Source organism: Streptomyces sp. ADMS (assembly GCF_033441795.1).
Lineage (GTDB): Bacteria > Actinomycetota > Actinomycetes > Streptomycetales > Streptomycetaceae > Streptomyces.
In genome coordinates this window covers 45,886-103,556 of the sequence record NZ_JAVFVX010000008.1, presented here as the reverse complement: position 1 = coordinate 103,556, position 57,671 = coordinate 45,886, and the positions used below count along the sequence as shown (strand labels likewise).

The 57,671-nt window shown below is 70.8% G+C and carries 41 protein-coding genes, 1 pseudogene and 1 riboswitch; of the genes and pseudogenes, 25 read left to right on the top strand and 17 right to left on the bottom strand.

Annotation, left to right across the window (positions count from 1 at the left end):
* Nucleotides 1–123: 123 nt before the first annotated feature.
* The gene (locus RB628_RS05885) at nt 124–1,023 is read left to right on the top strand and encodes a LysR family transcriptional regulator (RefSeq protein ID WP_318319202.1); all 900 of its coding nucleotides are present in this window, start codon (nt 124–126) and stop codon (nt 1,021–1,023) included.
* A 102-nt stretch (nt 1,024–1,125) separates the two neighbouring features.
* Here RB628_RS05885 and RB628_RS05880 read toward each other — a convergent pair whose 3' ends face one another.
* Complete coding sequence (locus RB628_RS05880; RefSeq protein WP_105972818.1) at nt 1,126–1,455, bottom strand: WhiB family transcriptional regulator; 330 nt, start codon at nt 1,453–1,455, stop codon at nt 1,126–1,128.
* Nucleotides 1,456–1,858: 403 nt separating this feature from the next.
* On the opposite strand from RB628_RS05880, the gene RB628_RS05875 reads away from it, so the two are divergent.
* The 4 genes from RB628_RS05875 to RB628_RS05860 all read left to right on the top strand — a co-directional run bounded on the left by RB628_RS05875 (nt 1,859) and on the right by RB628_RS05860 (nt 6,358).
* A complete protein-coding gene (locus RB628_RS05875; protein WP_003948568.1) occupies nt 1,859–2,470 on the top strand; it encodes a response regulator transcription factor in 612 nt (203 codons plus the stop codon).
* 373 nt (nt 2,471–2,843) lie between these two features.
* On the top strand, nt 2,844–3,431 hold the full coding sequence (locus tag RB628_RS05870; protein WP_318319201.1) for a sigma-70 family RNA polymerase sigma factor: 588 nt from the start codon (nt 2,844–2,846) through the stop codon (nt 3,429–3,431).
* 183 nt (nt 3,432–3,614) lie between these two features.
* Nucleotides 3,615–5,117, top strand: a complete 1,503-nt coding sequence (guaB, locus tag RB628_RS05865; protein ID WP_318319200.1) for an IMP dehydrogenase — start codon at nt 3,615–3,617, stop codon at nt 5,115–5,117.
* 116 nt (nt 5,118–5,233) lie between these two features.
* Nucleotides 5,234–6,358 carry a GuaB3 family IMP dehydrogenase-related protein gene (locus tag RB628_RS05860; protein WP_318319199.1) on the top strand — a complete coding sequence of 375 codons (1,125 nt, stop codon included), beginning with the start codon at nt 5,234–5,236 and terminating at the stop codon, nt 6,356–6,358.
* A 589-nt stretch (nt 6,359–6,947) separates the two neighbouring features.
* Here RB628_RS05860 and RB628_RS05855 read toward each other — a convergent pair.
* Nucleotides 6,948–8,156 (bottom strand): nucleotide sugar dehydrogenase, encoded by a 1,209-nt coding sequence (locus RB628_RS05855; RefSeq protein ID WP_318319198.1) that lies wholly within the window; start codon nt 8,154–8,156, stop codon nt 6,948–6,950.
* 292 nt (nt 8,157–8,448) lie between these two features.
* On the opposite strand from RB628_RS05855, the gene RB628_RS05850 reads away from it, so the two are divergent.
* The 5 genes from RB628_RS05850 (at nt 8,449) to RB628_RS05830 (ending at nt 18,977) form a co-directional block, all read left to right on the top strand.
* Nucleotides 8,449–10,155, top strand: a complete 1,707-nt coding sequence (locus RB628_RS05850) for a glycerol-3-phosphate dehydrogenase/oxidase (RefSeq protein WP_318319197.1) — start codon at nt 8,449–8,451, stop codon at nt 10,153–10,155.
* A 377-nt stretch (nt 10,156–10,532) separates the two neighbouring features.
* Nucleotides 10,533–12,695, top strand: coding sequence for a serine/threonine-protein kinase (locus RB628_RS05845; protein ID WP_318319196.1), 2,163 nt, complete (start codon nt 10,533–10,535; stop codon nt 12,693–12,695).
* Between the two features lie 152 nt (nt 12,696–12,847).
* Nucleotides 12,848–15,511: a protein kinase domain-containing protein gene (locus RB628_RS05840; RefSeq protein WP_318319195.1), complete on the top strand. Its 2,664-nt coding sequence runs from the start codon at nt 12,848–12,850 to the stop codon at nt 15,509–15,511.
* A 129-nt stretch (nt 15,512–15,640) separates the two neighbouring features.
* A complete protein-coding gene (locus RB628_RS05835; RefSeq protein WP_318319239.1) occupies nt 15,641–17,239 on the top strand; it encodes a serine/threonine-protein kinase in 1,599 nt (532 codons plus the stop codon).
* 109 nt (nt 17,240–17,348) lie between these two features.
* A complete protein-coding gene (locus RB628_RS05830) occupies nt 17,349–18,977 on the top strand; it encodes a serine/threonine-protein kinase (protein WP_318319194.1) in 1,629 nt (542 codons plus the stop codon).
* A gap of 26 nt (nt 18,978–19,003) precedes the next feature.
* On the opposite strand, the gene RB628_RS05825 is transcribed toward RB628_RS05830, so the two are convergent.
* A complete protein-coding gene (locus RB628_RS05825; protein ID WP_318319193.1) occupies nt 19,004–19,960 on the bottom strand; it encodes a hypothetical protein in 957 nt (318 codons plus the stop codon).
* A 220-nt stretch (nt 19,961–20,180) separates the two neighbouring features.
* Here RB628_RS05825 and RB628_RS05820 point away from each other — a divergent pair, with 220 nt between their 5' ends.
* From RB628_RS05820 to RB628_RS05805, 4 genes are all read left to right on the top strand, one after another.
* The gene (locus tag RB628_RS05820; RefSeq protein ID WP_412180597.1) at nt 20,181–21,656 is read left to right on the top strand and encodes a diacylglycerol/lipid kinase family protein; all 1,476 of its coding nucleotides are present in this window, start codon (nt 20,181–20,183) and stop codon (nt 21,654–21,656) included.
* A complete protein-coding gene (locus tag RB628_RS05815; RefSeq protein WP_318319192.1) occupies nt 21,653–23,476 on the top strand; it encodes a serine/threonine-protein kinase in 1,824 nt (607 codons plus the stop codon). The genes RB628_RS05820 and RB628_RS05815 overlap by 4 nt, the downstream gene beginning before the upstream one ends.
* Nucleotides 23,477–23,675: 199 nt before the next feature.
* Nucleotides 23,676–25,307 (top strand): succinic semialdehyde dehydrogenase, encoded by a 1,632-nt coding sequence (locus tag RB628_RS05810; protein WP_318319191.1) that lies wholly within the window; start codon nt 23,676–23,678, stop codon nt 25,305–25,307.
* A 61-nt stretch (nt 25,308–25,368) separates the two neighbouring features.
* Nucleotides 25,369–27,219 (top strand): GMC family oxidoreductase, encoded by a 1,851-nt coding sequence (locus tag RB628_RS05805; protein ID WP_318319190.1) that lies wholly within the window; start codon nt 25,369–25,371, stop codon nt 27,217–27,219.
* A gap of 58 nt (nt 27,220–27,277) precedes the next feature.
* Here the strand turns inward: RB628_RS05805 and RB628_RS05800 are convergent, their stop codons facing one another.
* On the bottom strand, nt 27,278–28,294 hold the full coding sequence (locus tag RB628_RS05800; protein ID WP_318319189.1) for an LAETG motif-containing sortase-dependent surface protein: 1,017 nt from the start codon (nt 28,292–28,294) through the stop codon (nt 27,278–27,280).
* Between the two features lie 798 nt (nt 28,295–29,092).
* Nucleotides 29,093–29,362, bottom strand: coding sequence for a chorismate mutase (locus RB628_RS05795; RefSeq protein WP_318319188.1), 270 nt, complete (start codon nt 29,360–29,362; stop codon nt 29,093–29,095).
* A gap of 398 nt (nt 29,363–29,760) precedes the next feature.
* On the opposite strand from RB628_RS05795, the gene guaA reads away from it, so the two are divergent.
* Complete coding sequence (gene guaA, locus RB628_RS05790) at nt 29,761–31,332, top strand: glutamine-hydrolyzing GMP synthase (RefSeq protein WP_318319187.1); 1,572 nt, start codon at nt 29,761–29,763, stop codon at nt 31,330–31,332.
* A gap of 14 nt (nt 31,333–31,346) precedes the next feature.
* On the opposite strand, the gene RB628_RS05785 is transcribed toward guaA, so the two are convergent.
* Nucleotides 31,347–31,814 carry a pyridoxamine 5'-phosphate oxidase family protein gene (locus RB628_RS05785; RefSeq protein WP_318319186.1) on the bottom strand — a complete coding sequence of 156 codons (468 nt, stop codon included), beginning with the start codon at nt 31,812–31,814 and terminating at the stop codon, nt 31,347–31,349.
* A gap of 176 nt (nt 31,815–31,990) precedes the next feature.
* Here RB628_RS05785 and RB628_RS05780 point away from each other — a divergent pair, with 176 nt between their 5' ends.
* Nucleotides 31,991–32,785, top strand: a complete 795-nt coding sequence (locus RB628_RS05780) for a class II aldolase/adducin family protein (RefSeq protein ID WP_318319185.1) — start codon at nt 31,991–31,993, stop codon at nt 32,783–32,785.
* Nucleotides 32,786–32,817: 32 nt separating this feature from the next.
* Here the strand turns inward: RB628_RS05780 and RB628_RS05775 are convergent, their stop codons facing one another.
* Nucleotides 32,818–33,699 (bottom strand): DUF4429 domain-containing protein, encoded by an 882-nt coding sequence (locus tag RB628_RS05775; RefSeq protein WP_318319184.1) that lies wholly within the window; start codon nt 33,697–33,699, stop codon nt 32,818–32,820.
* 212 nt (nt 33,700–33,911) lie between these two features.
* Between RB628_RS05775 and RB628_RS05770 the strand changes: the two genes are divergently transcribed.
* Nucleotides 33,912–35,189, top strand: a complete 1,278-nt coding sequence (locus tag RB628_RS05770; RefSeq protein ID WP_318319183.1) for a hypothetical protein — start codon at nt 33,912–33,914, stop codon at nt 35,187–35,189.
* A gap of 469 nt (nt 35,190–35,658) precedes the next feature.
* Entirely contained in the window at nt 35,659–36,195 is a 537-nt protein-coding gene (locus RB628_RS05765) for a DoxX family protein (RefSeq protein ID WP_318319182.1), read from the top strand.
* Here RB628_RS05765 and RB628_RS05760 read toward each other — a convergent pair.
* The 4 genes from RB628_RS05760 to RB628_RS05745 all read right to left on the bottom strand — a co-directional run bounded on the left by RB628_RS05760 (nt 36,149) and on the right by RB628_RS05745 (nt 38,593).
* Nucleotides 36,149–36,253 carry a hypothetical protein gene (locus RB628_RS05760; RefSeq protein ID WP_318319237.1) on the bottom strand — a complete coding sequence of 35 codons (105 nt, stop codon included), beginning with the start codon at nt 36,251–36,253 and terminating at the stop codon, nt 36,149–36,151. The two genes, RB628_RS05765 and RB628_RS05760, sit on opposite strands and share 47 nt — an antisense overlap.
* A gap of 8 nt (nt 36,254–36,261) precedes the next feature.
* Nucleotides 36,262–36,609, bottom strand: a complete 348-nt coding sequence (locus RB628_RS05755; protein WP_318319236.1) for a recombinase family protein — start codon at nt 36,607–36,609, stop codon at nt 36,262–36,264.
* Nucleotides 36,610–36,786: 177 nt separating this feature from the next.
* Nucleotides 36,787–37,095, bottom strand: coding sequence for a hypothetical protein (locus RB628_RS05750; protein ID WP_318319181.1), 309 nt, complete (start codon nt 37,093–37,095; stop codon nt 36,787–36,789).
* Entirely contained in the window at nt 37,082–38,593 is a 1,512-nt protein-coding gene (locus RB628_RS05745) for a PspC domain-containing protein (RefSeq protein ID WP_318319180.1), read from the bottom strand. The genes RB628_RS05750 and RB628_RS05745 overlap by 14 nt, the downstream gene beginning before the upstream one ends.
* Before the next feature lie 143 nt (nt 38,594–38,736).
* Here RB628_RS05745 and RB628_RS05740 point away from each other — a divergent pair, with 143 nt between their 5' ends.
* Both RB628_RS05740 and RB628_RS05735 read left to right on the top strand, forming a co-directional pair.
* On the top strand, nt 38,737–40,065 hold the full coding sequence (locus RB628_RS05740) for a PspC domain-containing protein (protein ID WP_412180596.1): 1,329 nt from the start codon (nt 38,737–38,739) through the stop codon (nt 40,063–40,065).
* Nucleotides 40,062–40,859 carry a response regulator transcription factor gene (locus tag RB628_RS05735; RefSeq protein WP_318319178.1) on the top strand — a complete coding sequence of 266 codons (798 nt, stop codon included), beginning with the start codon at nt 40,062–40,064 and terminating at the stop codon, nt 40,857–40,859. The genes RB628_RS05740 and RB628_RS05735 overlap by 4 nt, the downstream gene beginning before the upstream one ends.
* Here RB628_RS05735 and RB628_RS05730 read toward each other — a convergent pair whose 3' ends face one another.
* Nucleotides 40,860–41,984, bottom strand: coding sequence for an NlpC/P60 family protein (locus RB628_RS05730; RefSeq protein WP_318319177.1), 1,125 nt, complete (start codon nt 41,982–41,984; stop codon nt 40,860–40,862).
* Nucleotides 41,985–42,749: 765 nt separating this feature from the next.
* Between RB628_RS05730 and RB628_RS05725 the strand changes: the two are divergent.
* Nucleotides 42,750–42,881: pseudogene (locus RB628_RS05725) on the top strand (hypothetical protein); the annotation flags it as partial.
* A 181-nt stretch (nt 42,882–43,062) separates the two neighbouring features.
* On the opposite strand, the gene RB628_RS05720 reads toward RB628_RS05725, so the two are convergent.
* Entirely contained in the window at nt 43,063–44,268 is a 1,206-nt protein-coding gene (locus RB628_RS05720; protein ID WP_318319176.1) for an NlpC/P60 family protein, read from the bottom strand.
* A gap of 7 nt (nt 44,269–44,275) precedes the next feature.
* A riboswitch (cyclic di-AMP (ydaO/yuaA leader) is annotated at nt 44,276–44,451 on the bottom strand.
* Between the two features lie 542 nt (nt 44,452–44,993).
* Here RB628_RS05720 and pcrA point away from each other — a divergent pair.
* On the top strand, nt 44,994–47,531 hold the full coding sequence (pcrA, locus tag RB628_RS05715; protein ID WP_318319175.1) for a DNA helicase PcrA: 2,538 nt from the start codon (nt 44,994–44,996) through the stop codon (nt 47,529–47,531).
* A gap of 79 nt (nt 47,532–47,610) precedes the next feature.
* Here pcrA and RB628_RS05710 read toward each other — a convergent pair whose 3' ends face one another.
* Both RB628_RS05710 and RB628_RS05705 read right to left on the bottom strand, forming a co-directional pair.
* Nucleotides 47,611–49,167, bottom strand: a complete 1,557-nt coding sequence (locus tag RB628_RS05710) for a M23 family metallopeptidase (RefSeq protein WP_318319174.1) — start codon at nt 49,165–49,167, stop codon at nt 47,611–47,613.
* Between the two features lie 208 nt (nt 49,168–49,375).
* Nucleotides 49,376–50,260 (bottom strand): lipase family alpha/beta hydrolase, encoded by an 885-nt coding sequence (locus tag RB628_RS05705; protein ID WP_318319173.1) that lies wholly within the window; start codon nt 50,258–50,260, stop codon nt 49,376–49,378.
* 404 nt (nt 50,261–50,664) lie between these two features.
* Between RB628_RS05705 and RB628_RS05700 the strand changes: the two genes are divergently transcribed.
* On the top strand, nt 50,665–51,069 hold the full coding sequence (locus tag RB628_RS05700; protein WP_318319172.1) for a cobalamin B12-binding domain-containing protein: 405 nt from the start codon (nt 50,665–50,667) through the stop codon (nt 51,067–51,069).
* Nucleotides 51,070–51,122: 53 nt separating this feature from the next.
* On the opposite strand, the gene RB628_RS05695 is transcribed toward RB628_RS05700, so the two are convergent.
* Both RB628_RS05695 and RB628_RS05690 read right to left on the bottom strand, forming a co-directional pair.
* The gene (locus tag RB628_RS05695; RefSeq protein ID WP_318319171.1) at nt 51,123–52,799 is read right to left on the bottom strand and encodes a DUF5691 domain-containing protein; all 1,677 of its coding nucleotides are present in this window, start codon (nt 52,797–52,799) and stop codon (nt 51,123–51,125) included.
* A gap of 49 nt (nt 52,800–52,848) precedes the next feature.
* Nucleotides 52,849–54,207, bottom strand: a complete 1,359-nt coding sequence (locus tag RB628_RS05690; protein ID WP_318319170.1) for an SWIM zinc finger family protein — start codon at nt 54,205–54,207, stop codon at nt 52,849–52,851.
* Between the two features lie 167 nt (nt 54,208–54,374).
* On the opposite strand from RB628_RS05690, the gene RB628_RS05685 reads away from it, so the two are divergent.
* Nucleotides 54,375–55,520: an AAA family ATPase gene (locus RB628_RS05685; protein WP_318319169.1), complete on the top strand. Its 1,146-nt coding sequence runs from the start codon at nt 54,375–54,377 to the stop codon at nt 55,518–55,520.
* Between the two features lie 136 nt (nt 55,521–55,656).
* A partial coding sequence (locus tag RB628_RS05680) for a DUF5682 family protein (RefSeq protein WP_318319168.1) occupies nt 55,657–57,671 on the top strand: 2,015 nt, incomplete at its 3' end.

The window sequence follows — 57,671 nt, the reverse complement described above, 5'->3', positions numbered from 1 at the left end:
TATCTCCGTCTCCGGCCCTGTCTCCGGCTCTGTCTCCGTCCCCGGCCACACGCCAAGTCACCTATAACCAAAGCGGCGACGCGATATTCACCGCAACCCCCAAGGTTCGCTTATGATCGAAAAATGATCGAAGCCCGTCATCTCCGTGTCCTGCGTGCCGTGGCCACCGCCGGCTCCTTCTCGGCGGCGGGCCGTGAGCTGGGCTGCACCCAACCTGCCGTGAGCCAGCAGATGAAGGCACTGGAAGCCTCGGTCGGCACCCCCCTGCTCATCCGCAGCGGGCGCGAGATGCGCCTGACCCAGGCGGGCGAGGCCTTGGTTCGACACGCGGCGGGCATCCTCTCGGGCCTCACGGCGGCGGAGGAGGAGGTCGCCGCGATCGCCGGGCTGCGTGCCGGGCGGGTCCGGCTGGTGTCCTTCCCCAGCGGCAGCTCCACCCTCGTCCCGACAGCCCTCGCCGCCTTGCGCGCCGCCCACCCCGGCACCCGGGTCTCCCTGGAGGAGGCCGAACCCCCGCACTCCGTCGAACTCCTGCGCGAGGGCGACTGCGATGTGGCCCTCGCCTTCCGGTACGAGGGCGCGGCGGGCGCGGGCGAATGGGACGACCTGGTGGTCCGCCCCCTCCTCACCGACCGGCTCGTCGGACTCGTCCCCGAAGGGCACCGGCTGTCCCGCGCGGAGTCGGTCGCCCTGGGTGAACTCGCCGCCGAACCGTGGATCGCCGGCTGCCCGCGCTGCCGGGGTCAGCTGGTCGAGGCCTGCGAAAGCGCCGGCTTCACCCCGCGCATCGACTTCGCCACCGACGACTACCCCGCGGTGGTCGGCCTGGTGGGCGCGGGCCTGGGGGTGGCGGTCCTGCCCCAGCTCGCCATCGAGTCCGTGCGGCCACGAGGTGCGCGCACAGTGACGCTGGAACCGGCGGTGCGGCGGGAGATCGTCGCGCTTACCCTGCCCGACCTGGCTCAGGTGCCGGCGGTGGCGGCGACGCTGGACCAGCTGGCGCGTGCGGCGGCCCGAGTCTGAGGGGGCCCGGCCAGTCTGGAAGGGGCCTGGGTCGAAAGCATGGGCACGCGTGCGTGTGCCCATGCGTGGTCTAGTGCGCCCATGCATTGAAGAAACGTTCCTTCAGTTGTTCGAGCCGAGATCCCCTCCACCCGCCGACGCCGACACCAGCCGGTTGCGGGCCCGCCCCATCAGTTCTTCGCGCTCGTCCTCGGTCAGCCCACCCCACACGCCGTACGGCTCGCGCACCGCCAGAGCGTGCGCCGCGCACTGCGCGCGGACCGGACATCTCATGCAGACCTCCTTGGCCGAGTTCTCGCGAGCGCTCCGAGCCGCACCGCGCTCTCCCTCCGGGTGGAAGAAGAGCGAGCTGTCGACCCCACGGCAGGCCGCGAGGAGCTGCCAGTCCCAGAGGTCCGCGTTCGGACCGGGAAGGCGGGAGAAATCTGCCATTACATGTCCCCTTGTTGCCGTTCTGGGCTGAGTTGGTGCCGCTGACCGTACAACTACGATCTAAGGAGATGAAAATATGACTCATTGCGAATCTAGCCTCAGACACCAATAAAAGGGAAGAAAAACGGCTGAATGGGGCATAGGTTGTGATGAAACGTTGAGGGTCTGTTGTGCACGTCTGCACCGTGTCCGTGCCCTCACGTAGAGTGCCGAAGACGACACACAGCCCCGTAACTCTTTCGAGTGACCATCGTTGAGAGTGCGGAGGCGGTTGGAGGAACAAGCGCTCGGACGGGCGGCAGTACCCACTGCCGGGAAATTCGGTCGAGCGTCAACCGCACAGGTGACGATTAGTACCAGCCTGGAGGCTCAAGGTGACGCGCATCAGCTGCGGAGGGCGGCCATGACATCCGTCCTCGTCTGCGACGACTCCCCGCTTGCCCGAGAGGCGCTCCGCCGCGCGGTCGCGACCGTGCCCGGTGTCGAGCGCGTGACCACGGCGGCCAACGGCGAGGAAGTCCTCCGCCGCTGGGGTGCCGACCGTTCGGACCTGATTCTGATGGACGTACGCATGCCCGGCCTGGGCGGCGTCGAGACGGTCCGGCGGCTGCTGTCCGCCGACCCCGGAGCGCGCATCATCATGCTCACCGTCGCCGAGGACCTGGACGGCGTGGCACTCGCCGTCGCCGCCGGCGCCCGCGGCTACCTGCACAAGGACGCCTCGCGCGCCGAACTGCGGGCCACGGTGACGCAGGCGCTGGCCGACCCGACCTGGCGGCTCGCGCCGCGCCGGCTGCGCTCGGCCGAGATGGGCGCCGCGCCCACGCTCACCGCGCGTGAGATCCAGGTCCTGGAAGGCATGAGTCACGGCCGGTCCAACGCGGAGATCGGACGTGAACTGTTCCTCTCCGAGGACACGGTGAAGACACACGCCCGGCGTCTGTTCAAGAAGCTCGGCGCCTCGGACCGCGCGCATGCGGTGGCGCTCGGTTTCCGGTGGGGCCTGGTCCGTTAGGTGGGCCTCGGCGGGGGCTGTTTCTTCCCGGGGACTCCGACATCGGCGGCTGCCGCATCGGATCCCCGGCCCCCCCAGCAGAAAAGCAGGTCAGCAGGGATGAGCGGCGCGGACATCGCAAGGCAGACCAGGGGTGAAGAAGTCCCCGCCCACCACAAGGTGGGCGGGGGTGGCGAGACGGCCCGCCGGATGCCCGCTGCTCGTTTCGCCGCGGATGCCGCATCCTTGAGGTGTGGAGTTCCTCGGGGACGAGTCGGGCGAGCGGAAGGGGAGGGCGCAGGATATGAGTTCCGGCGCACCTGCTCATAACGCTTCGGTGCACAACAACGGACGCGGTGCCACGGACGGAGTGACGCCAGGGCACCATGGTCCGATGCGCGACGACGAGGCGGCTTACGCCCATGGGGTGATTGGTGCGCTCGTCCACCGTGCCGTCGACGGGGACGACCAGGCGACGCACGACCTGCTCGCCCATGTCCACCCCCTCGCCCTGCGCTACTGCCGCACCCGGCTGTCCCGACTGCCCGGCGACGCGCGGCACTTCGTGGAGGACCTGGCGCAGGAGGTCTGCGTCGCCGTACTCCTCGCCCTGCCGCGCTACCGCGACACCGGACGCCCGTTCGAGGCGTTCGTCTTCGCGATCGCCGCGCACAAGGTCGCCGACCTCCAGCGCGCAGCGATGCGCCACCCCGGTTCCACGGCTGTTCCCTCGGACGAGATGCCGGAACGCCCCGACGACTCCCTGGGCCCCGAAGAGCGCGCCCTTCTCAGCAGCGACGCCGAATGGGCCAAGAAACTGCTGGCCAACCTCCCCGAGAACCAGCGCGAACTACTGCTGCTGCGTATCGCGGTGGGCCTCACGGCGGAGGAGACCGGCCAGATGTTGGGTATGTCACCCGGTGCGGTGCGCGTGGCCCAGCATCGTGCGCTGAACCGGCTGCGGGCGCTGGCAGAGCAGTAGGGACCGCAGCTTCCAGGCCCCCTTTCCGGCCCCCGGGTGAACGTCGGGGGCGTCGACTCCGTACGAACAGTCGATTCCGTACGAACATACGAAGCCCCGGGGCGGCTCGCACCGTGGAATTCGGGACCCGTGCTTCCCGTTAGCATGGACATCCGCACCGATCAAGGCTTTGGGGAAGGTGTCATGACTGCCAACGTCGACGGAGTGCCCGCCAAATTCGCGACACTCGGGCTGACCTACGACGACGTGCTGCTGCTGCCGGGCGCATCCGAAGTGCTGCCCAACGCGGTCGACACCTCGTCCCGCATCTCCCGCAACGTCCGCGTCAACATCCCGCTGCTCTCCGCGGCGATGGACAAGGTGACCGAGTCGCGCATGGCGATCGCCATGGCCCGCCAGGGCGGCGTCGGTGTGCTGCACCGCAACCTCTCCATCGAGGACCAGGTCAACCAGGTCGACCTCGTGAAGCGCTCCGAGTCCGGCATGGTCACCGACCCGATCACGGTGAACCCGGACGCGACGCTGGGCGAGGCCGACGCGCTGTGCGCCAAGTTCCGCATCAGCGGCGTCCCTGTGACGGACGGCAACGGCAAGCTCCTCGGCATCGTCACCAACCGCGACATGGCCTTCGAGACCGACCGTTCGCGTCAGGTCCGCGAGGTCATGACGCCGATGCCGCTGGTCACGGGCAAGGTCGGCATCTCCGGCACCGAAGCCATGGAACTGCTGCGCCGCCACAAGATCGAAAAGCTTCCCCTGGTCGACGACTCCGGCCTCCTCAAGGGCCTCATCACGGTCAAGGACTTCGTCAAGGCCGAGAAGTACCCGAGTGCCGCCAAGGACTCCGAGGGCCGGCTGCTGGTCGGCGCGGCCGTCGGCGCCAGCCCCGAGGCGCTGGAGCGCGCCCAGGCGCTCGCCGAGGCGGGCGTGGACTTCCTGGTCGTCGACACCTCGCACGGGCACAACAGCAACGCCCTGAGCTGGATGTCGAAGATCAAGTCGAGCGTCCACGTCGACGTGATCGGCGGCAACGTGGCCACGCGTGACGGCGCCCAGGCCCTGATCGACGCGGGCGTCGACGGCATCAAGGTGGGTGTCGGCCCCGGCTCCATCTGCACCACCCGGGTGGTCGCCGGCATCGGCGTACCGCAGGTGACGGCCATCTACGAGGCGGCCCTCGCGGCCCGTGTCGCCGGCATCCCGGTGATCGGCGACGGTGGCCTGCAGTATTCCGGCGACATCGGCAAGGCGCTCGCCGCCGGTGCCGACTCCGTCATGCTGGGCAGCCTCCTGGCAGGCTGCGAGGAGTCCCCGGGCGAGCTGCAGTTCATCAACGGCAAGCAGTTCAAGTCGTACCGCGGTATGGGCTCGCTGGGCGCCATGCAGTCGCGCGGCCAGGCGAAGTCGTACTCCAAGGACCGCTACTTCCAGGCCGACGTCGGCTCCGACGACAAGCTCGTCCCCGAGGGCATCGAGGGCCAGGTGCCCTACCGCGGGCCGCTGGCCAACGTGCTGCACCAGCTCGTCGGCGGTCTGCGCCAGACGATGGGGTACGTCGGTGCCGCCACGGTCGGTGAGATGGAGTCCAAGGGCCGCTTCGTCCGCATCACGTCGGCGGGCCTCAAGGAGAGTCACCCGCACGACATCCAGATGACGGTAGAGGCGCCCAACTACAGCCGTAAGTAGGCGCGAGCGGTAACCGGACGCGCGAGGGGCGGTCCCGGAGGTACTCCGGGACCGCCTTCGTCGTACCCGTCGGGGATACTGGGAGGCGCAGAACCAAGGATGGAAAGGCCACACACGTGACTGAGATCGAGATCGGGCGCGGCAAGCGCGGCCGCAGGGCATACGCCTTCGACGACATCGCCGTCGTCCCGAGCCGTCGTACGCGCGACCCGAAGGAGGTCTCGATCGCCTGGCAGATCGACGCCTACCGCTTCGAGCTGCCCTTCCTGGCGGCCCCCATGGACTCAATCGTCTCCCCGGCCACCGCGATCCGCATCGGCGAGCTGGGCGGCCTCGGCGTCCTGAACCTCGAAGGCCTCTGGACGCGGTACGAGGACCCGCAGCCGCTGCTCGACGAGATCGCCGAGCTGGACGTGGACACCGCGACCCGCCGCCTCCAGGAGATCTACGCGGCTCCCATCAAGGAGGAGCTGATCGGCGCGCGCATCAAGGAGGTGCGCGACTCGGGCGTGGTCACCGCCGCCGCGCTCTCCCCGCAGCGCACGGCCCAGTTCTCCAAGGCCGTCGTCGACGCGGGCGTGGACATCTTCGTCATCCGCGGTACGACGGTCTCCGCGGAGCACGTCTCCGGTGCCGCCGAACCGCTGAACCTGAAGCAGTTCATCTACGAGCTGGACGTCCCGGTGATCGTCGGCGGCTGCGCCACGTACACCGCGGCCCTGCACCTGATGCGTACCGGCGCGGCCGGTGTGCTGGTCGGCTTCGGCGGCGGCGCCGCGCACACCACGCGCAACGTGCTGGGCATCCGGGTCCCGATGGCCACCTCGGTCGCCGATGTGGCCGCCGCCCGCCGCGACTACATGGACGAGTCCGGCGGCCGGTATGTGCACGTGATCGCCGACGGCGGCGTCGGCTGGTCCGGCGACCTCCCCAAGGCGATCGCCTGCGGCGCCGACGCCGTGATGATGGGCTCCCCGCTGGCCCGCGCCACGGACGCGCCCGGCAAGGGCCACCACTGGGGCATGGAGGCGGTGAACGAGGAGCTGCCGCGCGGCAAGAAGGTCGACCTCGGTACGGTCGGCACGATGGAGGAGGTCCTCATGGGTCCCTCGCACATTCCCGACGGGTCGATGAACTTCTTCGGCGCCCTGCGCCGCGCCATGGCCACCACCGGCTACAGCGACCTCAAGGAGTTCCAGCGCATCGAGGTGACGGTGGCGGACTCGACGCACATGCGGTGAGGTGCCGCTGCGCTTGGCCTGGGCGGCGTGAGTGGCCTGAGCTTGAGTGGACGAAGGGGCCCGGTTACCCGTGGGGGTGGCCGGGCCCCTTTGCGTGCCCAAGTGGGCTTGGTAGGGCGTGTTTTGCGGGAGGGGGGCGCACGGTTGCTTCCGGAGCGAATGTAGGCCGATCAAGGCTGGCGGGGCCGCTAGCGTGTGTGTCGGCGCCCCAGTTTCCGGGAGCGCCCCCTTCCAGGGACACGGTTCCGGACCCCCGCCCATCGGGGCCCGGCCCGAGTTCCAGCAAGCCGCCTACCGGGTCTATGGGCGGTGTCGCGGAAGGGGGCGCCCATGGGTCGTCACCGCAAGCCCACCCGCTGGGATCGGATCCGTCTTCGGGCGGCCCGGTGCCGGAGATGGTGCATCTTGTGGACCTACGGATGGTGAGCGGCCGCCCCTACGGAAATTAGGGGCGGACACCCGTAAACCATTCAGGAGCCCGCCGCAGTAAAGCGCTCCCGGCTGCGATGGCCTCCCCTTCGTACGCTACCGACGCAAGCGTCCCCCGCGCCACCAGCCCCGGAGGCGCAGCCACCTGCACGCGCCCCCTTCACAACCGATGCGCCGCCCCCGTAGGCGTCGCCCCCCGCGTGTCCAGCAACAGCTGCGCCTTCACCGACAGCCCCTGCAGGTCGTACGTGCGGTGTTGCTGGAGGAGGATCGTCAGGTCGGCGTCGGCCGCCGCCTCGTAGAAGGAGTCCGCGCGCGGGAGGGGGCGGTCCAGGACGCTCCAGGACGGGACGTGGGGGTCGTGGTAGCTGACGGAGGCGCCCAGTTCCATCAGGCGCATCGCGATCTCCTGGGCGGGGGAGCCCTGCTGGTCGGCGAGGTCGGGCTTGTAGGTGACGCCCAGGAGCAGTACGCGGGCGCCCCGGGCTGACTTGCCGTGCTCGTTCAGGAGTGTGGCCGCGCGCTGGATGACGTACTGGGGCATGTGGTTGTTGACCTGCTGGGCGAGTTCCACCATGCGCAGGGTGCGGCCGGCCTGGCCCCGCAGGTCCTGGGGAGTGGCGTGGCCGCCGACGCCCGGTCCTGGGCGGAAGGCCTGGAAGCCGAACGGCTTGGTCTCCGCGCAGCGGATGACGTCCCACAGGTCGACGCCCAGGTCGTGGCAGAGGACGGCCATCTCGTTGACGAGGGCGATGTTGACGTGCCGGAAGTTGTTCTCCAGGAGTTGCACGGTCTCCGCTTCCCGTGGTCCACGCGCGCGTACCACCTTGTCGGTGAGCCGGCCGTAGAAGGCGGCGGCCGACTCGGTGCAGGTGGGGGTGAGGCCGCCGATGACCTTCGGAGTGTTGGCGGGAGTGAAGTCGCGGTTGCCGGGGTCGACACGGCTGGGCGAGTAGGCGAGGTGGAAGTCGCGGCCCGCCCGCAGTCCGGAGCCCTCTTCGAGGAGGGGGCGCAGGAATTCCTCCGTGGTACCCGGGTGTACGGGTGACTCGAGGATCACCGTGGTGTGCGGGCGCAGGCAGGCGGCGAGGGTGCGGGCGGCTGCCTCCACCTGGCTCAGGTCCAGGGTTCCGTCGGCGCCGCGCGGGGTGGGCGCGCAGATGACGGCGGTGCGTACCCGGCCGAGTTCGGCGGGACCGGCGGCCGTCCGGAAGCCTCTGGAGATCATCCGGCGCAGTTCGGCGGCGGTGAGGGAACCGGCCTCGGGGCCGGTCTTGTACCCGAGGGTGGGGATGCCGGCGGCGACGGCGGCCTGGGCCAGCGGCAGGCCGAGATGTCCGAGTCCGATGACGGCGAGGTCTGCGGGCATGCGTGGGCCGTCCTTCCCAGTAGCCGAAGCAGGACAGGTGCGCAAGCCCTGTGGACTGGACGAGCGAGCGCAATGTCAGACTAGGAGTAAATATGACCGATATGCGGGATTGGGTGGGCGAGTTTCCACAGGTGTTTCTGTGAGGGTTGTCCACAGGCTGGGGGCGGGTGGTGGCCGAAGTCGGGCAACCCGGTCAGAATTCGGGCAGGGGATTCGGGCAGGCGCAACCGTACGGCTACACCATCAGCCGGCCGTACGGGACGGCCGGCGCGACCGACAGCGGGAGGCAGCGATGAGGACAGTGGCACTGGGACCGGCGCAGCGCGCCGAGTCACTGGCAGCAATGGCCGAGCGTGAGCTGGACGTGCTGGTCGTGGGCGCCGGCGTGGTCGGTGCGGGCACCGCGCTCGACTCCGTGACCCGCGGTCTGGCCACGGGGCTGGTGGAAGCCCGTGACTGGGCGTCGGGCACGTCGAGCAGGTCCAGCAAGCTGGTCCACGGTGGCCTGCGCTATCTGGAGATGCTCGACTTCGCCCTCGTGCGGGAGGCGTTGAAGGAACGCGGACTGTTGTTGGAACGGCTCGCACCGCACCTGGTGAAGCCGGTGCCGTTTCTGTACCCGCTTCAGCGCCAGGGCTGGGAGCGGCTGTACGCGGGGGCGGGCGTCGCGCTCTACGACGCGATGTCGATGGCCCGCGGGCACGGGCGGGGCCTGCCTGTGCACCGCCACCTGAGCCGCCGTCACGCCCTGCGTGTCGCGCCCGCCTTGAAGAAGGACTCGCTGGTCGGAGCGTTGCAGTACTACGACGCTCAGATGGACGACGCCCGCTATGTGGCCACCCTGGTGCGCACGGCCGCGGCATACGGTGCGAAAGTCGCCAACCGTGCGCGGGTGACCGGGTTTCTGCGGGAGGGCGAGCGCGTCGTCGGAGCGCGGGTGCGGGACGTCGAGGGCGGCGGGGAGTACGAGATCCGCGCCCGGCAGATCGTCAACGCCACGGGGGTGTGGACCGACGACACTCAGGGGATGGTCGGCGAGCGCGGCCAGTTCCACGTCCGGGCGTCCAAGGGCATCCATCTGGTCGTGCCCAAGGACCGGATCCACTCGACGACCGGGCTGATCCTGCGCACCGAGAAGTCCGTGCTGTTCGTGATCCCGTGGGGCCGGCACTGGATCGTCGGGACGACGGACACCGACTGGGACCTCGACAAGGCCCACCCGGCGGCGTCCAGCGCCGACATCGACTATCTGCTGGAGCGCGTGAACTCGGTGCTCGCGGTGCCGCTGACGAGGGACGACGTCCAGGGCGTGTACGCGGGCCTGCGGCCCCTGCTCGCCGGCGAGTCCGACGCCACCAGCAAGCTGTCCCGCGAACACACGGTGGCGCATCCGGTGCCGGGGCTCGTGGTCGTGGCGGGCGGCAAGTACACGACGTACCGGGTGATGGCGAAGGACGCGGTCGACGCGGCGGTGCACGGGCTCGACCAGCGGGTCGCCGAGTGCGTGACGGAGGACGTGCCGCTGCTGGGGGCCGAGGGCTATCGCGCGCTGTGGAACGCGCGGGCGCGGACAGCCGCGCGCACCGGCCTCCATGTGGTGCGTGTGGAGCACCTGCTGAATCGATACGGCTCACTGGCGCAGGAGGTTCTCGATCTGATCGCGGCGGACCCCACGCTCGGCGAGCCACTGCAGTCGGCGGAGGACTATCTGCGGGCGGAGATCGTGTACGCCGCCTCGCACGAGGGCGCGCGGCACCTGGACGACGTGCTGACACGGCGGACCCGGATCTCGATCGAGACGTTCGACCGGGGGACGCGCAGCGCCCGTGAGGCGGCGGAGCTGATGGCGCCCGTCCTCGGCTGGGACAAGGACCAGATCGAGCGCGAGGTCGAGCACTACGACAAGCGGGTCGAGGCGGAGCGCGAGTCGCAGCGCCAGCCGGACGACCTGACGGCGGACGCGGCGCGGCTGGGTGCGCCGGACATCGCCCCGCTCTGACGCCTCGGCGACTTCTGCCGTCGAACCTCCGACTTCGAACTTCCGGCGACCTCCCAGCCGTTCCTGTCGAATTCCTGAACGTCACTCGAACGGGTGTCGTGAGCTGGGATCTTCGCTCGGCACCCGTCCGTTCTACGGGTGCGGGGGCAGAACTCGGCGGCGGGTGGGGCCGGTTCGAGATCGGGGTCCGCGTTCGCGTCCGGGTTCGTTCGGAGAGTGAGGAGGGACTCACAGCAGGTGGGACGGCAGAGCGTGGGCTTCACGCGCTCTCCCTTCCCACGGGCCGCCGTCCGTCCCGAGAGGCACCCGGGGCGTCGGCCGGTTGTCGGGTGAGGGACAATGGAGGCTCTGTCAGGGCGGGTTGCATGAGGGGACGCATGTCGGAGGCGGAGCGGGCGGGAGCATCATCCCGTCAGGACAAGAGCGAGCGTCTCCTCGCCGGGCGGTACCGGCTGGGAGGAGTCCTCGGCCGCGGCGGCATGGGCACCGTATGGCGCGCGGAGGACGAAACCCTGGGCCGGACCGTCGCCGTCAAGGAGCTGCGGTTCCCGGGGAGCATCGACGAGGACGAGAAGCGGCGGCTGATCACGCGGACGCTGCGCGAGGCCAAGGCGATCGCGCGGATCCGCAACAACAGTGCCGTGACCGTCTTCGACGTGGTCGAGGAGGACGACCGGCCGTGGATCGTCATGGAGCTCGTCGAGGGCAAGTCGCTCGCCGAGGTCATCCGTGAGGACGGGCTGCTGGAGCCGCAGCGCGCGGCAGAGGTGGGCCTCGCGATCCTCGACGTGCTCAGGTCCGCGCACCGCGAGGGGATCCTGCACCGAGATGTGAAGCCGTCGAACGTGCTGATCTCCGAGGACGGCCGGGTCGTCCTCACCGACTTCGGTATCGCGCAGGTCGAGGGCGACCCGTCGATCACCTCGACCGGCATGCTCGTCGGCGCGCCCTCCTACATCTCGCCGGAGCGGGCCCGAGGCCACAAGCCCGGCCCGGCCGCCGACCTCTGGTCGCTCGGCGGCCTGCTGTACGCGTCGGTCGAGGGTGTGCCGCCGTACGACAAGGGGTCCGCGATCGCGACGCTGACCGCCGTGATGACGGAACAGCTGGAGGAGCCGAAGAACGCGGGGCCGCTGAAGGAAGTGATCTACGGGCTGCTCACCAAGGATCCCGCCAAGCGGCTCGACGACGCCGGTGCGCGCACGATGCTCAACGCGGTGATCCACAGTCCCGAGCCCAAGCAGTCCGAGCCGGAGCCGATGGACGCCACGAAGGTGGTGCCGTTGCCGCCCCTCCCCGGCAAGGGCAAGCGGGCGGACAAGGGCGCGGAGAGCGCGAGTCCGGCCGACGCGGGCTCCGGGGGCAAGCGGGGCGAGGAGGCCGGCGAACGGCTCCGCGGGGCGTTCCGGTCCGTGAAGAAGGCGGCCGTCGCGGCGGGCGCCGGGGCGGCGGCGGTCCGTACGAAGTCCGCCGACTCCGCCGACTCCGCCGACTCCGCCGGGTCTGCCGGGGCTGGTACGGGCGCTGCGGCTTCCAGGAGTGCGGCTTCCGGGAGCGTGGCCTCCGCCGGGGTGGCGAGCGAGGCCGCGAAGAGTGGTGGTGCGGAGGAGTCCGGGAAGCAGGCCGGAGGCACTGCTCAGGGGGCCGTTGTTCCCGGGGCTCGGGACGGCCAGGCTCGCGAAAATGGGGCCCAGACGGGTGACTCCGGTACCGGCGGGCGGAGTTCGGGGTGGCCTGTGGTGCCGCCGCCGGATCTGCCGCCCCGGTCCGTGCCCAGGGCGTCCCTCACCGATGTGGTGCCCAAGCGGACGCTGGTGATCATCGCGGTGGTCGTCGCGGTCATCGTGCTCGGCGTGGTGCTGGCCATCCTCCTCGGAGGCGACGGCTCCACCGGCAGTTCCGCCGACGGGGCGAAGGGCGGCGGGGCCAAGGCGACGTCCACGGCGTCCGCCTCCGCGGAAACCAAGGAGGACAAGGACGACGACACCCGTACGGACGGCGGGCAGAGCGCCGACGCCACGGCGGGCGGGGAGTCGGGCACCGGTTCGGGCACGGGATCGGGATCGAAGAACTCGCCCAGTGCGACGGCGAGCGAGTCCGGCGGGTCCGCGCGCGTGTCCCCGTACAAGAGCGCGCAGGGGTTCTCCATCGGACTGCCCGCCGGGTGGAAGTACGAGTCCACGGGGGCCGCGGGAGCCCGCTTCGCGGGGCCCGACGGACAGAAGCTGCTCGTCGGATGGACCACCACGCCCAAGGATGATCCCGTGGCGGACTGGAAGACCCAGGAGCAGTACATGACGCGTTCGCAGTACGACAGGATCCGAATAGAAAAGGTGGACTACCGCGGCTGGAACACGGCCGACTGGGAGTTCACCTACGCCGAGGGCGGGACGAAGTACCGGTCGGTGGACCGGGGGTTCGTCGTCAACGACCAACTCGGGCATGCGCTCATGTACACGGCGAAGGCGTCCAATTGGGACAGTGAGCTGCGCAAGGAGACATGGCGGACGTTCACGGAGACGTTCGAGCCGCAATCGTGATGTGCGCGGTTCCGAGTTGAGGCCGTGAGATCTCGGATCCCCTCTTTGCGAGTTGCCTCCGGCACGTATCGTGAGTGGTTGCGGACCGTACGCATGCAGAACGGGACGTAAGGCGAACGGAATTGAGCAGCCGGGCGGCCGGGGGAGGCGCTGTGGAGGAATACGCGGGGCGGGTACTCGCCGACCGCTATCGCCTGCCGCTGACGCCGTCCGATGAGTTCGAGCAGGCGGAGATCCGGGCCTTCGACACCTACAGCGGGCAGGAAGTACTGGTCAGGCAGGTTCCGTTGCCCGAGGTCGTCGAGGCCGAGGTACTCGACTCGGACGGGCTGCCGGACGGGTTCGTGGCGCGGGACGGGCGGCGGGCGCGAGGCGCTGCCGCGCGGTCAACGGCCACCCGACGGCCCAGCGATCCGGCTGTACGGCGTGCCATCGAGGCCGCGCAGGCCGCCGCGTCCATCCCCGATCACCCACGGCTCGACCAGGTTTTCGACGTGTTCGCGCAGGGCGGTTCGCTGTGGATAGTGAGTGAACTGGTGCCGGCCCGGTCGCTGGAGTCGCTGCTCGCCGAGAAGCCGCTGACGCCGTACCGGGCGGCCGAGGTCGCCGCCGACGTCCTCATGGCCCTGCGGGTGCTGCACGCCCACGGCTGGGTGCACCGCAACATCACCGAGCGCACGGTGCTGGTCTGCGACGACGGGCGAGTGATGCTCACAGGGCTGGCGGCCGGGGCGGCGGAAGAGGCGCTGTGCGGGTACGACCCGGTACCCGGCCGGGACGGGCCGGGGGCTGCCGAGGCGTTGGGGGACGCGAAGGCCATAGGCGGCGCGGCAGTTGGCGCTCCGGGTACCGGTGCGGGGCATCCCGGTGGGGGTGGGGGTCACGGGGTTTCCGGGGGGACGTTCGCCGGGGATGCCGCAGTCGATCCCGAGGCTGCCCGGCGTGCGGCCATCGAGGCGCGGACCAGTGGCGGGGTGCCCGGGGCCGGAGTCGATGAGAGCAGCGGAGGCTCCGCCGGGGGCGAGCGGCGCGCGTTGGAGACCGGCGGGGACATCCGGGCGGCGCGGGCCGGGGCGATCGCCGCGTATCGGGCGGGAGCCCGGGCCGCGGCCCGGGTGCAGGAGGCCGAGCAGAGCGGGCGCACCGCGCTGCCCGGCGCCCGGCCTTCGGTCGAGGCGGCCGGTGGCGCCGGTGTGGGTGCGCACGGCACCGGAGTGGAACGGGTCCCGGCCACTCCGCCTCCGGGGCAGATCGCCGACCCCTACGGCGTGCGACCCGCGACCGCCTGGAACGGTGCAGCCGGCCCCGCCGCCGGGTTTACGGGGCAGGTCGGGCACGCCGGACAAGCACGTACCGCTCTCCCCGCCGGGGGACACGGCGCCGCGACGGGCGGGGTCGCCGACAGTGTTCCGCGGCAGCAGCCCTGGCCGCCCACTCACGCCCACCCCCAGGACCAGCCCCCGCCGGCCGACCGTGTTCCCGGCCGGCCCCCGGGCCGCTGGGGCGGCACGGCGGTCGCCGATGCCCCCAGGCGGGGGCCCGCCACCGCGCTGGCCGCCGAGCGGGCGCGCCAGGCACGGATGGCCGTCGTCGGGGCGGTGACCGAGCGATGGGCGCCCGAGCAGGCCGGTCCCGTGCACGAGAACTGGCAGCTCGCCGCGCCCATCGGGCCCGCGACCGACCTGTGGGCGCTCGGCGCGCTGCTCTTCAGGGCCGTACAGGGGCATGCGCCCTACCCGGAGGAGTCGACGGCGGAGCTGGTGCAGCTGGTGTGTGCCGAGCCGCCCGCCTTCGCCGAGGAGTGCGGGCCGCTGAGGCCCGTCGTGGAGTCGCTGCTGCGCCAGGACCCCACCGAGCGGCTCGACGTCGAGGAGTTGAACGGCTGGCTGCGCTCCCTAGTCCGGTCGGCGCCGGAGCCTGAGGCCGGCGTGCACATCGTCGCCGCGCCGCCCACCGATCCGCGCCGCCTGCCGATCGTGCGGCGCCGCGGCGAGCTGGTGCGCAGGCGCCGGGCGGGCTTGCCCGCGACCGGTCCGCACGGCCGGCACAAGCGGGCCAGGAAGGAACAGCGGGCGCCGCGCAAACTGGGCCGCAACCTGCTCCTCCTGATACTGCTCGCACTGGCCGCGGCGATCGCGTACGCCATGTACTTCATGCCGAAGGCCGGCAGCAGCGGAGCGCAGAGCGGGGACCGGACCGGTTCCGCCGGAGAGGCGAGCGCGGCGCCGGAGCAGTCGGCCGACAACCCGGACGCGAGCAGCGAACCGCGGCCCGAGCAGACCTCGCCCGGCAGCGGGAACGACAACAGCGCCTCCCCGTCGACCGGTTCGTCCGAGACGCAGGAGCCCTCCGGGCCCGATGCCGCCGCCGGATTCACCGTGCGCACCGACCCGGAGGGCTTCCGTGTCGCCGTCGCCAACGGCTGGGACCGGGCGGCCAAGAACGGGCGCGGCCAAGTCGTGTACTCGCACGGCTCGTTCCAGCTCATCGTCGTACCGGGCCGGGACACCACGCAGGCGTACGGCGCCGATCCGATGGCGTACCAGCGGGAGCGGGAGTACGAGCTGCAGCCCTTCCGCGACTCGACCTGGGCCACGTCCAGCGGGATGCGGACCATCGAGGTGGGCGGACGGACCATGGCAGAGGGGCAGTTCACCTGGCAGAACAGCTCCGGCAGCGAGGTGTTCGTACGCAATCTCGCGATAGTCGTCGACGGGCGCTATCACGTGGTCCAGTTGCGCGGGCCGGAGGCCGAGCGGGACGAGGTGACCCGTCTGTACGAGCAGGCGGCGGCCACCTACCGGTTCACCGGCTGACCACGGGGTTCCGCCCGCTGGGCAGAACCGTCACAGTGCTGTCCCCGTAGGCACCCCTGTGGTTCCCTCCGGCGAGGGCGCTCCCTAGTCTTGCCCCTGCCAAGACCATTGCGGGGAAACGTGAATCAGATGCAGGGCCTGCTCCTCGCGGGCCGCTACCGGCTCGTCGACGTCATCGGCAGCGGTGGCATGGGCCGGGTGTGGCGTGCGCACGACGAACTGCTGCACCGTGCCGTCGCCGTCAAGGAGTTGACGGCCGCGCTGTACGTGTCCGAGAGCGAGAAGGCCGTGTTGCTCGCCCGCACCCGGGCCGAGGCGCGCGCGGCGGCGCGGATCAACCACTCCGCCGTCGTCACCCTGCACGACGTACTCGACCACGACGGCCGGCCCTGGATCGTGATGGAACTCGTCGAGGGCAACTCGCTGGCCGACGCGGTCAAGGAGGCCGGGCGCGTCGAGCCGCGCGAGGCCGCCAGGATCGGACTGTGGGTGCTGCGCGCGCTGACCGCCGCGCACGCCGCCGGCGTACTGCACCGGGACGTCAAGCCCGGCAACGTTCTCCTCTCCCAGGACGGCCGCGTCCTGCTCACCGACTTCGGCATAGCCCAGGTCGACGGGGACACCAACATCACCCGTACGGGAGAGATCGTCGGGTCGGTCGACTACCTCGCCCCGGAGCGGCTGCGCGGCGAGGACCCGGGTCCGTCCTCCGACCTGTGGGCGCTCGGCGCCACGCTGTACACGGCCGTCGAGGGCCGGTCCCCGTTCCGGCGTACCTCACCGCTGACCACCATGCAGGCGGTCGTCGAGGACGAGCCCGCCGAGCCGCGGTACGCCGGTCCGCTCGCGCCCGTCATCAAGGCCCTGCTCCTCAAGGATCCCGCCGTACGGCCCGCGGCGGCCGAGGCCGAGCAGATGCTCGCGGAGGCGGCGGAGGGGCGACGGCCCCGCTCGGCCGAGCAGTATGTGCCGACGCTTCACGCCGGGTCGATGCGGGCGCCCGGGCTGGGGGAGGTCGGGACCTTCCGGATAGGCGGGGCGACAGCCGGCTCACCCACGCCGCATCAGGGGACCGTCGTCGGTTCTGCCCCGGGCCGGCCACGCCGCCGGGGCCGTACCGTCCTCGTCGCCGCGCTGGTCGTGCTCCTCGGCGGGGGCGGGGCGCTCGCGCTGCACCAGTGGAACCCGGGGGCGCGGAACGCCGGTTCCGCCGCCCCGGTCTCTCCGTCCGTCACTGCCACTCCCTCCGCCGCTGCCACCGCCTCCGACGTGCCGAAGGGCTGGGTGCGTGTCGACGATCCGGCCGGTTTCAGCCTCTCGCTGCCCGAGGGGTGGACGCGGAAGGTCGAGAACGACCAGATCGACTACACGCCCGACGGCGGAAAGCACTTCCTCCGTATCGCCATCGACGAGTCCCCGGACTTCGACGACCCCTACCTGCACCTGCTCGACCTGGAGCAGCAGCTCAAGCGGCTCAGCGGGTACCAGAGGGTGAGCCTGGAGTCGAACGTCTACCGCGACCGCAAGGGCGCACTCTGGGACTTCACCTGGACCGCCCTGGCGAAGGACTCGGAGTTTCCCGGCCTGCGGCGGGCCGTCGAGCAGGCCTATCTCGACCGGGACGGAACCGAGTACCTGATCTACATGTCCGCTCCGGCGGCCGACTGGGCGACCGTACGCGAACAGTTCACAACGGTGCTGCGGGGGTGGCGCCCGAACTCCGGCTGACCCCGTTCCCCGTTGCTCCCCGCAGGCAGCCGCCCTGGTACGGCGGTTGTCGGTCATCCGCTGCTCACCGCCTCGGAGCCCCGTTCTCCGGTGCGGCATGATGAGGCTCATGGGGACCGAGGGGGACAGCTTCCGTGTGATCGCCGGGCGGTACCGCCTGGAGGCGAGGCTCGGCCGGGGCGGCATGGGTGTCGTCTGGCGGGCGACCGACCAGCTGCTCGAACGACGGGTCGCGGTCAAGGAACTGACGCAGGACACCTCCCTCTCGGCGGACGAGGCCCGGCTGCGGCGCGACCGCACCCTGCGCGAGGCGCGCGCGGTCGCCCAGTTGCGCCACCCGCACATCATCGTCGTGCACGATGTCGTCGAGGACGACCAGCGCCCGTACATCGTCATGGAGTTGACCGACGGCGACTCGCTCGCCGACCGGATCTCCCGGGACGGCCCCGTCGACGCCGAGGAAGCCGCCCGGATCGGCATCGCGCTGCTCGGCGCCCTGGGCACGGCCCATGCCGCCGGGGTCCTGCACCGGGACATCAAGCCCGCGAACGTGCTGATGGAGGACTCCACCGACCGGATCGTCCTCACCGACTTCGGTATCGCCCAGGTAGAGGGCGCGACCACGCTCACCGAGAGCGGCTCCTTCGTCGGCTCGCCCGAGTACACCGCCCCCGAGCGGATGTCGGGGATCAGGACCGGGCCGGAGTCCGACCTGTGGTCGCTCGGCGCGCTGCTCTGCACGGCGCTCAGCGGCGAATCGCCGTTCCGGCGCGACTCGTTGGGCGGCATCCTGCACGCCGTCGTGATGGACGAGGTACGGCCACCGGCGCAGGCCGCGCCGCTTCTGCCCGTCGTACGGGGGCTCCTCGAACGCGATCCCGAGCGGCGCCTGGACGCGGCGGAGGCGGAGCGGATGCTGCGGGCGTTCCGGGCGACCGGGCGTACGCCGAAGCTGTCGGCCGGGTACTCGCCGGCCCGGCACCAGGACCGGCGGGAGGAACCCGGCCGGGACGCGACGCCGACAGCCTCCCGCCGTACGGCTGCGTCCCGTATGGACGCCGCGCGTACGGCGGACAAGCCGGCGCGGCCCGCCGGGCGCTCCGTGCTCGTTGCCGCGGTGCTGGTCGCGGCGCTTGCCGGGGCGGGGGTCTCGGCGGCGGCGCTGCTGATGAACTCGGGGGAGGGCGGAGGCGGCGCGCCGGGGAGCACGGCGACGGCGACAGCGGCGGTGTCGGGCACTGCGGGGGCGACGGTGTCGCCCGGTACGACCGCGCCCTCCCGTTCTTCACGGACCGCTCCCTCCGGCTACCGCCTCGCGCACGATCCCCGTGGCTTCTCGCTCGCCGTCCGGGACGACTTCACGCGTACCGAGCAGGGGGAGCGCGTCTTCTATCTGTCGCCCGGGGAGACCTTCCGGCTCGGCGTCAGGGTCGTCGACCCCGAACCGGGCGGCCCGCTCGCGGTGATGAGGCGGGCGGACGCGGCGGGGCCGTCCTCGAACCCGGGCTACCGCGACGGCCGGGTCACCGAGACCGTGCACGGCCAACAGGTCGCCGCCCTCTGGGAGTTCACCTGGGACGGCTTCAGCGCGGCCGAGGGACCCCGGCACACGTACGACCTGTGCTGGGAAGAGGGCGGGCGGATGTACGACGTGTGGGTGTCGGCACCCGTCGGCAAACTGCGGATGGCGAAGGAGTATTTCGATGTCGCCCTGGACACGTTCACCCCAGGTGTGTGACCGGAAAAGCGATGGCGGCGGCGAATTCAGAGACCGACTGCCGCCCTGACAAGTCCCGCCTTTCCGGTTCTTCCCACCCTCAGGGCGAAACCGCCACCGGAACGGGAAACCGGCTTCGCGTACCAAAGCCCGCTCCGGCGCCACCACTTGGCCGCACCCAACTTCTTCGGCGGCTGGGGCAGGGGCAACACTCTTTCTCCGAGCCGGAGTTCGCCGCTCCACACTCCCGGCGCCAGCTCGGTCACGGGCACATGGACGGTGAACTGCTCGCCGTGCGCGGGCCGTACGGCGGGAAACACCGCCGTGGCGCCCTCCGCGTCCTCGTTGCGCAGATGCACGGTCAGTGCCCCGCGCGGGTACGCGCCGAGCGTGCAGCGGCCCGTTATCAGCAGCTCGGTCGGCCGGCCGGCGTGCCAGCGGATGTCGCCGAAGGCGAGGCGCTTCAGCACAGGGTGCTTCCGCTCGCCGAGGTCGATCGTGTAGTTGCCGTACGGGACGGTGGTGTAGAGGGTGACGGCACGCCGACCGCGTACGGTCTCCGTGATCCGTACGTCCGGACGGCCGGGCAGCCGGTCCGCCCGTCTGCTGCCTATGCGCACCTCGCGTGCGAGCCCCTGGGCTCCGACGGAGAGGGATATGTCCCACAGCCCGTCGTCGAGGGGCGATCCGCCGGCGACGGTGTCTATGTCGAAGGCCGCCTCGAACCCGGCCTTCTCGTACGAGTACCGCCCCTCGTCCTCGTCGGCGCCCAGGCACGGGGACACGGTGTGGGTGACGGGCAGCCGGTACTCCGTTCCCGTCTCCCGCTCGCGCAGGACGAGTTCGGTGGTGACCTCGTGCGTCTCCACCCGGTGCAGATACGCGTACCCGGCCAGCCGCACCCGGGTGCCGCGCAGTTCGGCCCGCGAGACGTGATGCCGTACCTCTGTTTCGGGTATCTCTGTTTCGCGCCGTCTCGGAGAAGCTGTTTCGGGCACGGTCATCGTCACGTTCTCCAATAAGTGTGAAGTGTGAAGTGCGAATGCGCGCGCCGTTATCTGGTATACGTGGCGACTGGCTCGTGAAGATACCGTGACCCGATCGTGTCTTCAAGGTAAGAGCGCCGTGATCATCCTGCTCGGCGGGGTGAGCCGGGTCACCCTTGAATGCCCGCTTTGTTCCTTCCGTGTACGGGCGGATTGCGAACTCTGCTAAAACGTCGACATGGACATGAGTACCGGCGTGGGCAACGAGTTGTTCGGGCGTGCGCACGCCCGGCAACGATGGGCGGCGCGCGGTGCGCTCGGAGCGGCCGGGCTGGCCGTACTGCTGCCGATCGGATACGCGGGCATGGGCAGCCTGCTGCTCGCGCTGGTCGGCGCGGGTGGCGCCGTGCTCACCGCCTCCGCCCTGTGGTGGGCGCTCGCCCGGCGCGGCCTCGTGCGGGGTGTGGGGGCAGTCCTGGCCGTCGCCACCCCCGTCGCCGTCGTCGCCCTCTTCGCCGCCGCCAACCTGCTGGGGCCGGCGCTGGCGTCCCTCGTCCTGTGGGGCGTCGCCCTGTGGGCCGGAAAGTTCGCGCTGAGCAGCACCAAGTCCCATGTCGTACCGGTCCGCGAGTACGAGTCGCCCGCGCCCGTCCGGCCCTTCCTCCTCATGAACCCGCGTTCCGGCGGCGGAAAGGTCGAGCGCTTCCGGCTGCGCGAGAAGGCGGAGCGGCTCGGCGCCCGCGTCCATCTGCTGGACACCGACAAGCCGGAGCCCGAGGACGTCGTCGCCCTGGCCCGGGCGGCGGTCGCGTCCGGCGCGGATCTGCTCGGCGTGGCCGGCGGCGACGGCACCCAGGCCCTCGTCGCGGGCGTCGCCGCCGAACACGGCCTGCCCTTCCTCGTCGTGTCCGCCGGTACGCGCAACCACTTCGCCATGGACCTCGGCCTCGACCGGGACGACCCGGCGGCCTGCCTCGACGCCCTCACGAACGCGGGCGGGGTTGAGGTGAAGGTGGACCTGGGCTTCCTCGACAGCGGTGGCGGTACGGCGGACAGCCGCCCCTTCGTCAACAACGCCTCCTTCGGCGCGTACGCCTCGATCGTGCAGAGCCCCGCCTACCGAGACGACAAGGTCGGCACCACCCTGGACCTGCTGCCCGAGCTGCTCACCTTCGAGCGCGGCCCGACACTGACCGCACGGGCCTACCCGCAGGCACGGAAGCAGCCGGGGGAGACCGTCATCCACGCGCCGCAGGCCGTGCTGGTCAGCAACAACCGCTACCGCATGGACGACCTGGTCGGCCTCGGTCGCCGCGAGAGCCTGGACGCAGGCATCCTGGGGGTGCTGGGCATCAAGGTCGAGGACGCGGCCCAGGCCGCCGAACTGCTGCTCGGCCGGTACGCCACCGGCCTGACCGTCGTCACCGCCCACGAGGTCGTCGTCGAGGCCGACCTGCCCGAGATCGAGGTCGGCCTCGACGGCGAGGCCCTCGTCCTGCCCACCCCCGTCCGCTGCCGCGTCGAACCGGGCGCCCTGCGCGTCCGCGTACCCCGTCACCGGCCCGGGGTTCCCGCGCCGACGCCCCCCATGGACTGGCGGCGGCTGCGCAAACTGGCGGCGACGGTGGGACGTACGGCACTGCCCCGTCGTACGACGGACGCCCTGAACCGGCGTCGACAAGCGTCCGCCCCGCACGGTAGGGATGGCACATGAGCAACGGCGGGGAAGACGGGGCCGGCAGGGGCGGGGGGAGCAAGGGCGACGAGGGCCGGCTGGTCGGTGGCCGGTACCGGCTGGCCGAGCGCATCGGCTCCGGTGGCATGGGCACCGTGTGGCGGGCCCAGGACGAACTCGTCGAGCGTGAGGTCGCCGTCAAGCAGCCGAGGCTGCCCGGCGACCCGCGGGACGCCGCCCGTCAGCGCATCGCCCACCGTCTCCACCGGGAGGCGCGGGCCGCCGCGCGCGTCGACCATCCCTCGGCCGTCTCCGTCCACGATGTCGTCGTCGAGGACGGACTTCCCTGGATCGTCATGGAGTTGGTGCGCGGCGAGTCGCTGCACGAGATGCTTCAGCGCGGCGCCCTCAAGCCCGCCGAGTCCGCGCGCATCGGCCTCGCCGTGGTCGGGGCGCTGCGCGCCGCGCACTCCGTCGGGATCGTCCACCGGGACGTGAAACCCGCCAACGTCCTGATCGGCCCGCACGGCCGGGTCGTCCTCACCGACTTCGGCATCGCCCACATCATGGGCGAGGAATCCCTCACGATGAGCGGGGAGTTCGTCGGCTCCCTCGAATTCATCGCACCCGAGCGCATGTCGGGCCGGGGCGCCGGCCCCGCCTCCGACCTGTGGTCGCTCGGCGTACTCCTGTACGCGGCCGTCGAGGGCTGGTCCCCCTTCCGCCGTACGACCCTGGAGTCCACGCTCGCCGCGATCCTCGCCGCCGAGCCGCCCCAGCCCCAACAGGCGGGCCCACTCGGCCCGTTGCTCGTGCGGCTGCTGGCGAAGGACCCCGCTGAGCGCCCCGGCGCCGACGCGGTTAGCGCGGGCCTGGAGGCGGTGGCCAAGGGCTGGCCGCTGCCGCGGACACCGGAGCGTGGCGAGGTGACGGAGGCTCAGGACGCCTCCAGTATGCGGGAGTTGACGGACGACCGGGGGACGGTACAGCTGCGCGGGGCCGGCGCCGCACCCGAGTCCGCGCCGGAGACACCCGCACCGGGCACCCCGGTGCACGAGACTCCTGTACCCGGCACCTCGCTGCACGAGTCGCCGGGGACACCCGCACCGGGCACCCCGGTGCACGAGACTCCCGTACCCGGCACCTCGCTGCCCGCCCCTCCCGCGCCCGAGCCCTCCGCCGAGACCCGTGCCGCCTCGCTGTCCGCTCCCAAGCCGGCGCGGCGTCGGCGCCCCCTGCGTACCGCCCTCGCGCTCCTGGCCGGTGCCGTGGTCCTCGTAGCCGTGGGCGGGCTGTTCCAGGGTGTGCTCGTCGAGACCAGCGACAGCAGTGAGGCCGCCGTGGGAGAGCGGGTGAGCGGCGCCCCGACCCCCGTCCCCGCGACGACCGGGGCACTGCCCACCCTCGACAACTGGCTGGACCATGACGAGAAGGATCTGAGGGCGGTCCTCGCCCTGCCCCGCCAGTACGTCCGCTTCCACGAGCAGGGTGACGCCGACGACCAGCCGCGGATGGCGCTCTACGACAACGACGGGGTCGTCCAGGTGCGACTCACCCTGTGGGACAAGGCACCCCGCTCGCCCATGGGCCAGGCGGAGAAGGCGGCCGAGACCTGGGCCGGGTACGGGCAGTCGAGCACCCAGTACACCAACACGACCTTCGACGGCTACGAGGCCGTCCAGGCCGACACCACGTACGACACCGAGGGCAGGCTCGTCCGGGTCATGCAGATCATGATCCTGACCGACGACAGCCGGCTGTACGAACTGCGCGTCGACATGCCCAAGGGGACACCGGACGAGAAGCGGGGGACCGAGGTCTTCAAGGGGGCGCGCGACCGGCTCGAAATCGAGCAGTAGTGAGCGAGGGGTGAGTGAGGGGTGAGCGAGAGGTGATTCATCCCGCTGTCCCCTCCGTGCGCACAGGGATGGCCAACGCCCTGATCAGCGGATTCGTTGCCAGCGCTCACTGGCGGTATGCCGGCCTGATGTGCGTAGTCGGTGAATCCGGGTTACCCATGGGTACCCAAAGCCTCCGAGCCGTCATACCCTGCGGCTCATGACGGACTCGCAGGCCCCGGTAAAGCCCGGCACAGACGCCCCCACCGGTACGAACCCCCTGGCACCCGCGCCCACAGGCGCCCGCACCGCCGCCGACGTGGTGACGCCCGAGCTGATCGCCCAGCTCACCAAGGGTGTCGTCGGCTCCGGTCGTACCGCCAACCACACCCCGTTCACCGGCGAGAAGCTGGCAGACCTGCCCGAGTCCACCCCCGAGGACGTGGAGAAGGCGTACGAGCGGGCCCGCGTGGCCCAGGCGGTCTGGGAGCAGACCCCGGTACGACAGCGCGCCGCCGTGCTGCTCCGCTTCCACGACCTGGTGCTGGAACGCCAGGCGGAGGTCCTCGACCTCATCCAGCTGGAGACCGGCAAGGCCCGCCTGCACGCACACGAGGAGGTCCAGGCCGTCGCCGTGGCCGCCCGTCACTACGGCCGCACGGCCCCCCGCTACCTCAAGCCGAAGCGGCACGCGGGCGCGATGCCCACCCTCACCAAGGTCACCGAACTGCGCCACCCGCGTGGGGTGGTCGGCCAGATCGCCCCCTGGAACTACCCGCTGGAACTGTCCGTCGGCGACGCGATACCGGCCTTCGTCGCGGGCAACGCGGTCGTGATGAAGCCGGACACGGAGACCTGCCTGACGGCCCTCTGGGCCAGGGACCTGCTCATTGAGGCCGGTCTGCCCGCAGATGTCTTCCAGGTCGTCCTCGGCGAGGGCCCGGTCATCGGCCCCGAGGTCGTCAAGCACGCCGACTACGTCTCCTTCACCGGCTCCACCCGCACCGGCCGTGAGGTCGCGCAGGGCGCCGCCGCGCGCCTGGTCGGCGTGTCGCTCGAACTCGGCGGCAAGAACGCCATGTTGGTCCTGGAGGACGCCGACGTCGAGAAGGCGGCGGCGGGCGCGGTCCGGGCCTGCTTCTCCTCCGCCGGTCAACTCTGCATCTCCATCGAGCGGTTGTACGTCCACCAGTCGATCGCGGACGCGTTCGTGGAGCGTTTCGTGGCCCGTACGAAGGCGATGCGGCTCGGCAAATCCCTGGCGTACGGCGCCGACATGGGCTCGCTGGTCGGCGAACGCCAGTTGGAGACGGTGACGAAGCACGTCGACGAGGCGGTCGCGAAGGGCGCGAAGATCCTCGCGGGCGGCACCGCCCGCCCCGACATCGGCCCGTACTTCTACGAGCCGACCATCCTCGACGGCGTCGAGCCCCCGATGGCCGTCTGCTCGGAGGAGACGTTCGGCCCGGTCGTCTCGATCTACCGCTTCACAACGGACGACGAGGCGGTGGACCTCGCCAACTCCACGCCGTACGGCCTGAACTCCTCGGTCTGGTCGAAGAGCGCCGCCCGTGGCCGAGCCGTCGCGGCCCGCGTGCGCTGCGGCACGGTCAACGTCAACGAGGGTTACGCGTCCGCGTACGGCAGCGTCCAGTCCCCCATGGGCGGCATGAAGGACTCGGGCCTCGGCCGCCGCCACGGCTCCGAGGGCATCCTCAAGTACACCGAGGCCCAGACGATCGCCCAGCAGCGCCTGCTGCCGATGGCCCCGGCCCTGGGCATGGACGACGAGAAGTACGCGGAGTTCATGAGCAGGAGCCTCAGGGTGATGAAGGCACTGAGGCTGCGCTGAGACCCACCTGTGTCAACGGCTGTGCGCCGAGCAAGAGTTCTGTTCTCAACGAGGAGAGCAAGTGTCGTACGACAGCGATCACGAGGACGACTATGACTACGACGTCCTCGTCGTCGGTTCCGGCTTCGGCGGCTCCGTCACCGCCCTGCGCCTGACCGAGAAGGGGTACCGGGTCGGCGTACTGGAGGCGGGCCGCCGCTTCACGCGCGACACGCTTCCCAGGAACTCCTGGGACCTGAAGAACTACCTGTGGGCTCCCAGGCTCGGTATGTACGGCATCCAGCGCATCCATCTGCTGGGCAACGTGATGGTGCTGGCGGGCGCGGGTGTCGGCGGTGGTTCGCTGAACTACGCCAACACCCTCTACGTACCGCCGAAGCCGTTCTTCGAGGACCCCCAGTGGCGTGACATCACGGACTGGCAGGAGGAGCTCCGCCCCTACTACGACCAGGCCCGGCGCATGCTCGGCGTACGCCTCAACCCGACGATGACCCCGTCCGACGTCCATCTGAAGGCGGCGGCCGAGCGGATGGGTGTCGGCGACACCTTCCATCTGGCGCCGGTCGGCGTGTTCTTCGGTGACGGCGAGGACGCGGAGGGCGGAGTGCGGGCGGCGCCGGGGGAGGAGGCTCCGGACCCGTACTTCGGCGGTGCCGGGCCCGCGCGCAAGGCGTGCACCGAGTGCGGTGAGTGCATGACGGGCTGCCGGCACGGCGCGAAGAACACCCTCAACGAGAACTATCTCCACCTGGCCGAGAAGGCGGGCGCGGTCGTCCACCCCCTGACGACGGCCCTGTCCGTCACGGACGACTCGCGCGGCGGCTACGCGGTGGCGACGCTCCCGACGGACGCGCAGAGGAAAGGCGCGAGGAGGAGGGGCGGGAAGGGGAAGAGCGGGAAGGGGAAGGGCGAGGGGCGTACCTTCACGGCCCGCCGTGTGGTCCTCGCGGCCGGCACCTACGGCACCCAGACCCTGCTGCACCGGATGAAGGCCGGCGGTCAACTGCCGTACCTCTCCGATCGGTTGGGCGAACTGACCCGTACCAACTCGGAGGCGCTGGTCGGCGCCCAGACCAACGACCGCCGCTATCGCAAGGCGACCGGCCAGGCGAAGGCCGACTTCACGCGCGGAGTCGCCATCACGTCCTCGATCCACCCCGACGAGTACACCCACATCGAACCGGTCCGCTACGGCAAGGGCTCGAACTCGATGGGCGGCCTGTCGATCCTCCAGGTCCCGTACGCGGAAGGGTCGTCCAGAGCCCTGGGCTGGCTGGCGAACGCGGCCCGTCACCCTCTCCTGGTGCTGCGCTCGATCTCCAACCGTCACTGGTCGGAACGGACCATCATCGGCCTGGTGATGCAGTCCCTGGACAACTCCCTGACCACCTATCTGAAACCGAAGGGCGCGGGCAGAGGTCTTCTGACGGCTCGTCAGGGTCATGGCTCCCCCAACCCCAAGCAGATCAGGGCGGCGACGGAGAGCGCGTCGGCGATCGCCGCGGAGATCAACGGCTTCGCCGGCAGCAACGTGGGCGAACTGATGGGCATGCCGCTGACCGCCCACTTCCTCGGCGGCTGTCCGATCGGCGACTCACGGGAGACGGGCGTGATCGACCCGTACCACCGTCTGTACGGCCACTCCGGCATCTCCGTGGTCGACGGCGCCGCGGTCTCCGCGAACCTGGGCGTCAACCCGTCCCTCACGATCACCGCCCAGGCCGAGCGTGCGATGTCGTACTGGCCGAACAACGGCGAGGCGGACCCGCGTCCGGCCCAGGGCGCCGCGTACGAGCGTCTGAAGCCGGTGGAGCCGAAGGCGCCGGCGGTCCCGGCGGAGGCGTTCGGCGCGCTGCGGCTGCCGTTCCTGGGGATGCCGGCGGTAAGGGCCGCGGGTAACGAGGGAAAGTAAAGAGAAGGACCCGCGCCCCCCTCCGAGCGCAGGTCCTTCTCTTGTCCTTGCCGGAGGCTTACGCCTCCGTGCCCGCCTTCCGGCGCCGCATCGCGAACACCGCACCCGCACCGGCGACGACGGCGACACCGCCGACGAGGCCGATCATCGGCAGAGCCGAACTGGAGCCGGTGTCAGCGAGGTTGCCGGTCGGCAGGTCGGAGACGTTGCCCTGGGGCTTCTGGACCGAGTCCTTGGAGCCGCTGTCGCTCGGCGTGGCCGTACCCGGGTCGGTGTTCGAGGAGCCGGCCTTCAGCACCTCGAAGTCGTACTGGGCCCAGCCCTCGGCGATGCAGTCCTGGCCGTCGACGTTGTCGATGTACGCGCCGGAGCCGAAGGAGTAGGCGTCGCCCGCGGGGGCCTGCTCGTCGATGCTGACGCGCAGGTCCACGGACTCGCTCGACTTGGCCTTCAGCTTGTCGAGGTAGAAGAAGTAGTCGCCGGCCCACTCGTCGTCGCCGATGCGGTCCCAGCTGCCGGTCTCGGGGTTCTTGAACTCCAGGTCGACGTACGGGCTCAGGAACTTCGCCTCGTCGAGCTCGTAGTTCTCGATCTCGGCGTAGAAGGCGACGCCCTTGAGGTCGGTCTTCGACTCGTTGGTGACGACCAGCTCGAAGGCGTGGAAGCCGTCGCCCGCGACGATCTTGCCCGGCAGGCCCTTGATGCCGGCCGACACCTGGGCGTCGCCGTAGTTCTCGTCGAGGTCCTCGCAGAACGGGACGTCGGGGTCCGTCGGCTCCTCGCTCGGCTCGGCGGAGACCGAGGGGGACGGGGACACGGACGGGGAGGACGAGGAGGACTCGCTCGTGCTCGCGCTCGGCGAGACGCTGGAGGACGGCGCGTCGGACGGCAGGCCGGTGTCGGACGGGGCCGGGTCCGAGGGCGTCGCCGACACGGTGTCGCTCGGGGTTCCCGAGGGGGTCTCGGTGACGGCCGTCTCGCTCGGGGTGGCCGAGGGCGACTCGTCGGCGAACGCGGCGGGCGCGGACAGCAGGGCCAGCGGGGCTATCACAGCCGTCGCCGCTGCTGCGGCCATGGCACGGCGAAGCTTCATCAAGACCTCAAGACCTCAGGAATGTTCAGGCGCGGGGCACGGATGTGACCCCTGATTCTGAACATGTGACATGTGACAACTGTGAATGGTTGCTCTTCGCTCACAGAAAATTTATGTGTGCTGGATCACACATGGATCGGCCCCCAGGTTTCATCGCGGCCGGTTGTGGATCCGCTTTCGGATCGCCTGGAAATATCCCTCGTGTCCGAGGGGCGGTCTGGCGGCAGCCACGACCTGGACGACGGGAGGTGCGGGACCGTCACGCGTTCCTGAGCCCCGGGCTCCGGACGGAGTGAAGGGCCCCGCGGGACGGAGCCGCGGGGCCCTTCTCCGTCAGCACCGGCGTCAGGGCAGCGCCGGTGCCTGGGGGAGCGGCGCCGGGGGGTTGCGCCGCGTTGTTGGTCTGTGCCCATGGTCGCCAACCTGGCGCACGGGGGGCGCGCGTTTGGTCTGGACCAATGGCGGTCGGGAGTCGCAAGTCAACGCACGTGTCTGCTACGGGACTTGGGGCTGTTCTTGCATCGTGCTGGAAGGTCGCTGTGCACGCAACCTTTTGACCCGGCCTTGTACTTTTTGGGCTTGTGCTTTGCCGGCCGACCCCGGGCGTCCCCGGAGCCGGCCGTTCTCTGGGGTGACCGGGCTGCTGTCCCCTGCCGTCCGGTCACAACCCTGGAGCCACGCGTGGTTTGTGCGGGCCCGCCCCTGGCTGGCACGGACACCGGAATCAACGAAGGCTGCGGACGCCGGTCACGCGCCGGACGGGTGAGGCGGTGCCCGAACTCAGATACGACCCCGGCAGAGCTCCAGCAACGTCATCGCGAGGGAGGTGCCGGGCCTGCCCAGCGCATCGCTGTAGTGGCTGAGCACCTCCAGCTCGCGGGACAGGTTCACCCGCCGCCCGCCGGAGGCGATCCGCGTCTCCTGGACGACTGCGGAGACGGCCATCCGCTCCTGGACGAGACCGATGATCCGGTCGTCGAGGGCGTCGATGCGTTCACGTGCGCCGGTGATCACATCGGCGGCGGTGTCAGTGGCGTCGGTGACGGTCATGCGGGGCTCCTTGTCGGACGGGGCGGTGCGCCCCGGACCGGCAGGACCCGGAACGGCAGGCGCCCCGGGCCTTGTCGGCCCGGGGCGCCTGGGAAGTCGCTTGTCAGTTGCTCAAGCAGCACGACCATGGCAGCCGGCGGGCCGGTTGCCATAGGTAAAGAGGAAGGTCGGGTGCGTGAGCATGGGACGCAGTATGCCACGGTGCTTCTACGCGATGCCAAGGTGCTTCTGCGTACACGCCCAGGCATCTCCAGCCCGTCCGGCATCCGAGGGCGACGCCCGGTTCAGGGCCGCATCAGGGGTCTGGGAGCGACGGCCCCCAGTGACGGCAAAGTGCCCCACGGTCACCCCGGTAGAATCGGCCGCACAGACCCCCGCCCAACCGCCGGAAGGCCCCCGTGTCAGCAGCGACCCCCGCCCCCGACACCGTCCTGGTCGTCGATTTCGGTGCGCAGTACGCCCAGCTCATCGCCCGCCGAGTCCGCGAGGCCCGGGTCTACAGCGAGATCGTGCCGAGCACCATGCCGGTCGAGGAGATGCTCGCCAGGAACCCGGCGGCGATCATCCTCTCCGGCGGCCCCTCGTCGGTGTACGCGGAGGGCGCCCCCGGCGTCGACCGCGCCCTCTTCGAGGCCGGCGTCCCCGTCTTCGGCATGTGCTACGGCTTCCAGCTGATGGCGACCACCCTCGGCGGCACGGTCGACAACACCGGAGCCCGCGAGTACGGCCGTACGCAGCTGACCGTCACCAAGCCGTCCTCCACCCTCTTCGAGGGCACCCCGGCCGACCAGTCGGTGTGGATGTCGCACGGTGACGCCTGCTCCGCCGCCCCCGAGGGCTTCTCGGTCACGGCGTCCACGGACGTCGTCCCGGTCGCCGCCTTCGAGAACGACGAGAAGAAGCTGTACGGGGTTCAGTACCACCCCGAGGTCATGCACTCCACGCACGGCCAGCAGGTCCTCGAACACTTCCTCTACCGGGGCGCCGGCCTGACCCCCTCGTGGACCACGGGCAACGTCATCGACGAGCAGGTGGCGCTCATCCGCGAGCAGGTCGGCGACAAGCGCGCCGTCTGCGGCCTCTCCGGCGGCGTGGACTCGGCGGTCGCCGCAGCCCTCGTACAGAAGGCCATCGGCTCCCAGCTGACCTGCGTGTACGTCGACCACGGGCTGATGCGCAAGGGCGAGACGGAGCAGGTCGAGAAGGACTTCGTCGCCTCGACCGGCGTCACGCTGAAGGTCGTCGACGCCCAGGAGCGGTTCCTGAACGCGCTCGCCGGGGTCTCCGACCCCGAGGAGAAGCGGAAGATCATCGGGCGCGAGTTCATCCGCGTCTTCGAACAGGCACAGGCCGAGATCATCGCGGACGAGGGTCCCGAGGTCGCCTTCCTGGTGCAGGGCACCCTCTACCCCGATGTGGTCGAGTCCGGTGGCGGTACCGGCACCGCCAACATCAAGTCCCACCACAACGTGGGCGGGCTGCCCGAAGACCTCGAGTTCGAGCTGATCGAGCCGCTGCGCAAGCTCTTCAAGGACGAGGTCCGGATGGTCGGCCAGGAGCTGGGCCTGCCGGAGGAGATCGTCCAGCGGCAGCCGTTCCCCGGCCCCGGCCTCGGCATCCGGATCGTCGGCGAGGTCACCAAGGACCGCCTCGACCTCCTCCGCGAGGCCGACGCCATCGCCCGCGAGGAACTGACGGCCGCCGGCCTCGACCGCGACATCTGGCAGTGCCCGGTGGTCCTGCTCGCGGACGTGCGCAGCGTGGGCGTACAGGGCGACGGCCGTACGTACGGTCACCCGATCGTCCTGCGTCCGGTCTCCTCCGAGGACGCGATGACCGCCGACTGGTCCCGCCTCCCGTACGAGGTCCTGGCGAAGATCTCGACGCGCATCACGAACGAGGTCGAGGACGTCAACCGAGTCGTCCTCGACGTGACGAGCAAGCCGCCGGGCACCATCGAGTGGGAGTGAGCCCTTCCTAGGGTTCAGGTCCGCCTGAGGGTCCGCACCGGCTCTCCGGGCTGCCACACCTGGACGACCAGGTACTTCTCGTCCTCGACACAGGTCCGTACGACCTCCGTCAGCTCGGTGCGGAAGAGGTGGAACGGCTCCGGCGGTTCCACCTCTTCCCTGTACGCGGCCTTGGCGGCCGGATCCTCGACCTCGTACGCCCGCCCGCTGATCCGCACGTCACCGCCGCCCATGTCCGTCCCCGCGCCGGGGTTCGCCTGCAGGGCGAAGCGGGGGTCGCGGCGCAGGTCCCGTGCCTTGAGCGAGTCCGGCATCATGGCGAGCCACAACTCGCCCTTCAGGAAGCGGACTTCGAGACCGGAGGTGCGCGGCGAACCGTCCTGGCGGAGGGTGGCCAGCGTGTGGTGTGTGAAGGTACGGAACCGGTTCTCGACGGTTTCGGCCAGGTCGGGTTCCGCGGTGGTGAATACTGCCCAGTTCATGGGACCGAGTCTGACGTGGATACCCGACATCCTGTGACGTGTATTCCCCGGTGTCCTGTCGGTGTCTCGTGTCCCTGGCTCAGGTATCTGTTTCATCTCTTCGCCAACATCCCTGTTCTCCTGCGCGGACCGACGGTAACTTCCGCTCCGTAAAGGAACCCAGTGCTGGAGGACCTATGCACGGGCCCACTCCGCCCCTGCCACTTCCCACCGACCAGCTGCAGTTCGCGATGCCCCCGATGTACGAATCGCTCGACGACGAGCGCAGGCACCGCAAGGAACGGCTGGCTGGCGCGCTCAGGCTGTTCGGGCGGCTCGGCTTCGAGGACGGCGTCTCGGGCCACATCACGGCGCGCGACCCGGAGTACAGCAACTGCTTCTGGGTGAACCCGTTCGGGATGCCCTTCAAGCACGTCACCGTGAGCGACCTGGTCATGGCCAACCAGGACGGCCAGGTCATCGAGGGCCGCTACCACATCAACCAGGCGGCGTTCACCGTGCACGCCCAGGTGCACGCCGCCCGCCCGGACGTCGTCGCCGTGGCCCACTGCCACTCGGTGTACGGCCGCGCCCTCTCCGCCCTCGGCGACCTTCTCGACCCGATCACCCAGGAGAGCTGCGCCTTCTACGAGGACCACGCCCTGTACGGCGCGTACACGGGTGTCGCCGTGGACGCCGACGAGGGCCGGCGGATCGCGTCCGCGCTGGGCTCCCGCAAGGCCCTCGTGCTGCGCAACCACGGGCTGCTCACGGTGGGCGACTCGGTGGACGCGGCAGCCTGGTGGTTCCTGTCGATGGAACGGTCGAGTCAGGTCCAGCTGACGGCGCGGGCGGCGGGCCGGCCCATCCTGATCGACCACAAGCAGGCGGTCTCGACGCGGGAGCAGCTCGGCGGCGACCTGGTCGCGTGGATCAACTACCAGCCGCTGTGGCGGGACATCAGCAGGAGCGAGCCGGATCTGCTGAGTTGACGGCGTCCGGGGGATGTCTGTGGGGGACCGGGTCAGAAACTCCGCAGGACGGCCGCCTTGGTGGTCGCGAACTCCTCGTCCGTGAGCACGCCCTCGCGGTGCAGTTCGCCCAACTCCCGGAGCCTGCGCAGGAGTACGTCGTGATGGTCGGACTGGGGCGGGACTGCGGGGGTGAGCCGGGGCCGCTCCGCGCAGCCGACCGCGCGGGTGGAGGGATGCGGCAGGCGGGCGGTGACCGCGGTCGCGACGAGCGCCGTGAGCAGGTCGCGGCGGGCGCTGCCCCACAGGTCGAGCGCGTACGGGTCCTTCTCGGGCGGCAGCTTGGAGAACACCGTCTCGCGGGTCACGAAGCGCGTGAAGCCGTCCTCGTGGCCGGAGTTGGGCAGCCAGTCGACCTGGACGAGATCGTGGATGGAGATGATGCGGGGGCCGGTGGCCCGCTTGACCCGGTCGGAGGTGTCGGCCCAGTCGATGCGGACCCGCGTACCGTCGAACGACACCATGCCGTCGCTGGACCGCACCGACACCGGCACGGGCGGCCCCGGGACCAGATACGCCTTGGCAGGCTCCTTGGGCACCTGGTCGAGGAGCAGGGCGTGCCGGATCTCCTCGGCGATGTACTCGGCGACTCCGGACCGGTCGATGTCCACGGTCAGCCGGTACGGATCGGCCGAGTCCGGCAGCCGGCCGCCGGTCGCCTGGAGCAGCGGGTCGGCGCCCTCGCGGAGCCTGAGCCGCAGCCGCCCACGCTTGCGCTCGGGTTCGTAGACGATGCCCGAGACGGCCTCCAGCGGTACGGCGACCTCGCCGTACGTCTGCCGGAACAGCGGCACGGAACGGTGTAGCCCCGGCGTGATCCGGACCGTCCTGCCGTCGAAGGCCCAGGTCCCGTCGCGCTGGATGATCTCGGCCATACGCAAATTCTCGCAGCCGGGTCAACACGGGGGCGGCGGTTTCACTCGCCCTTTCCGCTGCCGGGACCGACCTGCCGTACGCGAGGGGGTGTTGCGTAGGGCACAATTCGTCCTCGTCGTAGGGGAGTTGTCCGGCGGTCATGTGTGCGGTTCGGGCGGCGGTTCGCACGTGTGTTGTTCGGGCATCGGGTGCGGGAAGGCGGGCGTCGGGCGTGGCGGTGCAGGAGGCTAGGCAAGGTGTGCTGCCCGGGGACCACGGGGGTGGCTGCACCTGCGGGGACTGCCCGCACGGGGCGCGTACGGGGCACCGGCGCGCGGTCGCCGAGTTCCTGCTCATGCGGGACGGGTTCGCGGCCGGGCAGGGGCTGCCGGCCGCGGTGGCCCATTCGGCCTCGGCCTCCCGCCAGTGGGTCTCGGACGAACTGACCCAGTCCGCGGCGGTCGTCGCAGAGCGCGGCCGGGCCGAGGGCGAGGTGTGGCTCGCGCGGCTGTGGCGCCGTACGGCGTTCACGGTGTGGGCGCTGGTCGGCGTCCTGCTGCTCGTGCAGGCGCTCACCGCGATCGGAGCGGGCTGGAGCACCGCCCGGACGGCCGGCCTGGTGGCTGCGGTACTCGTCGGCGGCGCGCTGATCGCCGCGTCCTGGTTCCACCGGGCGCGGGGCGGGGCGCTGGCGCCCCTGATCGGCGAGGACAACCGCCTGTCGACCTCCCGTGTCGTGGCGGCGAGCTGGGTGCTGTTCGTGGCGTATGCCGTGCTCGTACTGGTGGGCCGGCTGGCGGTGGCCTCCGGACACGAGGAGCGCGACGCGCTGATCGCCGGGCTTGAACTCGCCCGGGGCGCGGGCGTTGTGACCGTCCTCGCGGTGGTGTGCGCCATCGCGGTGCTCGTCCGCAGGGTGGTCGGCCTGCGCGTCCTCGGCCAACGCCTGCAGAAGGTCCGCGCGGACCGGCCCCGCGCGGCCGACCTTCTGACGGACGACGCGGGCCGCGGCACCTTCGCGGACATCCAGTACGTGGTGATCGGAGCGGTCGCTCTCCTGTTCGCGGTCGTACGGCTGGCCAGGCGCCCGGATCAGCTGCCGGACCTGCCGTGGGGGCTGGCGGTGGTGGTGCTGGTGTCGGCGGCGACCTATGTGGCCGGCAAGTACGCGGAGGGCGGCCGGCCGGTGATCCTGTCGGTCGTCCGGTCCCGGGAGGCGGGCGACCTGGACGCCCCGATCCGCACCGGTGACGACATCGAGATCCGCGGCGCCGGCTTCGTGCCTCCGGGCGCGGGCACCGCCGACCGGCTGTCCCGCATGGTCGTCCGCATCGGCCCGGTCCACGTCCACGTCCCCCTGGTCCCGGTACCCGGCGGCTTCAGCAACCCGCGCGACGAGGTACTGACGGTGCCGGTACCGGCGGACGTGGAGCCGGGGCGGGTGGAGGTGCAGGTGGTCACTGCGGCGGGTGTGGAGACGAACCGGTGCGTGATCGATGTGACGGACTGAGGGCCGGCCTTCCGGTTGGCCTCCTGGCGTTGGGTCGCGGGTCGCGGGTCGCGGGTCGTTGGGTTGGTTAGTTGGTGGGTGGCTGCGGGCGCCCGCCGGGTGGTGTGCCGTCGTGTGCGGCGCGGTGCGGCGCAGCACCGTGCGGTGTGGTTGGGTCGGGGCCGTGCGCCCGGGGTATCCGCTTTCGGCCGGTCGCGGAATCGGTTTCTGACCGTCGTGCTGGTGCTGGTGCTGGTGCTGGTGCTGGTGCTGACGCGCCGGCCGCAGCGGGCGGACACCCCACCGACGCGTCCCTGTCGGGGTACGGGCGGCTGTGGGGCACGCGGGGCTCCCGGTCTCCCCTTCCGCGGCTCCTCTGCCGCGGATGAAAGTCGGAAGAATGGCGTACCAGAAGTGAGCGAGGTCACGTCAACATCCGTATCGTCTGTTGAGGGGTCAACGTATGGCAGGCGAGAGGCGGCTAAGGGCGATGACTCACAGCACGCGAAAGGACACGCACTCTCCCTATCTCGACGGCGACCGGGACTGGCGGGACACTGCCACTCGCTACGCCCTGCTGCCCCTGCGCGTCTTCCTGGGCGTCACCTTCATCTACGCCGGCCTGGACAAACTCACTGACAGCTCCTTTTTCGCCGACTCCGGATCAGGCTCGGTCGGTGACCTGATGCGCGCCGTCCGGGACTCCTCCGCCATCCCGGCCCTGGTGGACCTCGCCCTCAAGAACCCCGCCGGCTTCGGCTACGCCCTGGCCTTCGGTGAGCTGGCCGTCGGCATCGGCACGCTGCTCGGGCTGCTGGCCCGGCTGGCGGCGGTCGGCGGCGCGCTGATCTCGCTCAGCCTCTGGCTGACCGTGAGCTGGGCCTCCGACCCGTACTACTACGGCAACGATCTGCCGTACCTGTTTTGCTGGGTACCTCTGATGCTGGCTGGGGCGTCCGTCTGGTCAGTGGATGCCTGGATCAGGGGCCGACGGCGGGGCCGGGGCCAGGCGAGGGCCTGGCGGTAAGGCAGCGCTGCTCCTGGTCGGACAGGTGCCGGTACAGGGTCGCCCTGGACACTCCCAGAGCCTTCGCTATGGCGTTGACGCTCTCGCCCTTGACTTCCTTGCCTTCGCCATGGCGAGGAGATCATCAGTGATGACCGTGGGGCGCCCTCCGGTACGCCCTTGCGCCTTGGCTGCTGCCAGTCCGGCCTTGGTCCTGTCCTTGATGAGGGAGCGTTCGGACGCCGCCATGGCGGCGATGACCTGGAAGAAGAGACGGCCGTCGGCGGAGGTCGTGTCCACGGCGCTGAGAGCCCCTGTCAGCACGTCGAAGCCGACTCCACGGCCTCTCAGGCCGTCGACGATCCTCACAAGGTCGATGAGGGACCTGCCAAGCGTGTCGAGCTTCCAGACGACGAGGGTGTCTCCCGATCTCAGGTAGTCGAGGGCAGCTGTCAGTCACCCGAGGTGCTGCCTTTCGTTCACGTAGGCCGTGCAGTCCTGGAGTTGTCGTTCCAGTGAGGCGGATGCATCGGTCTCGTTGCGGTAGTGGTTCTGGGTTGGTGGATGAGAGCCGGTGCGCGTGAGCGTGTCGACAGACGGACGGTGAGCCGGTCAGTCGGGTATCTCCGGTGACCTTGAGGGTCCTGCCGCCTCCGTCGCCTCCCTGTTTTCGCTCCTCTCACGCCCCGCCGTTCTGCTGCCGGTCGGCATTGCCGCGCGGCGAGTCTTCTTGCGGCGACGGATCGCCCCGGTCAGCAGTGCCACCGCGCCGGCCAGGGTGAGGCCGACCACCAGGAGCGGGATCACCGCGAACCAGGGTGTCTCCCAGGCATCGCCCGCATCGCCCACATAGGTGATGCCGGCGATGGTGACGAAGACGCCGGCGATCAGCTTTCCGGGCTGGAACTCATGACGCAGCACGGGTCACCTCCGCCTGTCCCAGGCCGACTCCGAGGTCGAGGTCGACCGTGCCTGCGGTGGTGCCACCGCTCGTCGGCGAGAGCGTGACCTGCTTGCGCTTACCCGGTGCCACGTCCACGTCCTGTTTGTCCTCGCCGGGCAACTGGATGTCACCTATGCCCACCTCGATCTCCGCCTCCACCGTCACGTCCTTCGGCACGATCACCTCTACCCGGCCCACTCCCACCTCGACCGCTGTCGTCACTGTCTGCCCCTTCGCGAGGCGCAGCCCGGTCAGGTCCAGCGTGGCGACGCCTGTGCCGAGGTCGTACCTCGGTCGTATGTCCGCCACCGAGGTCGGGGTCCATTGCGTGCGCACCCATTGGGTGCTGACGTCCTTGGGCAGTGCGGCCGAGCCTGCCAGGAGGGCCGCTGTGATGATCGCCAGGAAGACGGAGCCCGCTCCGGTACGGCCGAGGAACGCGCTGACCGCGATGCCGACGCCGAACACCGTGAGCGCGCAGGACAGGCCGGTCTGCAAGCTGGTGGCGAGTGCCTCGTCGTCCCATTGCGCGGCCGTGCCGAAGAAGCCGGCGAGGAGGGCGAGCAGGAGTATCCAGCCCCCGATCCAGCGCGGGCCGCGCGGCTTCGGTCGGCGGGACCAGGCCGCCCGTATGTCCGGATGCCGTCCGCCGTAGTTGCCGTAGGTGATGTTGACCGCCGCCGCGATGTCCCGGTCGCGGGTGTCGTGGGGGCCCCACAGATAACCCGTACCGCCGACGTGTGTGCCGTCCTTGACGATGGGGTCGCGCCACCAGGAGGGGTAGGCGGAGGGGACAGGGGGCGCCTGGGCCTCCGGTGGGGCGTCGGCGACTGCCTGGACGGCCAGCGGGTCGGGGTCGGGGGCGCCGCGGTTGCGTGACCAGTAGCCGGCGCCCGCGAGCAGGATGGACAGTATGACGGCGAAGGAGAGCACGCCGCCGTTCTTCAGCATCGTCAGGAACACACCGCAGCCGACCAGCGCGAAGAGCACGGCCGCCAGCGCCTGGCCGTCCACTCGGCCGGTGAGCAGCTTGCGGACCTCGTTCTCCTCCTCGTCGTCGTACGGCACGAACAGCCAGGCGAAGCCGTAGAAGATGAGGCCGATGCCACCGGTCGCGGAGAGCACCGCGAGCGTGATCCGGAAGATCACCGGGTCCATGTCGCACGTCCGCCCGAGCCCGGCGCACACCCCGCCGAGCATCTTCTGCCGTCGGTCGCGCCGGAACCTGGCCGGCAGCTGCTCGTCGGCTGTGACAGCCGCGGCAGGGGCATCGGACGTGTGGGATCTCGCGTACATACCTGTAGCCCCGTGCGGACCCGCGCCCGTGTCCGAGTGCTCGGGTGCGCGCGGTTCCCCTTTCTCCGTGGGCGGCGGGGGTGCTGCGGCGGGCGCGGCATCCTGCGGCCCGGCGCCCTGGGCTGGGCGTGGGCCGGAGCCGGGTCCCGGACCCGTCGCGGCGTGTGCGTGATCTGTCATGCGTCCATGGTGGCGCTTGAGGTGGCCCGGCGGCAGTCGGAATGACCCTGGGCCAACCCTGATTTCCGCCCTGAGACGGGGCGGGGGAAGCGATCGACAGCAGCTGGTCCCGAAGATCAGGGGAGTCTCGGGGGCCGACCCTGATGCCCGGGCCCGCCGGGCGTGTGAACATCGATGGCATGCCGGAAGCCGCAGCGTTGCCACTCGTCGAACCGCGGCCCCCGCGCAAGCTCTACCGCAGCAGTGACGGACGCTGGCTCGGAGGCGTGGCGCGAGGGCTCGCCGGGCATCTCGGGCTGCCTGTGATCTGGCTGCGCCTCATGTTCGTCGGCCTGTTCATGGCGGACGGACTCGGTGCGCTGCTGTATGCGGCCTTCTGGTTCTTCGTGCCGCTCGGGGTCGGCGGTGTCGAGGCCCAGCGGCCTCCGTCCCTCGTCAGCACCGAGACCTCGCCCGACGGCCGCCGCCGACTCGTCGCCCGCAAGCCGGACAAGGGGCAGATCGTCGCCCTGCTCCTCATGGTCGTCGTGGCCATGGTATTCGTGGGCAACGTGAATCTCGGCGGGGGCGCCAAGGCCTATCTGTTCCCGGCCGTGCTTGTCGCCGCCGGAGTCGCCCTCGTCTGGCGACAGGCGGACAACGCCCGGCGAGCCCGTTGGGTGGAGGTCGGCGGCCGCCGACGCACGCTCACCCTCGTCCGCGCCGCGGCCGGGGTCATGCTGGTCACGGCGGGTGTGTCCGGCATCTTCGTCCTGCAGGGCTCCGCCGCACATCTAGGCTCGGTCCTGCAGGCCGCGCTCGCGGTGCTGGTCGGGATAGCGCTGCTGGCCGGCCCGTATCTCGTCAGGATGACCCAGGACCTCTCCGAGGAGCGCCTGATGCGCATTCGCGCCCAGGAACGCGCGGAGGTCGCCGCCCATGTGCACGACTCGGTCCTGCACACCCTGACGCTGATCCAGCGCAACGCGGAAAGTGCGAACGAGGTGCGCCGCCTCGCCCGCGCCCAGGAGCGCGAACTGCGCAACTGGCTCTACAAACCGGAGGGAACCGGAAAGGAAGAGGACGACGAACCCGGCACCCTCGCCGAGGCGGTGCGCCGCAGCGCGGCCGAGGTCGAGGACAAGCACGGCGTCCCCATCGAGGTCGTGGTCGTCGGTGACTGTCCCCTCGACGACAGAACCGGCGCGCAGATGCAGGCCGCGCGGGAAGCGATGGTGAACGCCGCCAAGTACGGTGGCGAGGGCGGCGCGGTGCAGGTCTACGCCGAGGTCGAGGGCAGGACGGTCTTCGTGTCCATCCGGGACCGCGGACCCGGCTTCGACCTCGACTCCATACCCGCCGACCGCATGGGCGTCAGAGAATCGATCATCGGCCGTATGGAGCGCAACGGCGGTACGGCGCGGCTGCGCGCGGTGCCGAGCGGCGGCACGGAGGTCGAGCTGGAGATGGAGAGGGCGGAGAGTACGTCATGAGCGAGGCGCACGGGGACAACAGGCAGGCCGAGCCGGCTGGCTCGGCGGAGTCGGCCGAACCGACAGTGTCTGCCGAGGCTGGACAGGTTGGCGAGTCTGTCGCCGGCGGCAGCGGCAGTGGGGATGCGGGCGGGCGGAGGGTGCGTGTGGTTCTCGTCGACGACCACCGTATGTTCCGTACAGGTGTCCAGGCCGAGATCGGGCAGACCGAGCGGACCGGCGTCGAGGTGGTCGGTGAGGCCGCCGACGTCGACCAGGCGGTCACCGTCATCACCGCCACCCGGCCCGAGGTGGTCCTCCTCGACGTCCATCTGCCGGGCGGCGGCGGTGTCGAAGTCCTGCGCCGCTGTTCCCCGTTGATGGCCGACGCAGAGCAGCCGGTCCGTTTCCTGGCGCTGTCCGTCTCGGATGCCGCGGAGGACGTCATCGGCGTGATCCGCGGCGGCGCGCGCGGATACGTCACAAAGACGATCACCGGCACGGACCTCGTCGACTCCGTCTTCCGTGTCCAGGACGGCGATGCGGTGTTCTCGCCGCGGCTCGCCGGGTTCGTCCTGGACGCGTTCGCGTCCACGGACGCCCCGCCGGTGGACGAGGACCTCGACCGCCTCACCCAGCGTGAGAGAGAGGTTCTGCGGCTGATCGCCCGGGGTTATGCGTACAAGGAGATCGCGAAGCAGCTCTTCATCTCCGTGAAGACGGTGGAGTCGCATGTGTCGGCGGTCCTGAGGAAGCTTCAGCTCTCCAACCGGCACGAGCTGACGCGATGGGCCACGGCACGGAGGCTCGTGTAGTCACGCCACCCTCGTGGCCCCGGCGAACGGCATCTCGTCCAGAGGTGCCACCCGCACCGGCGCCGACGGGTTCGGGGCGTGGATCATCTGGCCCCGGCCCACGTACATGCCCACGTGGCTGATGCCCGAGTAGAAGAACACCAGGTCGCCGGGGAGGAGTTCGGACCGTGAGACACGCTGGCCGGCGTTGATCTGGGCGTAGGTGGTGCGGGGCAGGGAGATGCCCGCGGAGCGGTAGGCGGCCTGGATAAGGCCCGAGCAGTCGAAGGCGTTCGGGCCGGTGGCGCCCCACACGTAGGGGCTGCCGAGCTTCTGGTAGGCGTAGGAAACAGCCGCCGCCGCACGTGAGTTGGTGGCCTCGGCAGCCCCGGAGGCCCCCGAGGGAACCGCCCCGGCGGCGTCAGCGGTTCCCGCTGCCCCCAGCTCCTCCCGCGCACTTCCCGACGACCGCGATGCGTGTCCCACAGCCCAGCCTGTGCCGCCGCTGCTGTCGTTCGCCGCGAGTCGGGCGCGTTCCTCCGTGGTGAGGCGGGACAGCAGTTGGCGGGCCTCACCCAGCTTTCCGGTCACGGTCTTCTTGTGGCGGTTCAGCTCGGCCTGGCGGGACTTGAGGGAGGTCAGCTCGACATGGGCGGCCCCACGCAGCTGCTCGATCTCCCGCAGCTGCTTGCGCACCCGGGTCACGTCCGACGCCTGTCTGCTGCCCGCCCGTTCGGCGAACGCGGCGCCGTCCAGATAGCCGTCGGGGTCGTCGGAGAGGGCGAGCTGCAGCGCGGGGTCGAGCCCGCCGGCGCGGTACTGTGCCGCGGCCATCGAACCGAGTGTCTCCCGAGCCGAGTTGAGCCGCTCCTCCCTGCGCGCCGCCTCATCCCGCAGGGTGCCCAGCCGTCGCTCCGCCCGCTCGGCCTTCTCCTTCGCGCCGTTGTACTTCTCGGTGGCGACCTCAGCCTCCGCGTACAGCTTGTTCACCTTGGCCTCGACCTGCGCCGGGGTCAGCTGTGGCTCGGCATACCCGATGCCGTCGAACCCGGTCGCCGTCGCCACGCCCGCGAGGGCGATCGTCGCGGCGGTGCGGGCCGTATTGCCGTTGAGCGAGCGCTGTCGGGGCTTGCGGTGCGCTGCCACCGGGGCGTCACGTCCTTTCGTGCGACCGCCACTGCGACGACCGCCCGACGGCGCCTGGGAAGCGGACCCAGGAGGGCGGTTGCGCGTCCGGCGGCGGCCCGCACAGGGGGAGCGGTCCGCCGCCGGACTTTCTCGGCGGTGGTGTCCGACTGCCGCCCCTGGCCCGGGCGGCGGTGGGGAGCCGGGCACCTGGTGGAGGACGCTAAACCTGAGTGTGTCGTGGGGGTAACGCCATGTACGGAACTGGTCTGAGCCGACCGCAGGGTGACCGCATGCGACCGTGATTCCGTTCCGGCTCCGCCGACTTCACGCAGTCGTCTGACCGAAGCGGAGGTTTACGGGGCACGTGGCGATTACACGGTGCTATGGGGTGCATATATGCGAGGCCTGGGAGTGCCGTGCGTGCGCCTTGCGAACGCCGTACGCCCGGCCCGGTGTCATGCGGTGCGGGCGCCTCTGACTAGTCCGGGCTCATGTTGCGTCCTGAAAGCTGGTCCAGGCTCGCGGGTGGAAGTCCCGTCCGGGTAGGCACCGGAGTGCCCGGTAGCAGGTCCCGGTTCGTCGTGGAGACGCGGCGGGCTGAGCGGGATGTCAAGAGCCTCTTTGGAGGGAGCAAGCACGCGGGCCGTAGCTTGAAGCGAACCTTGCAGCCTCGTCAGAGTCAAAGCGGAGAAGCCGAGCCCCTCATGACCGGGCGAAGGCCACGTCCAGGAATGCTCCCAGTGCCACCACACCGAACGCGGAAACCGGCCCACCCAGGCCCGTTTCGCGTGCCGGTCCTGCGGCTTCGTTGAGCACGCGGACCACAACTCGTCCCACAACATCGCCCGAAGAGGGTGGTACGCATGGGTCTGCGGGGCCCAGTCAACGGCCCCCGCTCTCACGCTCACCGCGTGAGAACCGGACGCAGCCGAGACCCATCACAGCCAGTGATGACTCGAGCAGTAAGCCCGTTCACGACCGGGTAGTTGACGGCAGGCCAACGGCCAGGGTGGCACCGACGGTCCGTCGTGGCCGCCCGGAGGAAGCGTGCGACTCCCAGGGAAGGTCCCGGGTCGCTGAGAACCGCACCTGATCCTCAGGCCGGGCGCACCACGCTGTGGATCGCCGACTCGCCGTCGTAGAAGATCGATTCCTCACGGACGTACGCACCCGGCTTCGGGGCGTGGATCATCATTCCGTTGCCGATGTAGAGACCGACGTGGCTGATGCCCTCGTAGAAGAAGACCAGGTCACCGGGCTGGATGTCGGAGAGGGAGACGGTCGTGCCCGCGTTCACCTGGTCGTAGGTGGTGCGCGGGAGGGTGACTCCGGCGGCCCTCCAGGCGGCCTGGGTGAGGCTTGAGCAGTCGTACGAGTCCGGGCCGGTCGCGCCCCAGACGTACGGCTTGCCGATCTGCGCGCGTGCGAACGCCAGGGCCTTCTCGGCCTTGGTGGCGTACGAGGAGTCGGTGACCGGCGTCGTCGCCGTGTCCGGGGCGGCGCTGCCCGCCGACTGCTGCGCCGCCGCAGCGGCTGCCGCTTCCTGCAGGCGCCGCTGCTCCGCCGCCTGCTGCTGCCGGGCGAGATCCTGCGCCTGGCGGCGGGCCTCCGCCTGCTTCTCCCGCTCGATCGCCGCCAGGCGCAGCTTCTCCTCGGCGGTGAGGCGGGAGAGCAGCTGGCGGGCCTGTACGAGCTTCGTCTGGACGGCGGTCTTGGTCGTCTGCAGTTCGTCCTGGGACTCCGTGAGCGACTCGAGGCTCGCGGTGGCCTCCTGGCGCTTCTGTGTCGTCTCGGCCTGTTGCGTGATGTAGTCGTCGACCGCGTCCTGCTGGCGGGCCGTGAGACGGTCCATCAGCTGGTTCTGGTCGAAGTAGTCCTGCGGGTCGTCCGCGAGCAGGAACGTCGTGGTGTCGGGGGCGGGGGACCCGGTGCGGTACTGCGCGGCGGCGAAGGAACCCAGTTTCTCGCGCGCCTCGTTGAGCTTCTGGGTGCGCCGGGCCACGTCGTCCATCAGGGCGTCGACGCGCCCCCGCTGCTTGGAGGTCTTCTCCTTGGCGGCGTTGTACTTGTCGGTGGCCGACTCGGCCTGGCGGTAGAGGTCGCCGACCTTCGCCTCGACCTCCTCCATGCTCGGCTTGTCGTCGGCCGAGGGTGCCGGGGGCGTGGCGGGCGCCGTGGGCGCGGCGTTGGCGGTCTGGGACAGCAGGGCGACGGAGGTCAGGGCCGCCGTGGCGAAGGCGGGGGTCCTTATGCCTGCTACGCGCGTTCCCGTAGGGCGCGACTTGCGGTGCGACGACGCCAAGGGAGGCGACTCCTTCCACGTTCCGCCTACCGGGTTAGCTGTCGGGTTCGGGCGGGTGGTTCGGAAGGGTTGCCCTACGGTCCTTGCCCTGGAAGGCGGTTGGACCGATTCACCCCAGGTTTTCGGTGGGTCCCCGGCTCCTGCCGCACAGGGCGGCACGATCGGACTCGGCGGAGGCCGCGCGGCCCGGCGACGTTCGCCGGTGGGGGTCGAGCGGCCTTGGGGCACGCTAACCAACTCGTGCGGCTCCTGTGAAGGTTGATGACCGCTATGCCCGATACGTTTTTGTGACCTCAGTCCTAAACGTGGTTCTGCGAAGTCGATTCTGAATGACCTGCGGCGAGTTGTTGTGAAATATTCAATATGCCCCGATCTGGTGCACGCTGTCCGGGCAGGAGCAGTCGGGTCCGGTGCCGTGCGCGTCAGAGCCGCGGAGATCGCGAGGGCGGCACCTGTAACGGGCTGCCCTCCGGTGCGGCACCCGTCAACGGCGTGCCCGACCCCGTGTGCCCACGACACCGCGCTGATCAGGGTCTCGTCCGGCGCAAAGGCCCGCCTCTTCAGGGTCTGACCAGGGTTTCCCACAGGAAACGCAGAAGCGTGCGGGCAGGCGAGGGGTGGAACCCGGGCCTGGTTCCGGCGGCCGGTGTCCGGTGTCCGGTGTCCGGCGGATGTTTTCGGGGTGGCGGCCGGTTGTCAGTGGGGGAGCCTAGACTCGGAGAGCGATGAGCAGCCTCTTTGACGACAGCTTCCTGGCGAACCTCCAGGGCCCACGGGCCCACGAGGAGGAACCTCCGCCGCCGCCCGAGGACGAGCACGTGCCGGAGCCCCTTTCGGACGACCTGTTCGGCGGGAAGTTCGACGCGCCGCCGGACCGGGACGCGTACTACCGCGACGGCGCCCCACGCCCTGTGGTGGACCCGGCCGCGCTCCTGGACGGGCTCAACGAGAACCAGCGCGCCGCCGTCGTGCACGCCGACACTCCTCTGCTCATCGTGGCGGGCGCCGGCTCCGGCAAGACGCGTGTGCTCACGCACCGCATCGCCTATCTGCTCGGCGAGCGGGGCGTCCACCCCGGCCAGATCCTCGCGATCACCTTCACCAACAAGGCCGCCGGTGAGATGAAGGAGCGCGTCGAGCAGCTCGTCGGCCCGCGCGCGAACGCGATGTGGGTGATGACGTTCCACAGCGCGTGCGTGCGGATTCTCCGGCGGGAGAGCAAGAGACTCGGCTTCACCTCCTCCTTCTCCATCTACGACGCCGCCGACAGCAAGCGGCTGATGGCGCTCGTCTGCCGCGACCTGGACCTGGACCCCAAGCGCTTTCCGCCCAAGTCCTTCAGCGCGAAGATCTCCAACCTGAAGAACGAGCTGATCGACGAGGAGGACTTCGCCGCCCAGGCGAGTGACGGTTTCGAGAAGACCCTCGCCCAGGCGTACGCGATGTACCAGTCGCGGCTGCGTGAGGCCAACGCGCTCGACTTCGACGACCTGATCATGACGACGGTCAACCTGCTGCGCGCTTTCCCGGACGTCGCCGAGCACTACCGCCGCCGCTTCCGGCACGTCCTCGTCGACGAGTACCAGGACACCAACCACGCCCAGTACGCGCTCGTACGGGAACTCGTCGGCACCGCCGAGCACTCGGTGGACGTACCGCCCGGCGAGCACGATCTGCGCCCCGCCGAGCTGTGCGTCGTGGGTGACGCCGACCAGTCGATCTACGCCTTCCGGGGCGCGACGATCCGCAACATCCTCCAGTTCGAGGAGGACTACGCGGACGCGACGACGATCCTGCTCGAACAGAACTACCGCTCCACGCAGACGATCCTGAGCGCCGCCAACGCGGTCATCGAGCGCAACGAGTCCCGCCGCCCCAAGAACCTGTGGACCAACGCGGGCGCGGGCGCGCAGATCACCGGCTATGTCGCCGACACGGAGCACGACGAGGCGCAGTTCGTCGCCGAGGAGATAGACCGGCTGACGGACGCGGGCGACGCGAAGGCGGGTGACGTCGCCGTCTTCTACCGGACGAACGCCCAGTCCCGTGTCTTCGAGGAGATCTTCATCCGCGTCGGCCTGCCCTACAAGGTCGTCGGCGGTGTCCGCTTCTACGAGCGCAAGGAGGTCCGGGACGTCCTGGCCTACCTGCGTGTCCTCGCCAACCCGGAGGACTCGGTGCCGCTGCGCCGCATCCTCAACGTGCCCAAGCGCGGCATCGGTGAGCGCGCGGAGGCGATGATCGACGCGCTGTCCCAGCGCGAGAAGATCAGCTTCCCGCAGGCGCTGAAGCGCGTGGACGAGGCTTACGGGATGGCTTCGCGGTCGACCAACGCCGTCAAGCGGTTCAACACGCTGATGGAGGACCTGAGGACGATCGTGGAGTCGGGCGCGGGCCCGGCGACCGTTCTGGAAGCAGTGCTCGAACGCACGGGCTACCTCGCCGAGTTGCAGGCGTCGACCGACCCGCAGGACGAGACCCGCATCGAGAACCTCCAGGAACTCGCCGCGGTGGCCCTGGAGTTCGAGCAGGAATCAGCAGCGGCCACGGAGGCGGGGGAGACCGGACAGCTCGCCGAGGACGGCGAGGCGGAGGCGCCGGCCGGGCTCGCCGCGTTCCTGGAACGGGTCGCCCTGGTCGCCGACTCCGACCAGATCCCCGACGAGGACGACGACGGCTCCGGTGTCATCACCCTGATGACCCTGCACACCGCCAAGGGCCTTGAGTTCCCGGTGGTGTTCCTGACCGGCATGGAGGACGGCGTCTTCCCGCACATGCGTGCCCTCGGCCAGACGAAGGAGCTGGAGGAGGAGCGGCGGCTCGCGTACGTCGGCATCACGCGTGCGCGTGAACGGCTGTATCTGACGCGCTCGTCGCTTCGCAGTGCGTGGGGGCAGCCCTCGTACAACCCGCCCTCGCGTTTCCTGGAGGAGATCCCGGCGGCCCATCTGCAGTGGAAGCGCACCGGGGCGATGGCTCCTGCGAAGTCCTCGGGCCCGGCCTCCGGGGTGGCGTCCTCGCTGTCGTCCTCGCGCTCGCGCTCCGCGGCCTCGGGCGCGTCCGGCTTCGCCACGCGCAGGGGCGGTGCCGAGAAGCCGGTCGTCGCGCTGGCGGTGGGGGACAGGGTCACGCACGACCAGTTCGGGCTGGGGACCGTGGTGGGAGTGAAGGGCACCGGCTCGAACGCGGAGGCGACCGTCGACTTCGGCGAGGAGAAGCCGAAGCGGCTGCTGCTGCGGTACGCGCCGGTCGAGAAGCTGTAACCGGACACCCGGGCATCGTCGAGGTGCCCGGGTCGCGCCGGTGACAGGGGCAGGGGCAGGATCAGATCTCAGTCGGGAATCACGTCGGGTCGAGGCCGTGGCTGCGCAGCCACGAGAGCGGGTCGATCGCCGAGCCCCCGGCGGGCCGTACCTCGAAGTGCAGGTGCGGGCCGGTCGAGTTCCCGGAGTTCCCGGAGTACGCGATGGGCTCGCCGGCCTTGACCGTGGTACCGGACGCGACCCGGTAGCTGGAGAGGTGGCAGTACCACGTCTCCGTGCCGTCCTTGTCGGTCACGATCATCATGTTGCCGTACGCACCGTTCCACTGCGTACGGACGGTGCCGTCGGTCGCGGCCAGCACCGTCGTGCCGTACGAGATCGGGAAGTCGATACCGGTGTGCACGGACATCCAGTTGATGCCGGCCTGGCCGTAGTAGGCGCTGAGACCGTGCTGTTCGACCGGGAGGGCGTACTTCGGGCGCAGTCGCTCCTTGCGGGCCGCTTCCGCCGCCGCCCGCTTCTTCTCGGCGAGCTGCTGGGCCTTGAGGTCGATACGTTCCTGCGTCCGGCTGGCCCGGTCGGCGAAGTCGTCGGCGCCCGCGGAGAGGCTCTCCAGCTGGGTGTCCAGTTTGTTGTTCGCGGTGGACGGCTTCACGGCGACGCCGTCCGACGCCGACGCCGTCGTGTTCTGCTCGTCGTCACCGGTCATCCCGCCGACGGAGGCGGCTGCGATACCCGCGACACCCATCACACAGGCGGACGGAACGGCGATGGTCAGCAGGGCGGAACGTTTGGCCGGGGTACGACGCCGGGACCGGCCCGCGTTGCGCGCCGCCGTACGGGACGCAGCGCGCCCGGCTCCGGGTACCGTGCCTCTGGCGGCCTCTTCCTGGCCGTCGAGCAGGGGAGCCTCGGTGGGTGGTTCACCGTCGTCGCCAAGGTCCGACTCGCCGTGGGCGAAGGTGTGCTGGTCGTACTCCGGTACGTCCGCCACATCAGCGATCTGCTCGAACATCGCGGTGGCCTGCTGGTCGAACTCGTGCTCACGCTCGTGGTCGTGCTCGGCGGACGGGTCGGGCGTGCTGCCCGGGCCACTGTCCGAGTTCCACTGCGTGGCGTCGTACACACCGGTGTCGGAGGCCTGCGTGCCCCATTCCCACTGCTGGGTCTGGTCGGCGGGGCCGGCCTGCTCGGCCTGGAGCCAGGCGCCCGCGTCCCACTGGCCGCTGGTGTCCGCGCCCGGGGGCGGCGTCTGCGCGGGGATGCCGGCGAGCTGCTGGTAGCCGGGCGTCCAGGTGGTGGTGTCGTACGCACCGGTGTCGTAGGCGGCGTGATGCTGGGCCGCGTACGGGTCGTAGTTCAGGGTGTGGTGACTGCCGGTGGACCACTGGGAGTTGTCGTACGAACCGGTGGTGTCTTCGCCCGGCATGCTGCCGAAGAGGGGGTCGGTCTCAAAATTTCCGGTACCGGCACCCGTGCCCATACCTGCGTCGAAACCGTTGGCGAAGGTGGGGTCGTACGGGGTGAAGTCACCGAAAGGGACCTCCTGTGTGCCGTACGACGGGTAGTGCGCCGTCGCGGCCTCGGAAGCCGGAGTCGGGGTGGTCATGGTCCCCGACGGGTGACGTTCGTTCACCAACTTCTCTTTCGCCTCGACAACAGGGGCTGGCAGAGCAGTGCGGCGACTGTACCCGGCGGTATGCGGGCGCGACAATATTCCGCAGGTTTCGTGCCTGGGGGAAACGGGCATTCGGCCGTGTTTCGGGGGACTGTGGGCACGGGTTTGGCCTGGCGTTCGAAGATTGTTCGAATTTCGACGCGGGGAGCCGCCTGTGTGCCGAGGGCTACGCCACAGTCAGTCCGCCGGTCTGCGCTCCGGCGGCGAGGGGCTGCTCGCTCTGGTCCAGGGCCTGCCGTATTCCGGTAGCGACAGCGGGGTGCACGGGCAGGGCGAGGTGGCCGACGCCGGTGACCTGCACGTTCTGCGCCAGCAGGTCGGGGTGATCGACGCAGGCCGTCTCCGGCGGGTCCATCAGGTGGTCCAGGTCGCTCCAGAAACTGACGAAGCGCGTACGGCAGTGGGACGCGGGCAGGCGCAGTTCCTCGATGACCTCCGAGCCGGGGCGCATCTGGCGGACGATCGGATGCGCGTCGGCCAGTGGGACGACCCGGGTGCCGGAGTGCGGGGTGCCGAGGGTGACGAGCGTGCGGACGCGGACGTCACCACCGAGCCGCTGCACGTAATAGCGCGCGATCAGACCGCCCAGGCTGTGCCCGACGATGTCCACCCGGGGGTGACCTGTGCGCCTGCATATCTCCTCTATGTGCCGGCCGAGGAGCTCGGCCGCGGTGCGGATGTCGCAGGTCAGCGGGGAGTAGTTGAGCGACTCGATCTGCTGGCGGCCGTGCTGGGCGAGGGAACGTCGCAGCAGGACGAAAACGGAGCGGTTGTCGATGAAGCCGTGGAGGAGGACGACCGGGGGTTTCGGCTCCGTCGGCAGCCGGGTGGTGGAAGTTCCGGGGAGCGCGGAGGGGTCTGCGGAGGGGTCTGTGGTCGCGGCCCGGCGTTCCTGGACGATGCCCGACGGATACAGGAGCAGGTGTCCCGCCAGAATGGCGATCTCCAGGGCTGTCGCCTTGAGGAGGGCGACGGAGAGCCCCGCCAGCCTGCTCGGCAGGACGCGCTCGCAGAGCGGCAGCAGGGGCTGTACTGCCCGGATGACCTTCATGGCCGACCTCCTGTCGGCACGCCGGAAGACTTCTCTGTCCCCCGTGTGCCCTAGTGGGGGGTCGCGACGAGGGCGGCCGGTGGTGGCGTCGGTGGTGGACGAGTGGGGCGCGGCGTGTGTGACGCCAAGGGGCGGCGAAGCTCCCTGCCGCATGGCGACGAAGCTTCCCCCCTGTTGTGCCCTTCTGCCCTTCGTGCCATCTCCGATGCACCGCACCGCCACGGCGCGCGGCTCGCGACGCGGTGGTGCGACAACCTCGATGCGGCTCCCCTTGCGCCGGTCCAGTGAAGGCAACGGTGCGCGGCGAACGTGTCCCACCGTGTGATTTCCCCCTCGGCATCCGTCGTGAAACTGCCGGTTGGGGGATGCTGGACATAACGTTCGTTCACCGCATGGAGGCAGCGATGGGTTTGGCAGCCGGTCCGATCCGTGTGGTGGTGGCGAAGCCCGGGCTCGACGGCCACGATCGCGGGGCCAAGGTGATCGCGCGGGCGCTGCGGGATGCCGGTATGGAGGTCATTTACACCGGGCTCCACCAGACGCCGGAGCAGATCGTCGACACCGCGATCCAGGAGGACGCCGACGCGATCGGGCTCTCCGTCCTCTCCGGCGCCCACAACACGCTGTTCGCTGCCGTGATCGGCCTTCTGCGGGAGCGGGACGCCGCCGACATCAAGGTGTTCGGCGGCGGGATCATCCCCGAGGCGGACATCGCCGCGCTGAAGGAGAAGGGGGTCGCGGAGATTTTTACGCCTGGGGCGACCATGGCTTCGGTCGTGGAGTGGGTGCGGGAGTCCGTGCGGGGGTGAGGATGGCTGCTGTTCGGACATTTCCCGCCCGCCCACGCACCCGTCCCGGTCCGTTAAGGCGAAGGGGAGCGCAGGGGCTCAGCTCTCAGTTCCTCCGCCATCGTCGCTCGCAAGCGCAGTGTGCCGACGAGGCGTTGGAATGCCTCCGCCCAGTAACTTCCCGCGCCCGGTGACGCATCCTCCCCTTCGTCCGGGATCGCCAGCAGGCCGTCGAGACGGCCGGCCTCGGAGGGGTCCAGGCAGCGTTCCGCCAGGCCCATCACCCCACTGAAGCTCCAGGGGTAACTCCCCGCGTCCCGCGCGATGTTGAGTGCGTCGACCACGGCCCGCCCGAGCGGCTCGGCCCACGGCACCGCGCAGACCCCGAGCAGCTGGAACGCCTCGGACAGCCCGTGTGTCGCGATGAACCCCGCCACCCACTCGGCCCGCTCGGCGTAGTCCAAAGTGGCGAGCAGCTTCGCCCGCTCCGCCAGGGACACCGCGCCGGGCCCGCCTGCCTCGGGTGTCGAGGGCTTGCCGAGGAGCGCCCGGGACCAGTCGGCGTCCCGCTGCCGCACCGCCGCCCGGCACCACGCGGCGTGCAGTTCGCCCTGCCAGTCGTCGGCCACCGGCAGTGCCACGATCTCCTCCGGCGTGCGCCCGCCGAGCCGTCCCGACCACGATCCCAGCGGGGCGGCCTCCACCAACTGGCCGAGCCACCAGGACCGTTCTCCGCGTCCCGCCGGGGCCTTGGCCACGACGCCGTCGCGCTCCATGCCCGCGTCGCACTCGTGCGGCGCCTCGACCACGAGCGTGGGCCTGCTCCTCGTACCGCCCTTGCCGCCCGCGCTGTTCGTGTGGTCGACGGCCACGCATGCTCCCGCCCGGACCGACATCCGTGCGGCGAGCGCCGACTCCGGCAGTGCGGACAGCAACTCCGCCGCTGTCGCCCGGACGTTGCGGCTGCGGTCGGCCAACGCCCGTTCCAGGAACGGCTCGTCCTCGGCGCACAGGCCCGTACGGAGTGAGTCGAGGAACATCAGCCGGTCCTCGGCCCGCTCCGTCGGCCAGGTCGTCTCCAGCAACTCCCGGGCGGCAGCGGGCTCCCGTCCGCGTATCGCCGCGAGAAGGGAGACCCGCTCGGCGAACAGGCCCTCCTGCCAAAGCCGCTGGATCCGGTCCGTCTCCTCCATGCCGGGCAGGGACGCGCCCCCGCCGGGGGCCGAGCGCCGGGCGAACCGCCAGTCCGTGTTCAGCCGGGCGAGCCACAGCGCGCGCGGCCCCGCGAACGCCAGCGCCGCCGGACGCAGATCCGTGCGCCCCCTGGCCGCGTCGAGCAGCGCGGGCAGCGTCTGGGCAGGGGCCGCGAAACCGTGCGCGTTCGCCGCCGCGAGCCACTGGGGCAGCAGCTCCATCAGGTCCGGCGCCGTACTCCGGCGACCGCTGCCGCCGGGGGTGCCGGGCCGGTCGGCCAGTAGCAGAGCCAGCCTGCGGGCCGCCGCCGGAGGCAGCGGTGGGCGCGGGTCCTCCGCAGCGGGCTCCGGTCGCGTCGCGGCTCTGGCGGGCCGCAGCCCCGCTCGCCGCCGTACGGTCTCCACGGCCGCCGCGTCGAGCAGCGCGACCGGTGCCTGTCGGCCCGGCGGGCAGCCCGGAGGCGTACGCCGCTCCGTGCCGAGCAGTGCCGCGGTGACCAGTTCCTCCCAGGAGCCCGAGAGAGAGCCCGCGGGGGCGGAGGCACTGCTGCCGTTCATGAGATTCCCTCTCGTCGGGAGTCGAGGAGCCGTGAAGTGTCGCGCCGCCTCAGCACAGCGCCACCGCCTGTCCCGCCGCTTTCTCCGGCCAGGCCGTCAGGGGAGTGAAACCCTGGTGTCCGCACTCGCCGAAGACCGTGACCGGGGCGCCGCCCGAGAGGGCGACGAGGCGCCACAGGCCGGGGTGGGCGACGGCGGAGGGAGCCAGGGGCAGCGCGAAGTCGGTGTCGGCGTCCGCCAGCTGCCAGGAGCCGCCGTCCGGGACGGGTATGACCCGGTCCAGCGTCACCGGGCAGGAGTCCAGCCAGGGGTCGTCCCGGAGCGCCTCCCCGTAGCGCTCGACCGCGTGTGTGGTCGTCGTGCCCGGCGGTCGTACGTCCGTCGGCGCGGGCGGGGAGAACCGCTCGCCCAGGGCGGCGCGCAGCTGCCCGGCGCCGGGGTACGCGGACACCTCCGCCTCGAACGCCAGGCCGACCGGCAGCGCCAGTTCGGGGGCGCGGCCGGCCGCCCCGTACGAGAGGAGCAGGGAGGTACGGCGTGACTCCGCGCCGTGCAGCCAGATCCTGCGGGTCGTCAGGCGGGCGTCCGCCGTCTCGTACTGGGCGAGGACCAGCCAGCGGTCACGGACCGGCGGGCCGTCCGCCGAGCCGGACAGGCCGATCCGTGACCGCACCGTCGCCGCCAGACCGTCCGGCAGCTCCTCCCGGCGCAGCCAGCCCCGGTCGAGGAGGTGGAGCAGCGCGCACTCCTCCAGCAGTCGCACCGGCCAGCCCGGACCGGATGCGGGGATCGCCCCCAACTCCCTCACCCGCGCGGCCAGTCCGGGAGCCTGGGCGTCGACCATGCGGGCCGCTGTCTCCTCCCACAGCCCGTACCCCGCCCGCTCCACCGTGGCCAGGCCGCCGCGGAGCAGGTCGGCGAGGCGCTGCTCCAGCTCCGTCGCCCCCGCCGTGATCCGCTCGGCCCGGAGCTCCGCCCTGCGCCGCGCCGCCTCCGGATCACCGGACCCGGACGGGGAACCCGCCGCCCCCGCCGCCCGCTTCTCCTCCGCGCGCTTCCGCCGCCCCGCCAGCCACTCCTCCGCCCAGCCCGGCGATTCACCTCGCGGCACCGCGCCGTCCCCGCCCGCCCAGAGCAGCAGCAGCCCGAGCGCGTGCTTGCACGGGAACTTGCGGCTCGGACAACTGCACTTGTACGCGGGCCCGGTGGGGTCCGCGATGTCGACGACCGTCTGATACGGCTTGCTGCCACTGCCCTTGCACAGTCCCCACACCGTCCCCTCGTCAGAACTGCCGGCCTCCGACCACGGCCCGGCCGCGCCGAGTTTGCTTCCCGCTTTGCGTGACGAGACGTCAGGCGCCAGTGCCAGCACCTGATCCGCTGTCCAGCGCACCCCCTGCTGAGTCATGACATCGAAGGTAGATCCCGGCACTGACAATCGGTCCTCGCAGCGATCCCCGCTCGGCTTCCGAAACTGCATTTCAGCAGGTCAGAACGCGTTGTCAGTGGCGTGGTGCAGTGTGGTCACCAGATCCGAACGGGCCAAGACCGGCCGAGCTGGAGGGGGACCGAGCCATGCCTGTTTCCGCTGAACCGACATTCGTCGATCCGAGCCACGAGCAGTCCGCGCACGCGAACGGCACGGAAGAACTGCGCCCGCACGCCGAGGACGCCTTCGCCACCGAACTGGCGGCGCTGGCCGCGCAGGACGACCGCCCACGCCCGGTTCGCTGGAAGCTGTCGCCGTGGGCCGTCGCGATGTACCTGCAGGGCGGCACCCTGCCGGACGGCACGGTGATCACACCGAAGTACGTGGGCCCGCGCCGCATCGTCGAGGTCGCCGTGACGACCCTCGCGACCGATCGTGCCCTGCTGCTGCTCGGCGTGCCCGGCACGGCGAAGACCTGGGTGTCGGAGCATCTGGCGGCGGCGGTCAGCGGCGACTCGACGCTGCTGGTCCAGGGCACGGCCGGTACACCGGAGGAGGCCATCCGGTACGGCTGGAACTACGCGCGGCTGCTCGCGCACGGTCCGAGCCGTGACGCCCTCGTACCCAGCCCCGTCATGCGGGCGATGGCGGAGGGAATGACGGCGCGCGTCGAGGAGCTCACCCGCATCCCGGCCGACGTACAGGACACGCTGATCACGATTCTGTCGGAAAAGACGCTGCCGATACCGGAGTTGGGGCAGGAGGTGCAGGCGGTCCGCGGGTTCAACCTGATCGCGACGGCCAACGACCGCGACCGCGGGGTCAACGAGCTGTCCAGCGCCCTGCGCCGCCGTTTCAACACGGTGGTGCTGCCGCTGCCCGAGAGCGCCGATGCCGAGGTCGACATCGTCTCGCGCCGGGTCGACCAGATCGGCCGCTCGCTCGACCTGCCGGCCGTGCCGGACGGTGTCGACGAGATCCGTCGCGTCGTGACCGTCTTCCGTGAACTGCGCGACGGCATCACGTCGGACGGCCGGACGAAGCTGAAGTCGCCCAGCGGCACGCTTTCCACCGCCGAGGCGATCTCGGTCGTCACCAACGGCCTAGCCCTGGCGGCCCACTTCGGCGACGGGGTCCTGCGAGCCTCCGACGTCGCCGCGGGCATCCTCGGCGCCGTCGTCCGCGATCCGGCGGCCGACCGGGTCGTCTGGCAGGAGTACCTGGAGGCGGTGGTCCGCGAACGCGACGGCTGGAAGGACTTCTACCGCGCGTGCCGCGAGGTGAGCGCATGAGGTGCCTGGCGGGTGCGGGTGAACGGGGGCGGGTCCATGGGATGTCGGCGCGAGGGGGTTCGGTGTCCGCGCGGGTCGGTGCGGTGAGCGAAGTGGTCGGTGACGATGACTCGTCGTGGGGCACGAAGGGGGCGTCGTGACCGAAGTCGAGGGGCGCACCGGGCCGTTGCTGCTCGGTGTGCGGCATCACGGGCCCGGGTCGGCGCGGGCGGTTCGGGCCGCGTTGGCGGTGGCGCGGCCGGCGGTCGTCCTGATCGAGGGACCGCCCGAGGCCGACGCCCTGATCCCGCTGGCCGCCGACGAGGACATGCGGCCGCCGGTCGCCCTGCTGGCCCACGCCGTGGACGAGCCCGGCCGCTCGGCGTTCTGGCCGCTGGCCGAGTTCTCCCCGGAGTGGGTGGCGATCCGCTGGGCCCTGGAACACGGGGTTCCCGCCCGCTTCATCGACCTTCCCGCCGCGCACACCCTGGCGTGGGGCAGCGACGACGAAGGAAAAGGGGAAGGGGAAGGGAAGGGGGAGGGAGACGGACCCGACGGCCGTACGTCCGACGCGGACACGGACGCGGACACGGACGTGGATGTCGATGTGCGGGTCGATCCGCTCGCCGTGCTCGCGCGGACCGGCGGTTACGACGATCCGGAGCGCTGGTGGGAGGACGTCGTCGAGCACCGGGGGCCGGGGGAGGGGGACGCGTTCGCTCCGTTCGAGGTGCTCGAAGAGGCCATGGGCGCGCTGCGGGAGGTGTACGGGACCGGGGGCCACGACCGGGACCCGGTGAGGGAGGCGTACATGCGGCTCCAAGTGCGGTCGGCACAGCGAGAGTTCGGGGAGGCGGCAGTGGCCGTGGTGTGCGGCGCCTGGCATGTGCCCGTGCTACGGCAACGGGCCGCCGTCGGCGCCGACCGGGCGTTGCTGAAGGGGCTGCCCAAGGTCAAGGTGGACGTGACCTGGGTGCCGTGGACACATCGGAGGCTCGCGCGGGCCAGCGGTTACGGGGCGGGCATCGACTCGCCCGGCTGGTACGGGCATCTGTTCGGTGCGCGGGACCGGCCGGTCGAGCGGTGGATGACCAGGGTGGCCGGGCTGCTCCGCGACGAGGACAGAATCGTCTCCTCGGCGCATGTCATCGAGGCGGTGCGGCTGGCCGAGACGCTCGCCGCGATGCGGGGCCGCCCGCTGCCCGGGCTGACCGAGACGACCGACGCCGTGCGGGCCGTGATGTGCGAGGGCTCGGACGTACCGCTGGCCCTGGTGCACGACCGGCTCGTCGTCGGAGACGTGCTCGGGGAGGTTCCGGAGGCGGCGCCCGCGGTGCCGTTGCAGCGAGACCTGACGCGGCTCCAGCGCCGACTGCGGCTCAAACCGGAGGCGCTGGAACGGGACCTGGAGCTCGACCTGCGCAAGGAGACCGACGCCGCGCGCAGTCGGCTGCTGCACCGGCTGCGGCTGCTCGGGATCGGCTGGGGCGAGCGGGCGGCGTCGCGCGGAAGCACCGGTACCTTCCGGGAGACGTGGCGGCTGCGGTGGGAGCCGGAGCTGGCGGTGCGGGTCGCCGAGGCCGGCGTGTGGGGCACGACCGTGCTCTCGGCGGCGACCGCAAGAGCGGAGGCCGACGCCGTCGGCGCGGGTTCACTGGCCGAGGTGACCGCACTCGCCGAGCGCTGCCTGCTCGCCGAACTGTCCGACGCGCTCCCCGCGGTCATGCGCGTCCTCGCCGACCGCGCGGCCCTGGACGCCGACGTGGGCCACCTGGCCCAGGCACTGCCGGCGCTGGTCCGTTCCCTGCGCTACGGCGACGTACGCGGCACGGACACCCAGGCGCTGTCCGAGGTCGCGGCGGGCCTCGCCGAACGTGTCTTCGTCGGCCTGCCCCCGGCCTGCGCCGCGCTGGACACGGAGGCCGCCGAAGAAATGCGGCGCCATGTGGACGCGGTGCACGGGGCGGTGGGGCTGCTCGGAGAGACGTCGGACCGAGTTCCGGCACGGGACGCGGAGCCGGTACCGGCTCTGTCGCCGGCTGGTACCGCGACTGCGGGGGTCTCTGCGGGCACCGCTGCCGGGATGCCTGCGAGCGCCTCAGTCTCCAGGGAAATGAACGGGTCCGAGGAGGCTCTCGCGCCTGACCCCGTGGATGCCTGCGCGGGTGCTGT

Bases quoted from the DNA above. Each gene is read 5' to 3' on its own strand.
- RB628_RS05835 (WP_318319239.1), top strand. From the start codon at position 15,641: ATGCAGGGCCTGCTCCTCGCGGGCCGCTACCGGCTCGTCGACGTCATC.
- RB628_RS05735 (WP_318319178.1), top strand. From the start codon at position 40,062: ATGAGCGAGGCGCACGGGGACAACAGGCAGGCCGAGCCGGCTGGCTCG.
- RB628_RS05695 (WP_318319171.1), bottom strand. From the start codon at position 52,799: ATGAACGGCAGCAGTGCCTCCGCCCCCGCGGGCTCTCTCTCGGGCTCC.
- RB628_RS05740 (WP_412180596.1), top strand. From the start codon at position 38,737: ATGCCCGGGCCCGCCGGGCGTGTGAACATCGATGGCATGCCGGAAGCC.
- RB628_RS05800 (WP_318319189.1), bottom strand. From the start codon at position 28,294: ATGGCCGCAGCAGCGGCGACGGCTGTGATAGCCCCGCTGGCCCTGCTG.
- RB628_RS05820 (WP_412180597.1), top strand. From the start codon at position 20,181: ATGGACATGAGTACCGGCGTGGGCAACGAGTTGTTCGGGCGTGCGCAC.
- RB628_RS05705 (WP_318319173.1), bottom strand. From the start codon at position 50,260: ATGAAGGTCATCCGGGCAGTACAGCCCCTGCTGCCGCTCTGCGAGCGC.
- RB628_RS05810 (WP_318319191.1), top strand. From the start codon at position 23,676: ATGACGGACTCGCAGGCCCCGGTAAAGCCCGGCACAGACGCCCCCACC.
- RB628_RS05875 (WP_003948568.1), top strand. From the start codon at position 1,859: ATGACATCCGTCCTCGTCTGCGACGACTCCCCGCTTGCCCGAGAGGCG.
- RB628_RS05870 (WP_318319201.1), top strand. From the start codon at position 2,844: ATGCGCGACGACGAGGCGGCTTACGCCCATGGGGTGATTGGTGCGCTC.
- RB628_RS05775 (WP_318319184.1), bottom strand. From the start codon at position 33,699: ATGGCCGAGATCATCCAGCGCGACGGGACCTGGGCCTTCGACGGCAGG.
- RB628_RS05795 (WP_318319188.1), bottom strand. From the start codon at position 29,362: ATGACCGTCACCGACGCCACTGACACCGCCGCCGATGTGATCACCGGC.
- pcrA (WP_318319175.1), top strand. From the start codon at position 44,994: ATGAGCAGCCTCTTTGACGACAGCTTCCTGGCGAACCTCCAGGGCCCA.
- RB628_RS05880 (WP_105972818.1), bottom strand. From the start codon at position 1,455: ATGGCAGATTTCTCCCGCCTTCCCGGTCCGAACGCGGACCTCTGGGAC.
- RB628_RS05765 (WP_318319182.1), top strand. From the start codon at position 35,659: ATGACTCACAGCACGCGAAAGGACACGCACTCTCCCTATCTCGACGGC.
- RB628_RS05850 (WP_318319197.1), top strand. From the start codon at position 8,449: ATGAGGACAGTGGCACTGGGACCGGCGCAGCGCGCCGAGTCACTGGCA.
- RB628_RS05780 (WP_318319185.1), top strand. From the start codon at position 31,991: ATGCACGGGCCCACTCCGCCCCTGCCACTTCCCACCGACCAGCTGCAG.
- RB628_RS05825 (WP_318319193.1), bottom strand. From the start codon at position 19,960: ATGACCGTGCCCGAAACAGCTTCTCCGAGACGGCGCGAAACAGAGATA.
- RB628_RS05745 (WP_318319180.1), bottom strand. From the start codon at position 38,593: ATGACAGATCACGCACACGCCGCGACGGGTCCGGGACCCGGCTCCGGC.
- RB628_RS05685 (WP_318319169.1), top strand. From the start codon at position 54,375: ATGCCTGTTTCCGCTGAACCGACATTCGTCGATCCGAGCCACGAGCAG.
- RB628_RS05885 (WP_318319202.1), top strand. From the start codon at position 124: ATGATCGAAGCCCGTCATCTCCGTGTCCTGCGTGCCGTGGCCACCGCC.
- RB628_RS05845 (WP_318319196.1), top strand. From the start codon at position 10,533: ATGTCGGAGGCGGAGCGGGCGGGAGCATCATCCCGTCAGGACAAGAGC.
- RB628_RS05815 (WP_318319192.1), top strand. From the start codon at position 21,653: ATGAGCAACGGCGGGGAAGACGGGGCCGGCAGGGGCGGGGGGAGCAAG.
- RB628_RS05690 (WP_318319170.1), bottom strand. From the start codon at position 54,207: ATGACTCAGCAGGGGGTGCGCTGGACAGCGGATCAGGTGCTGGCACTG.
- RB628_RS05700 (WP_318319172.1), top strand. From the start codon at position 50,665: ATGGGTTTGGCAGCCGGTCCGATCCGTGTGGTGGTGGCGAAGCCCGGG.
- guaB (WP_318319200.1), top strand. From the start codon at position 3,615: ATGACTGCCAACGTCGACGGAGTGCCCGCCAAATTCGCGACACTCGGG.
- RB628_RS05830 (WP_318319194.1), top strand. From the start codon at position 17,349: ATGGGGACCGAGGGGGACAGCTTCCGTGTGATCGCCGGGCGGTACCGC.
- RB628_RS05785 (WP_318319186.1), bottom strand. From the start codon at position 31,814: ATGAACTGGGCAGTATTCACCACCGCGGAACCCGACCTGGCCGAAACC.
- RB628_RS05855 (WP_318319198.1), bottom strand. From the start codon at position 8,156: ATGCCCGCAGACCTCGCCGTCATCGGACTCGGACATCTCGGCCTGCCG.